The sequence below is a fragment of the Mesorhizobium sp. M0040 genome (assembly GCF_040323505.1).
Taxonomy (GTDB): Bacteria; Pseudomonadota; Alphaproteobacteria; order Rhizobiales; family Rhizobiaceae; genus Mesorhizobium.
Map to the genome: position 1 here is coordinate 1 of NZ_JAMYVA010000034.1, position 56,193 is coordinate 56,193.

At 61.8% G+C, this 56,193-nt stretch carries 56 protein-coding genes and 1 pseudogene (1 of these 57 only partly in view); 15 read left to right on the plus strand and 42 right to left on the minus strand.

Annotated elements, in window-relative coordinates:
• On the plus strand, positions 1 to 789 hold a 789-nt coding region (locus tag NKJ91_RS23675; RefSeq protein WP_352457482.1), incomplete at its 5' end, for a hypothetical protein.
• Positions 790 to 891: 102 nt separating this feature from the next.
• On the opposite strand, the gene NKJ91_RS23680 is transcribed toward NKJ91_RS23675, so the two are convergent.
• The 4 genes from NKJ91_RS23680 to NKJ91_RS23695 are packed head-to-tail and all read right to left on the minus strand — an operon-like array spanning position 892 to position 3,514.
• Positions 892 to 1,446 (minus strand): DUF2076 domain-containing protein, encoded by a 555-nt coding sequence (locus tag NKJ91_RS23680; protein WP_352457483.1) that lies wholly within the window; start codon positions 1,444 to 1,446, stop codon positions 892 to 894.
• A gap of 32 nt (positions 1,447 to 1,478) precedes the next feature.
• Entirely contained in the window at positions 1,479 to 2,186 is a 708-nt protein-coding gene (locus NKJ91_RS23685) for a Bax inhibitor-1/YccA family protein (protein WP_352448927.1), read from the minus strand.
• A 24-nt stretch (positions 2,187 to 2,210) separates the two neighbouring features.
• Positions 2,211 to 2,984: an anti-sigma factor family protein gene (locus tag NKJ91_RS23690; RefSeq protein WP_023675066.1), complete on the minus strand. Its 774-nt coding sequence runs from the start codon at positions 2,982 to 2,984 to the stop codon at positions 2,211 to 2,213.
• Entirely contained in the window at positions 2,981 to 3,514 is a 534-nt protein-coding gene (locus NKJ91_RS23695; protein ID WP_502896622.1) for a sigma-70 family RNA polymerase sigma factor, read from the minus strand. The genes NKJ91_RS23690 and NKJ91_RS23695 overlap by 4 nt, the downstream gene beginning before the upstream one ends.
• Before the next feature lie 218 nt (positions 3,515 to 3,732).
• Between NKJ91_RS23695 and NKJ91_RS23700 the strand changes: the two genes are divergently transcribed.
• Together NKJ91_RS23700 and mazG are read left to right on the plus strand one after the other, a co-directional pair.
• Positions 3,733 to 4,917, plus strand: coding sequence for an amino acid aminotransferase (locus tag NKJ91_RS23700; RefSeq protein ID WP_352457485.1), 1,185 nt, complete (start codon positions 3,733 to 3,735; stop codon positions 4,915 to 4,917).
• 138 nt (positions 4,918 to 5,055) lie between these two features.
• On the plus strand, positions 5,056 to 5,880 hold the full coding sequence (mazG, locus tag NKJ91_RS23705) for a nucleoside triphosphate pyrophosphohydrolase (RefSeq protein WP_352457486.1): 825 nt from the start codon (positions 5,056 to 5,058) through the stop codon (positions 5,878 to 5,880).
• Positions 5,881 to 5,886: 6 nt separating this feature from the next.
• Here the strand turns inward: mazG and hflX are convergent, their stop codons facing one another.
• The 8 genes from hflX to dusB form a co-directional block, all read right to left on the minus strand.
• On the minus strand, positions 5,887 to 7,278 hold the full coding sequence (gene hflX, locus NKJ91_RS23710) for a GTPase HflX (protein WP_352457487.1): 1,392 nt from the start codon (positions 7,276 to 7,278) through the stop codon (positions 5,887 to 5,889).
• Positions 7,279 to 7,524: an RNA chaperone Hfq gene (gene hfq, locus NKJ91_RS23715; RefSeq protein ID WP_006202172.1), complete on the minus strand. Its 246-nt coding sequence runs from the start codon at positions 7,522 to 7,524 to the stop codon at positions 7,279 to 7,281.
• 145 nt (positions 7,525 to 7,669) lie between these two features.
• Positions 7,670 to 8,533, minus strand: coding sequence for a D-amino-acid transaminase (locus NKJ91_RS23720; RefSeq protein WP_352457488.1), 864 nt, complete (start codon positions 8,531 to 8,533; stop codon positions 7,670 to 7,672).
• A gap of 88 nt (positions 8,534 to 8,621) precedes the next feature.
• Positions 8,622 to 9,983, minus strand: a complete 1,362-nt coding sequence (ntrX, locus tag NKJ91_RS23725; protein ID WP_023675072.1) for a nitrogen assimilation response regulator NtrX — start codon at positions 9,981 to 9,983, stop codon at positions 8,622 to 8,624.
• Positions 9,973 to 12,258: a sensor histidine kinase NtrY-like gene (locus tag NKJ91_RS23730; RefSeq protein ID WP_352457489.1), complete on the minus strand. Its 2,286-nt coding sequence runs from the start codon at positions 12,256 to 12,258 to the stop codon at positions 9,973 to 9,975. Before NKJ91_RS23730 ends, ntrX begins: the two co-directional genes overlap by 11 nt.
• 128 nt (positions 12,259 to 12,386) lie before the next feature.
• Entirely contained in the window at positions 12,387 to 13,847 is a 1,461-nt protein-coding gene (gene ntrC / locus NKJ91_RS23735; protein ID WP_023675074.1) for a nitrogen regulation protein NR(I), read from the minus strand.
• A complete protein-coding gene (locus NKJ91_RS23740) occupies positions 13,844 to 14,986 on the minus strand; it encodes a two-component system sensor histidine kinase NtrB (protein ID WP_023675075.1) in 1,143 nt (380 codons plus the stop codon). The genes ntrC and NKJ91_RS23740 overlap by 4 nt, the downstream gene beginning before the upstream one ends.
• The gene (gene dusB / locus NKJ91_RS23745; protein WP_352457490.1) at positions 14,983 to 16,008 is read right to left on the minus strand and encodes a tRNA dihydrouridine synthase DusB; all 1,026 of its coding nucleotides are present in this window, start codon (positions 16,006 to 16,008) and stop codon (positions 14,983 to 14,985) included. Before dusB ends, NKJ91_RS23740 begins: the two co-directional genes overlap by 4 nt.
• Before the next feature lie 180 nt (positions 16,009 to 16,188).
• Here dusB and NKJ91_RS23750 point away from each other — a divergent pair, with 180 nt between their 5' ends.
• Entirely contained in the window at positions 16,189 to 17,409 is a 1,221-nt protein-coding gene (locus NKJ91_RS23750; protein WP_352457491.1) for a bifunctional 2-C-methyl-D-erythritol 4-phosphate cytidylyltransferase/2-C-methyl-D-erythritol 2,4-cyclodiphosphate synthase, read from the plus strand.
• Positions 17,406 to 17,915 (plus strand): CinA family protein, encoded by a 510-nt coding sequence (locus tag NKJ91_RS23755; protein WP_352457492.1) that lies wholly within the window; start codon positions 17,406 to 17,408, stop codon positions 17,913 to 17,915. The genes NKJ91_RS23750 and NKJ91_RS23755 overlap by 4 nt, the downstream gene beginning before the upstream one ends.
• Here NKJ91_RS23755 and NKJ91_RS23760 read toward each other — a convergent pair.
• The 11 genes from NKJ91_RS23760 to eno form a co-directional block, all read right to left on the minus strand.
• On the minus strand, positions 17,891 to 18,352 hold the full coding sequence (locus NKJ91_RS23760; protein ID WP_352457493.1) for a type II toxin-antitoxin system RatA family toxin: 462 nt from the start codon (positions 18,350 to 18,352) through the stop codon (positions 17,891 to 17,893). The genes NKJ91_RS23755 and NKJ91_RS23760 overlap by 25 nt on opposite strands.
• A gap of 12 nt (positions 18,353 to 18,364) precedes the next feature.
• On the minus strand, positions 18,365 to 19,330 hold the full coding sequence (lipA, locus tag NKJ91_RS23765; RefSeq protein ID WP_352457494.1) for a lipoyl synthase: 966 nt from the start codon (positions 19,328 to 19,330) through the stop codon (positions 18,365 to 18,367).
• Positions 19,331 to 19,467: 137 nt separating this feature from the next.
• On the minus strand, positions 19,468 to 19,725 hold the full coding sequence (locus tag NKJ91_RS23770; RefSeq protein ID WP_023675081.1) for a GlsB/YeaQ/YmgE family stress response membrane protein: 258 nt from the start codon (positions 19,723 to 19,725) through the stop codon (positions 19,468 to 19,470).
• Between the two features lie 99 nt (positions 19,726 to 19,824).
• On the minus strand, positions 19,825 to 21,270 hold the full coding sequence (lpdA, locus tag NKJ91_RS23775) for a dihydrolipoyl dehydrogenase (protein WP_352457495.1): 1,446 nt from the start codon (positions 21,268 to 21,270) through the stop codon (positions 19,825 to 19,827).
• Positions 21,271 to 21,281: 11 nt separating this feature from the next.
• A complete protein-coding gene (locus NKJ91_RS23780) occupies positions 21,282 to 21,920 on the minus strand; it encodes an SGNH/GDSL hydrolase family protein (protein WP_352457496.1) in 639 nt (212 codons plus the stop codon).
• Entirely contained in the window at positions 21,917 to 22,336 is a 420-nt protein-coding gene (locus NKJ91_RS23785; protein WP_352457497.1) for a hypothetical protein, read from the minus strand. Before NKJ91_RS23785 ends, NKJ91_RS23780 begins: the two co-directional genes overlap by 4 nt.
• A 17-nt stretch (positions 22,337 to 22,353) precedes the next feature.
• Positions 22,354 to 23,730, minus strand: a complete 1,377-nt coding sequence (locus NKJ91_RS23790) for a pyruvate dehydrogenase complex dihydrolipoamide acetyltransferase (protein ID WP_352457498.1) — start codon at positions 23,728 to 23,730, stop codon at positions 22,354 to 22,356.
• 18 nt (positions 23,731 to 23,748) lie between these two features.
• Complete coding sequence (locus NKJ91_RS23795; RefSeq protein ID WP_352457499.1) at positions 23,749 to 25,152, minus strand: pyruvate dehydrogenase complex E1 component subunit beta; 1,404 nt, start codon at positions 25,150 to 25,152, stop codon at positions 23,749 to 23,751.
• Between the two features lie 15 nt (positions 25,153 to 25,167).
• Positions 25,168 to 26,157 (minus strand): pyruvate dehydrogenase (acetyl-transferring) E1 component subunit alpha, encoded by a 990-nt coding sequence (gene pdhA, locus NKJ91_RS23800; RefSeq protein ID WP_245274631.1) that lies wholly within the window; start codon positions 26,155 to 26,157, stop codon positions 25,168 to 25,170.
• 222 nt (positions 26,158 to 26,379) lie between these two features.
• On the minus strand, positions 26,380 to 26,700 hold the full coding sequence (locus tag NKJ91_RS23805) for an FtsB family cell division protein (RefSeq protein WP_023675088.1): 321 nt from the start codon (positions 26,698 to 26,700) through the stop codon (positions 26,380 to 26,382).
• A gap of 133 nt (positions 26,701 to 26,833) precedes the next feature.
• A complete protein-coding gene (gene eno, locus NKJ91_RS23810) occupies positions 26,834 to 28,108 on the minus strand; it encodes a phosphopyruvate hydratase (protein WP_023675089.1) in 1,275 nt (424 codons plus the stop codon).
• Between the two features lie 202 nt (positions 28,109 to 28,310).
• Here eno and NKJ91_RS23815 point away from each other — a divergent pair, with 202 nt between their 5' ends.
• Positions 28,311 to 28,433 carry a hypothetical protein gene (locus NKJ91_RS23815; protein ID WP_084642452.1) on the plus strand — a complete coding sequence of 41 codons (123 nt, stop codon included), beginning with the start codon at positions 28,311 to 28,313 and terminating at the stop codon, positions 28,431 to 28,433.
• A gap of 77 nt (positions 28,434 to 28,510) precedes the next feature.
• Here NKJ91_RS23815 and NKJ91_RS23820 read toward each other — a convergent pair whose 3' ends face one another.
• The 7 genes from NKJ91_RS23820 to NKJ91_RS23850 all read right to left on the minus strand — a co-directional run bounded on the left by NKJ91_RS23820 (position 28,511) and on the right by NKJ91_RS23850 (position 35,094).
• On the minus strand, positions 28,511 to 28,876 hold the full coding sequence (locus tag NKJ91_RS23820; protein WP_023675091.1) for a PRC-barrel domain-containing protein: 366 nt from the start codon (positions 28,874 to 28,876) through the stop codon (positions 28,511 to 28,513).
• Between the two features lie 122 nt (positions 28,877 to 28,998).
• Positions 28,999 to 29,850 carry a 3-deoxy-8-phosphooctulonate synthase gene (gene kdsA, locus NKJ91_RS23825; RefSeq protein WP_352457500.1) on the minus strand — a complete coding sequence of 284 codons (852 nt, stop codon included), beginning with the start codon at positions 29,848 to 29,850 and terminating at the stop codon, positions 28,999 to 29,001.
• Positions 29,847 to 30,734 carry a VOC family protein gene (locus tag NKJ91_RS23830; protein WP_352457501.1) on the minus strand — a complete coding sequence of 296 codons (888 nt, stop codon included), beginning with the start codon at positions 30,732 to 30,734 and terminating at the stop codon, positions 29,847 to 29,849. Before NKJ91_RS23830 ends, kdsA begins: the two co-directional genes overlap by 4 nt.
• Positions 30,735 to 30,830: 96 nt before the next feature.
• Positions 30,831 to 31,118: a Dabb family protein gene (locus NKJ91_RS23835; protein ID WP_352457502.1), complete on the minus strand. Its 288-nt coding sequence runs from the start codon at positions 31,116 to 31,118 to the stop codon at positions 30,831 to 30,833.
• Between the two features lie 103 nt (positions 31,119 to 31,221).
• Positions 31,222 to 31,356, minus strand: coding sequence for a hypothetical protein (locus NKJ91_RS23840; RefSeq protein ID WP_292655342.1), 135 nt, complete (start codon positions 31,354 to 31,356; stop codon positions 31,222 to 31,224).
• 361 nt (positions 31,357 to 31,717) lie between these two features.
• Complete coding sequence (locus tag NKJ91_RS23845) at positions 31,718 to 33,697, minus strand: bifunctional 2',3'-cyclic-nucleotide 2'-phosphodiesterase/3'-nucleotidase (RefSeq protein ID WP_352457503.1); 1,980 nt, start codon at positions 33,695 to 33,697, stop codon at positions 31,718 to 31,720.
• Positions 33,698 to 33,828: 131 nt separating this feature from the next.
• Positions 33,829 to 35,094, minus strand: coding sequence for an NAD(P)/FAD-dependent oxidoreductase (locus NKJ91_RS23850; protein WP_352457504.1), 1,266 nt, complete (start codon positions 35,092 to 35,094; stop codon positions 33,829 to 33,831).
• A gap of 180 nt (positions 35,095 to 35,274) precedes the next feature.
• Here NKJ91_RS23850 and NKJ91_RS23855 point away from each other — a divergent pair, with 180 nt between their 5' ends.
• Positions 35,275 to 35,931 carry a 5-formyltetrahydrofolate cyclo-ligase gene (locus tag NKJ91_RS23855; protein WP_352457505.1) on the plus strand — a complete coding sequence of 219 codons (657 nt, stop codon included), beginning with the start codon at positions 35,275 to 35,277 and terminating at the stop codon, positions 35,929 to 35,931.
• A gap of 13 nt (positions 35,932 to 35,944) precedes the next feature.
• On the opposite strand, the gene NKJ91_RS23860 is transcribed toward NKJ91_RS23855, so the two are convergent.
• Positions 35,945 to 36,418 (minus strand): Lrp/AsnC family transcriptional regulator, encoded by a 474-nt coding sequence (locus tag NKJ91_RS23860; RefSeq protein ID WP_023675099.1) that lies wholly within the window; start codon positions 36,416 to 36,418, stop codon positions 35,945 to 35,947.
• A gap of 157 nt (positions 36,419 to 36,575) precedes the next feature.
• Here NKJ91_RS23860 and ald point away from each other — a divergent pair, with 157 nt between their 5' ends.
• Positions 36,576 to 37,691, plus strand: coding sequence for an alanine dehydrogenase (gene ald / locus NKJ91_RS23865; protein ID WP_023675100.1), 1,116 nt, complete (start codon positions 36,576 to 36,578; stop codon positions 37,689 to 37,691).
• A gap of 248 nt (positions 37,692 to 37,939) precedes the next feature.
• On the opposite strand, the gene NKJ91_RS23870 is transcribed toward ald, so the two are convergent.
• From NKJ91_RS23870 to NKJ91_RS23895, 6 genes are all read right to left on the minus strand, one after another.
• On the minus strand, positions 37,940 to 38,407 hold the full coding sequence (locus NKJ91_RS23870) for a DUF1203 domain-containing protein (protein ID WP_352457506.1): 468 nt from the start codon (positions 38,405 to 38,407) through the stop codon (positions 37,940 to 37,942).
• Positions 38,408 to 38,484: 77 nt separating this feature from the next.
• Positions 38,485 to 39,291 (minus strand): 4-hydroxy-tetrahydrodipicolinate reductase, encoded by an 807-nt coding sequence (dapB, locus tag NKJ91_RS23875; RefSeq protein WP_352448952.1) that lies wholly within the window; start codon positions 39,289 to 39,291, stop codon positions 38,485 to 38,487.
• A gap of 150 nt (positions 39,292 to 39,441) precedes the next feature.
• Entirely contained in the window at positions 39,442 to 40,005 is a 564-nt protein-coding gene (locus NKJ91_RS23880; protein ID WP_352448953.1) for a GNAT family N-acetyltransferase, read from the minus strand.
• Between the two features lie 5 nt (positions 40,006 to 40,010).
• A complete protein-coding gene (gene sseA / locus NKJ91_RS23885) occupies positions 40,011 to 40,862 on the minus strand; it encodes a 3-mercaptopyruvate sulfurtransferase (protein ID WP_023675104.1) in 852 nt (283 codons plus the stop codon).
• Between the two features lie 35 nt (positions 40,863 to 40,897).
• The gene (locus NKJ91_RS23890; RefSeq protein WP_023675105.1) at positions 40,898 to 41,641 is read right to left on the minus strand and encodes an alanyl-tRNA editing protein; all 744 of its coding nucleotides are present in this window, start codon (positions 41,639 to 41,641) and stop codon (positions 40,898 to 40,900) included.
• A complete protein-coding gene (locus NKJ91_RS23895; RefSeq protein ID WP_352457507.1) occupies positions 41,641 to 42,675 on the minus strand; it encodes a cysteine synthase A in 1,035 nt (344 codons plus the stop codon). The genes NKJ91_RS23890 and NKJ91_RS23895 overlap by 1 nt, the downstream gene beginning before the upstream one ends.
• A 215-nt stretch (positions 42,676 to 42,890) precedes the next feature.
• Here NKJ91_RS23895 and NKJ91_RS23900 point away from each other — a divergent pair, with 215 nt between their 5' ends.
• Positions 42,891 to 43,712 (plus strand): SDR family oxidoreductase, encoded by an 822-nt coding sequence (locus tag NKJ91_RS23900; protein WP_352457508.1) that lies wholly within the window; start codon positions 42,891 to 42,893, stop codon positions 43,710 to 43,712.
• A 25-nt stretch (positions 43,713 to 43,737) separates the two neighbouring features.
• Positions 43,738 to 43,893, plus strand: a pseudogene (locus NKJ91_RS23905) (alpha/beta hydrolase); the annotation flags it as partial.
• Between the two features lie 102 nt (positions 43,894 to 43,995).
• On the opposite strand, the gene NKJ91_RS23910 reads toward NKJ91_RS23905, so the two are convergent.
• Positions 43,996 to 45,414, minus strand: a complete 1,419-nt coding sequence (locus tag NKJ91_RS23910) for a DEAD/DEAH box helicase (protein ID WP_352457509.1) — start codon at positions 45,412 to 45,414, stop codon at positions 43,996 to 43,998.
• Between the two features lie 388 nt (positions 45,415 to 45,802).
• Between NKJ91_RS23910 and NKJ91_RS23915 the strand changes: the two genes are divergently transcribed.
• Positions 45,803 to 47,335: an acyl-CoA carboxylase subunit beta gene (locus NKJ91_RS23915; protein WP_352457510.1), complete on the plus strand. Its 1,533-nt coding sequence runs from the start codon at positions 45,803 to 45,805 to the stop codon at positions 47,333 to 47,335.
• Positions 47,336 to 47,342: 7 nt separating this feature from the next.
• Positions 47,343 to 48,413: a M48 family metallopeptidase gene (locus tag NKJ91_RS23920; protein WP_352457511.1), complete on the plus strand. Its 1,071-nt coding sequence runs from the start codon at positions 47,343 to 47,345 to the stop codon at positions 48,411 to 48,413.
• A gap of 44 nt (positions 48,414 to 48,457) precedes the next feature.
• Here NKJ91_RS23920 and NKJ91_RS23925 read toward each other — a convergent pair whose 3' ends face one another.
• The gene (locus tag NKJ91_RS23925; RefSeq protein ID WP_352457512.1) at positions 48,458 to 50,461 is read right to left on the minus strand and encodes a hypothetical protein; all 2,004 of its coding nucleotides are present in this window, start codon (positions 50,459 to 50,461) and stop codon (positions 48,458 to 48,460) included.
• Complete coding sequence (locus NKJ91_RS23930; protein ID WP_352457513.1) at positions 50,458 to 51,987, minus strand: NAD(P)H-hydrate dehydratase; 1,530 nt, start codon at positions 51,985 to 51,987, stop codon at positions 50,458 to 50,460. Before NKJ91_RS23930 ends, NKJ91_RS23925 begins: the two co-directional genes overlap by 4 nt.
• Positions 51,988 to 52,339: 352 nt before the next feature.
• Between NKJ91_RS23930 and NKJ91_RS23935 the strand changes: the two genes are divergently transcribed.
• A complete protein-coding gene (locus NKJ91_RS23935; RefSeq protein ID WP_019857988.1) occupies positions 52,340 to 52,678 on the plus strand; it encodes a P-II family nitrogen regulator in 339 nt (112 codons plus the stop codon).
• Positions 52,679 to 52,732: 54 nt separating this feature from the next.
• Positions 52,733 to 54,142, plus strand: a complete 1,410-nt coding sequence (gene glnA / locus NKJ91_RS23940; protein ID WP_352457514.1) for a type I glutamate--ammonia ligase — start codon at positions 52,733 to 52,735, stop codon at positions 54,140 to 54,142.
• 115 nt (positions 54,143 to 54,257) lie between these two features.
• Here the strand turns inward: glnA and NKJ91_RS23945 are convergent, their stop codons facing one another.
• Positions 54,258 to 55,298 (minus strand): glutamine synthetase beta-grasp domain-containing protein, encoded by a 1,041-nt coding sequence (locus NKJ91_RS23945; protein ID WP_254817165.1) that lies wholly within the window; start codon positions 55,296 to 55,298, stop codon positions 54,258 to 54,260.
• Between the two features lie 319 nt (positions 55,299 to 55,617).
• Between NKJ91_RS23945 and NKJ91_RS23950 the strand changes: the two genes are divergently transcribed.
• Positions 55,618 to 55,812 (plus strand): DUF2735 domain-containing protein, encoded by a 195-nt coding sequence (locus NKJ91_RS23950; protein WP_292660390.1) that lies wholly within the window; start codon positions 55,618 to 55,620, stop codon positions 55,810 to 55,812.
• Between the two features lie 76 nt (positions 55,813 to 55,888).
• Here NKJ91_RS23950 and NKJ91_RS23955 read toward each other — a convergent pair whose 3' ends face one another.
• Positions 55,889 to 56,193 carry the end of an MFS transporter gene (locus NKJ91_RS23955; RefSeq protein WP_352457515.1) on the minus strand. It continues 1,585 nt past the right edge of the window, so 305 of the gene's 1,890 nt are visible here — the last part of the coding sequence; the start codon falls outside the window, past its right edge; its stop codon occupies positions 55,889 to 55,891.

Consider the following 56,193-nt stretch of genomic DNA (forward strand, 5'->3'; position numbering starts at 1 on the left):
CGACCAGCTGACGCCCGGTCGGGCGCTCACGTCGCAGCCGGCGGCACCGTTATGCGACATTTCTACTTTGCTGACATCGCGACATTCGAACTTGGTTGCAACACGCCTATAGCATCCGTTGGCGGCGAGATCAGGCCGGTCACTCTTAGACATTCGCAACAGCGCTGTGGGGCAACGGGCATGCTAGGGTTGGGAATCATGAACACACTCCCGCTGCTTGCAAGTCTTGCCCTCACCCTCGCCTGCGCGCTCACTGGCGCGCGAGCGCAGGACTTTGATCGTGCGCCAGGCGAGAACGACCTGGCTTTCGCCAAACGTGTTGTTGGGTTCGCCGACAATGCTGATCCGCACACCACAGCCGTGAGCTGGAACGGCCTCCAGACACTCTTCGTCGATTGCCAGACCGCTGAGGACTATCCGGAACGCCCGCTCGTCGCGCTGCAACGGCTAGCTGACAACAGATATCGCGCAATCCAGGTCACGATCGGTGAACAAGAGGGCGACACACCGGACATAGCGCTCGGCCTCGCCAACGCCGACCACGACCCGGCAAAGGAACTGATCGTGATACTTTCCTGGGCTCAGATGCACTACGATGTCGAAGGGACGCTCTACGAAGTTCGCATCTTCGATGGCCCTAAGCCAGGCCAGAAGGCGCTGACTCAATTGAAAGCGAGCCGGAAGTTCGACGCCACATGCGACTGCCATTGGCGCGACGGCACAACGAAGCACTTCCGCTTCAAGACGATCGCAGCGGTCAAGGCTGAACTGAAGCGCCTGGGTTATTAGCCGCCGGCGAGGGCTCGCTTCCCGGATGTTGCCCTCGCCATCTCGCCTATGCTGACCCGCAATCGTCCCCAACGCCGGCACAGGCACAGTCTGGGTCGCTCGTCAGAACTCCATATCACCGAAGTCACCGCCATTGTCGGAGCTGGCATCGCCTGCCTGATCGGCTTCGTCCGGCTGCGGCGTCGGCTGTTCAGCTGCCTTCGCTTCGCTGCCGCCAAACATGCCTGCGATCGCGTTGCCGAGCAGCACGCCGCCGGCCACGCCCATCGCGGTCTGCGCAGCGCCGGCAAGAAAACCGCCGCCTGCCCGCTGTGGCGTTTCCTGCGGCCCTTCAGTTGCAACGGAGGCGGTGCGCCCTACCCGCGGAACCGAGCCTGAGCGCCTGCCGCCGCTGCGGCCGAAGAAGCCGCTGAGCGGTCCACCGCCGGCCGGCTGCCGCGCCTGCTCCTCCAGTTCTTCTATGCGCGCCTGAGCTGCGTTCAGGGCCTGCTCCTGCACCACGATCGTCTGGGCCATGTAATATGGCGCCCCAGGCTGCTGAGTGATCTGGTCCTGGATGAAGCGCTCTGCTTCGGCATCGCGCGGCGGCGCCTGGCGCTCGGCGCTTGCCAACTTCTCGAAGAGCTGTCCGATCGCTTGCTGATCGTTTCTGTCCATGATGTCCAACTCCGGTCTTGGTTCAACGCCGGCTATTCGCGCTCGCCGGTGAAGTTCAACAGCAGTTGGAAGATGTTGATGAAGTTCAGATAGAGCGAGAATGCACCGAAGACAGCGAGTTTCTGCTGTGATTCCGCGCCGAAGTTTTCCGCATACTGCTCCTTGATCGTCTGGGTATCCCAGGCGGTGAGGCCGATGAAGACGGCGATGCCGATCACAGAGATCGCGAATTGGAGCGCGGTCGAGCCCAGGAAGATATTGACGATGCTGGCGATCACCACGCCGATCAGGCCCATGATCAGGAACGACGAAAACTGCGTCAGGTCGCGTTTGGTCGTGTACCCGTAAAGGCTGGTCGCGCCGAACATGGTGGCGGCGATGAAGAAGGTGCGTGCGATGCTGGTGCCGGTAAAGACCAGGAACACGGAAGCCAGCGACAGGCCCATGACCGCGCAGAATGCCCAGAACATCGCCTGGGCGCCGGCTGCCGACATCGCCTGCATCCGAAACGAGAACAAGAGCACAAAGGCCAGCGGGGCCAGCATCACCACCCATTTCAGCGGTGTGGAGAAGATCGGCACGTAAAGGGCGGGCGTGGAAGCCACCACGAACGCGATCACGCCCGTAACGACGAGGCCAAGGCCCATATAGTTATAGACGCGCAGCATGTGCCGGCGCAGGCCTTCATCGTAGACGGCTCCGGCTCGGGCTCCGGCCCCGATATATCCGAGATTGTTCATGTGGTTCTCCTTCTTGCAGGTCGATCAATAAAGCGTTTTGGCGAGCGCTTCGGCCGTGCGATCGAGACCGCCGACATCGCTGCGTCCGACGACCGCGTAGGCGACCTCGCCGATCTGGAAATAAGCCGAGGAAACTTCGCCCGAGGGAACGACGGTTGGCTTGACGACGTCGAATGTTCCGGGCCTGATCGCGAACAACGAGACCAGCCCCATCTCTTTCGTCTCGACAGCCATCTCGACGCTCGGTCCGAATTGCGATGGATAGATCTGCACGTCACGGACCGTCCAGTCCGCTGGCAGCGATGGCATCACGATCGCCGTCGCGGCGCGGATTTCGTCGGCATTGTAGCCGGGTGCTTCGGGTTGCGACGACATCGCCTCGCGCACGAGCGTCGTGCGGTGCGCCCGGACCGCGTCCTCCACATAGGCCGGCGGATGGGTCGAAGCGACGACTTCCGTCACCGATATCGGTCCGATGAGCCCGTTCGCAAGCCAGCCGGCAGCGACGAAGACAGCGACTGCCGCAACTCGCTGCAAAGCACCAAGGACGCGGCCGCGCGCCAATCCCCGCTCCAGCCGCCGTGCAGCATCGGCCGTCGCGGGCCGCGCCATGCCTTTCGATCCGGCAAGCGCCACGCGCAATTCGTCACGCATCCGTAAGTCGGACATCACCCGCGCGGCCGCGTCCGGGCGGGCCGAAAGGAACGCCTCGACCTCGATGCGACGAGCCACGTCCAGCTGATCGTCGACATAGGCGTCGAGATCGGCGCCGGTTACGGGATCGCGCAGTTGGTTCATGATCCACCTCCGACGATCTTCAGATGGCCTTTCGCGCGTGCCGGCACCGCGTCCTCCATCTCGCGCAGGGCCGCACGCGCCCTGCCGATGCGCGACATCAGCGTGCCAAGCGGCACGCCACTCACCTCAGCGGCCTGGCTGTAGCTAAGCCCCTCGATGGCGACGAGATGCAACGCCGAACGCTGCTCCTCCGGCAATTCGAAAAACGCTTCGCGCACCTGCGCCAGACGGACCGAATGTTCCTGCGGAGCCTGGACATTCGCCTCGGCGAGATAGCCGGCCTGTTCGATGCGCATTGCTTCGGATTTGCGGGACCGCAGACCGTCGATGAATGCATTATGGACGATCGACAGCAGCCATACGCGAAGATTTCCGCCGGAGCGGAAGCTGCCGCGTCGCTCATAGGCACGCACCAGCGCATCATGCACCAGATCCTCTGCATCGGCGCTGTCGCGCGTCAGCGAGCGTGCATAGCGGCGCAGCGAACCGAGCTGTCCCAGAATATCGAAGCGTGGCATCGGCCGTTTCATGTCCTGTTTACGGAGCAGGTCGGGATGTTAATCCCGCTCTCCCCGAAATTTTCTTACGGCTCGCCGCGTTCTCGTCCTGGGAGATATCGGGCCCGCTCTCGCCCGCCAGATAGTATCGGCCGCCCTCGAGGCAAACCGGCGCCGAGTTGGCGCATATGAAACTGCTGGCAAAGTACGGCCGGTTTGCGTATCACTCCGCCGCCAACGGAACCTTATCGATGTTCGAAAATCTCCAGCCCGCGCCTGCCGACAAGATCCTGGCCTTGATCGGTCTCTATCGCGCCGACCCGCGTCCCGACAAGGTCGATCTTGGGGTCGGCGTTTATAGGGATCGCGACGGCAAGACACCGGTGATGCGCGCGGTGCGCGAAGCCGAAAAGCGGCTGCTGCAGGGCCAGGATACCAAGACCTATCTCGGCCTTGCCGGCGATACCGCCTTCAACGCGGCGATGGCCAGGTTGGTGTTCGGCCCAGCCGCCGACCTGACGCGCATTCGTGCGGCGCAGGCGCCAGGCGGCTCCGGCGCGCTGCGGCTGGTTGCAGAGCTGCTGAAAAAGACCCGCACCGACGCGATGGTCTGGCTGTCGGATCCGACATGGCCGAACCACATGCCGGTGATGCGCGCCGCTGGCCTGCAGACACGCGAATATCCCTATTTCGACGCTGCTTCTGGTGCGGTTCGCTTCGACGACATGCTGAATGCATTGAGAACCGCGAATCCCGGCGACGTCGTATTGTTGCATGGCTGTTGCCATAACCCGACAGGCGCCAATCTAGACATCTCGCAATGGGCTGCCATTGCCGATCTTGTCGTTGAGCGCGGCCTGCTGCCCTTTGTCGACATCGCCTATCAGGGCTTTGGCGAGGGACTTGATGCGGATGCCGCCGGCTTGCGCCTTCTGGCGGCAAAAGTTCCGGAAATGGTCGTTGCCTCGAGCTGCTCGAAGAACTTTGCCGTCTATCGCGACCGAGTCGGTGCAGCGCTGATCATGGCGAAAGACGGCGCGCAGGCGGATTTGGCGATGGGCCAGATGCTGTCGGCGGCGCGCGCCATGTATTCGATGCCGCCGGACCACGGCGCGGCGGCGGTGCGCATCGTGCTTGAAGACCCCGCATTGCGTTCCGACTGGGAGGCAGAGCTTGAAGAGATGCGGCTGCGCATGCTGCGGCTGCGCGTTCAGTTCGCCGAGGCGCTGCGGCGGCAGTCCAACTCCGACCGTTTCGATTTCGTCGCCAGCCATCGCGGCATGTTTTCCCGGCTTGGCCTGTCGGAAGCGCAAGTCGAGCGGCTGCGCGCCGAGCATGCCATCTATATGGTCGGCGACAGCCGCATCAACGTTGCCGGCCTGCCCGAGGACGGCATGGATGCGCTCGCCAAGGCGATAGTCTCCGTGCTCGACTGATACTTTTTGCTAGTTAGGATCTTTCCGGAAACCGACTTCCACTTTCGGATCATGGTCTGGCCGCCCATCTGTGGACAAGACGCCCTCGCCGGCTGAAGCCGTTGGCCGCGCGGCCGGGTACAGGATAGCGTTCGCCTGATGAAACCCTCGAAAGACATTTCCCGGCTGATCGAGATCATGGCCGCGCTGCGGGCGCCGGAAACCGGCTGCCCGTGGGATATCGAGCAGGACTTTTCGACAATCGCGCCGTACACGATCGAGGAAGCCTACGAAGTGGCGGACGCCATTGCGCGCGGCGATCTGGACGATCTGCGGGATGAACTCGGCGATCTCCTGCTGCAAGTGGTCTACCACGCGCAAATGGCCGAGGAGGCCGGCGAATTTTCATTCGGCGATGTGGTCCTGGCCATCACCACAAAAATGATCCGCCGCCACCCCCATGTCTTCGGCGACGACAAGGCTCGCAGCGCCGGCATGGCCAAGGGCATGTGGGAAAAGATCAAGGCAGAGGAAAAGGCGGAGAAGCGCAGTGCTCGCCTCACCCGTGGGCTCGACCCGGAAGACCATGGCAAGGGCTTTCTCGACAGCGTGCCGGTCGCCCTGCCCGCACTGACCCGAGCGCTCAAACTGCAGGAAAAGGCCGCCCGCGTCGGCTTCGACTGGAGCGAGGCGGCACCGATCCTCGAAAAGATAGAGGAGGAGATCGGCGAATTGCGAGAAGCGCTGGCCAAAGACGACAGCGCGCCGATCAAGGATGAGTTCGGCGACATGCTGTTTGCGGTCGTCAATCTCGGCCGGCACCTCAAAATCGATTCCGAAGCGGCACTCAGTGGCACCAACGAAAAATTCCGATCGCGCTTCCACTATGTCGAGCGGACGCTGCAAGCGTCGGGAAACAGCCTCGAAGAGGCGACGCTGGACGAGATGGAAGCGCTCTGGCAGCAGGCAAAAAGCGCGAAGTAAACGCCTCTACCCGTTGTTTTGACGGCGCAATCGGCTTTCGATCTCCTGCCGAGCGCTGTGTGTAGCCTTGAGCGCGACGGTCACGCTGCCATCCTCATTGTCGTCGCGCGAGACGATGTCGCCGTTGCGGTAAAGCCAGTCGACGACGCCGAGTTGGTCGGGCTTGAGTGTGACGGTGAACGTCTCCAGTTCGCCCGACATCATCGTCTCGATGATCGTCTTCAGCGCATCGATGCCCTCGCCGGTTACCGCCGATATGGCGATCGGCGGTGCCTTCTTGCCGTCAGCACCATCGGCAAGCAGCCGCGCCCGGTTGCCCTCGTCGAGCCGGTCGATCTTGTTCCATACTTCGATGACGCGCTTGCTATCGCGGGCATCGACGCCGAGATCGGCAAGGATGCGCTCGACATCTTCGGCCTGCGCGGCCGTATCGGGATCGGAGATGTCGCGCAGATGAATGACGAGGTCTGCCTCGACCACTTCCTCCAGCGTCGCCCTGAAGGCCGCGACCAGATGCGTTGGCAGGTCGGAAATGAAGCCGACCGTATCGGAAAGGATGATCGGCGTGCCGTGCGTCAGGCGCACGCGGCGCAGCGTCGGGTCGAGCGTGGCAAACAGCATGTCTTCGGCCAGCACCCCTGCTCCGGTCATCCGGTTGAACAGAGTCGACTTGCCGGCATTGGTGTAGCCGACGATCGCCACCACCGGAAATGGCACCTTCTTGCGCTTGGCGCGATGCAGGTCGCGGGTGCGGCGCACAGTTTCGAGCTCGTGCTTCAGCTTGGTGATCTTGTCCTGCAGCACACGCCGATCCGACTCGATCTGGGTCTCGCCAGGGCCGCCGAGAAAGCCGGCGCCGCCACGCTGGCGCTCGAGGTGGGTCCAGCTCCGCACAAGGCGGCCTTTCTGGTAGTTGAGATGGGCAAGATCGACCTGCAGCGTGCCTTCCTTGGTGCGGGCGCGCTCGCCGAAAATCTCCAGGATCAGCCCGGTGCGGTCGAGCACCTTGGCGTTCAACTCTTTTTCGAGGTTGCGCTGCTGTACCGGGGTCAGCGGATGATCGACAATGACCACTTCCGCGTGGCCCTCTTTAACGATCTCAGCGAACTCCGCCACCTTGCCGCTGCCGAGCAAGGTCGCCGGGCGTGGATCGTTGACGGTCACCACCGCCGTGTGGACCAGGTCGAGGTCGATTGCGCTGGCGAGGCCGACGGCCTCGTCGCGACGGGCCTCGGCGGAACGGCTCAGGCGGGGGCGGTTGGTGTCGTCGTCGCCACGAGGTTGCCGGGTAAGCACCGGCACGATAACCACCGCCCGGGTCGGGCCGTTGGCCTCTGTCCCGGTCTGATGTGCTGGTTTTCCGCGAACGCTGCGGTCCGCGTCTTTCTCACGTGCCAATCAGGCGCCCTGGCTTTCCTCACCATCGAACATCTGAACCGGCTGGCTCGGCATGATCGTGGAAATAGCGTGCTTGTAGACAAGCTGGGAATGGCCGTCGCGACGCAGCAGAACGCAGAAATTGTCGAACGAAGTGACCACGCCGGTCAGCTTCACGCCGTTGATGAGAAAGATGGTGAGTGGATTTTTGCTCTTGCGAACTGAATTCAGGAACAGGTCCTGAAGATTTTGCGATCGTTCCGCCATTGTTCTTGTCTTTCGCCGATCCCCTTCGGTTTGCAGGCCAATGCGCCAAATTAGCCGGCACATGTCAAGCACGCAAACACCATGTTGCCGTCAGTAACGACAAGCAGAACGAGATATATTGATGTTCATTCCATCTGTGCGGTTATCAGGCTGGACTTTTTTCCGCAACGTCAAAAAAGGCCTGCCGTAATGAAACTGTTAGCGAGCCCGGGTGGCCGTTGGCGACGGGAGCGCCATCGATCGCCACCACCGGCATGGCAATCGTGGTCGCGGAGCTGATGAAAACCTCGCGCGCGGCCTTGGCTTCGGCCACCGAAAAACCGCGCTCCTCGATCTTCAGGCCGAGCTTGGCGGCCACGTCGAACAGCGTCGTACGGGTGATGCCGCGCAGGATGCCGTGCTCGGCCGGCCGCGTCACCAGCACGCCATCCCCGGTGATGATCCAGGCGTTCGACGATCCACCTTCCTTGACGGTGCCGTCGACATCGACGAACCAGGCCTCCTGAGCGCCGGCTTCCTTGGCTTTCTGCTTGGCCAGCACGTTCGGCAGTAGGCCGACCGACTTGATATCGACCCGATCCCACCGGTTCTCCGGCACCGTGATAACCCGGATCCCGCTCTCGGCCCGCTTCGCGGCAGCTGCAGGATCGGCTTTTTTGGCAGTCACCACCAGCGACGGCTTCGTGTCCGCCGGCGGGAAGAAAAACTCGCGGCTGGCGACGCCGCGTGTCACCTGGACATAGACCAGGCCGTCGACGACATGGTTGCGGCGCACCACCTCGCGCATGACGAGCGGCAGCACGCCGCGCGTGATCGGCCAATCGATCGAGAGTTCGGCAAGTGAGCGGTTCAATCGGGCGAGATGGCGCGGCATGTCGACGATGAAGCCTCGTGCCACCTCGCAGACCTCGTAGACGCCGTCGGCGAATTGATAGCCACGGTCCTCGATATGCACGGAAGCTTCGGCGTGAGCGACGTAGCGCCCGTTCACATACGCAATGCGCGGCATGGCTAATCCCTGAAAGAAGTCCAGCTTTCTTATGCGATTCCAAGACCGCCGTAACCGATAATTGGGTGGGCCACGACTGGTTTGGCTGTCAGACGCCCAGCGACTTCAGCTTGCGGTGCAATGCAGAGCGTTCCATGCCGATAAACTCTGCCGTCTTCGAGATATTGCCGCCAAAACGGTTGATCTGGGCGATCAGATAGTCCTTCTCGAATTGTTCGCGCGCTTCCCGCAGCGGCAGCGCCATTATGTGCTGATCGGATTTGTTTGGAGTGCGCGGCATGACGTCGCCGATCTCGGCAGGCAGGAGATCGGCGGTGATCGGCGCATCGACATCGTCGCCGCGCGCCAGGATCATCAGCCGCTCGACATTGTTGCGCAACTGGCGAACGTTGCCCGGCCAGTTATGCGCCTGCAGCACCGCCAGCGCGTCGTCGCCGATGCGGCGCGGCTTGATGCCGGCCTGGCGAGCGATCTGCTTCATGAAATTGTCGACCAGATAAGGAATGTCCTCGCGACGCTCGGCCAGTCCCGGCACCATGACCGGAACCACGGCCAGGCGATGATAAAGGTCCTCACGGAAACGGCCGTCGGCGATCATGGCTTCCAGGTTCTGCGAGGTCGACGAGACGATGCGCACGTCGACCTTGACCCGCTTGGTGCCCCCTACCCGCTCGAACTGCTGTTCGACCAGCACGCGCAGGATCTTGTTTTGCGTCTCGCGCGGCATGTCGGCCACTTCATCGATGTAGAGAATGCCGCGATGGGCTTCCTCCAGCGCGCCGACCTTGCGTTCGACGCCGTTCGATTCGGTGCCGAACAACTCGATCTCCATACGCTCAGGCGTGATGTTGGCGGCGCTCAGCGTCACAAACGGTGCACTCTTGCGCGCCGACAGTGCGTGGATGGCGCGCGCCGCCAGTTCTTTGCCCGAGCCGGAGGGGCCAATGATCATGACGCGGCTGTTGGTCGGCGCGACGCGCTCGATGGTCTGGCGCAATTGGCTCATTGCCGACGACATGCCGATGAGGTCGAAAGTCTCGCCGCTGCGCAGCTTGAGATCCGAAACCTCGCGTCTCAATTTGGAGGTTTCGAGCGCCCGTTCGGCAATGAGGATCAGCCTGTCGGCCTTGAATGGCTTTTCGATGAAATCATAGGCGCCGCGGCGGATGGCCGAGACTGCCGTTTCGATATTGCCGTGGCCCGAGATCATCACCACCGGCAGGTTCGGGTGCATCGTCTTGATCTCGTCCAGCAAGGCCAGGCCATCGAGCCGCGAGCCCTGCAGCCAGATGTCGAGGAAGACCAGCCTGGGTGCCCGGTCGGCAACCGCCGCAAGCGCGCTGTCGGCGTCAAACGCCGTGCGTGTTTCGTGACCTTCGTCGCTCAGGATACCGGCGACGAGTTCGCGGATGTCTTCCTCGTCATCGACGATGAGAATATCAGACGCCATTACCGACCTTTTCAGTTTCTTTTTCGTGTTCCGTCTTGCCCTCGCCGCGTACCGGAACGGTGGCGGCAACCGGCAGGATGATGCTGATCATTGCACCCCGCCCATCGTGGAAGTCCGCTGGTGCATCGTGCAATTCGAGTCGCCCGCCATGGTCCTCCACGATCTTCTTGACGATAGCGAGGCCAAGCCCGGTGCCTTTCTCGCGTGTCGTCATGTAAGGCTCGAGCAAGCGCTGCCGGTTTTCGCGCGGCAAGCCCCTGCCGTTGTCGATGACGTCGATTCGAATCGCGCCATTCTGACGCCCGGCTTGAATCCGGATTATGCCGTGCGGACGATCCTCTGCATCAAGTCCGTCGATGGCTTCGGCAGCATTCTTGATGACGTTGCCGAACGCCTGCGCCATCAGCCGGCTGTCGAACGTGCCTTTGAGCGGCTCATTGCCGAAGACGCGCTCGAAGGTGATGTCGGCGCGGCTCACTTCGACCAGGAACGAGGCTTCGCGCAACGAATCGCGCAGATCGATGGCCTTCATTTCCGGTTTCGGCATGCGGGCGAACGCCGAGAACTCGTCGACCATGCGGCCGATGTCCTCCACTTGCCGGATGATGGTGTCGGTGCATTGATCGAAAACCTCACGGTCCTCGGTGATGACCTTGCCGTAACGGCGCTTGATGCGCTCGGCCGAAAGCTGGATCGGCGTCAGCGGGTTCTTGATCTCGTGGGCAATGCGCCGCGCCACGTCGGCCCATGCGGAGGAACGCTGTGCCTGGACCAGATCGGTAATGTCGTCGACTGTCACGACGTAGGATTTATCCTCCGAACCGTCGTCGCCGGCTTCAATCGTGATCTGCACGTTGAAGGTCCGTTCGGTGCCGGCACGATAGAAGGTGACCTGTTCGCGATAGACCGGCTTGCCCGATTTGCGGCCGATCTCGAAGACGCGGCCGACATGCGGCAGCACGGCGGAAAGGTTCTGCCCAAGCGCTGCCGTGGCGGATATGGCCAGCATCGTTTCGGCCGAACGGTTGACGATGGTGACGATCCCATATGGATCGACGCCGATGACCCCGGCGGTGACGCCGGCAAGCACCGCCTCCGAAAAGCGCCGCCGCTCGTCGATCAAATCCTTGGCCGACAGGATCTCGTTGCGCTGCGATTTCAGCTCCATCAGCATCTTGTTGAAGGTGTCGCCGAGCGAGGCGACGTCACCGTCGGAGGGGCGGACAGGCACGGCTACGTCGAGATTGCCGGTAGCGACCTCATCGGCCGCGCCGATGAGCTGACGAATCGGCCGCACCAGGCGGTCGGCCACCGCAATGCCGGTCCAGATGGCGGACAGGATGATGATCAGCGTCAGCGACAGATAGGGAAGCGCGAAAGCCACTTGCGAGGTGCGGCGATTGTCTTCGAGACCGCGATATTCGGCGGTGTTGGATTTGACGATCTGCCGCGCCTTGATCACCTCGGGATCGACGAGGCGGATGGTGTAGAGATAGAGGCCGTCGATCTCGCGCAGCTTGACGATGGCACCCATGATGTTGCGGGTGCGCGGTTCTATCAGCACCGGCTTGCCGTCGGCAGCGCTTGCCACGGCGCCCTTAGGCGGCTCCGGCATGGCAAAGTCCGCGTCGGTCTTGGCGCTCATAACGAAGGAACCATCGGGCTTGATGAGTGCTGCGTGCGCCAGCGAGCGTCCCACCGCCTCCTTGTTCATGAGGTCGAGAAAACCGGTACGATCGAGGCCATAAAGCGTGCGCGAAGCGTCGAGGTCGTAAGCCATCGACAACGTCGTGCCCTGAAGATTTCGCGCGTTTTCCTGCACATAGGCGTCAGCGATAGACAACGACGAATTGACGATCGTCTTGGTGCGGATCTCGAACCAGCGGTCGAGGCCGATGTCGAGCGTGATCGACGCGATGATCGCCACCATGATCGCGGGGATGGCGGCGACTAGCGCAAACATCGCCACTATGCGCACATGCAGGCGCGACGCAGCCTTGCCATGCCGTCGTGCCATCAGAATGCGATGCACCTCGCGGCCGACCAGCAAGATCAGAAACAGGACGAACGCCGCATTAAGCGCAATCAGCGCCAGCGTCGTCCTCGCGTCGGGCGTGATCGGCGTCGCGCCGACCAGAATGGCGAAGGAGATCGCCGCCGTCACCAGCGCACCGGCAACGGCGATCACGCCCGGCAGCGCGAGCAGCCGGCGACCGTCTCGCGCGCCCGTATTGCTGAAAAGCGATTTGCTCAGTGTCGGTGCGTGCAGGGCCATGTCGCCGTCTAGAGCCAGTAATTGCGTCGGATGTATGCAACGCATTGTGGCGATTATGCAACAAGTGTGGCCGAGACGGAAATCTTTCGGCAATCGATCCCCTGGAAAGCGCTCGTAAAGGGATTCGTCTAGACCTGCCTGGACGATTTGTAGACGTTGACGCCGAGTTCGCGAATCTTTTTGCGCAGCGTGTTGCGGTTGAGCCCCAGCAATTCGGCGGCCTTGATCTGGTTACCGCGCGTTGCGGTCATCGAGGCGAGGACCAGCGGGTATTCGACCTCGGAGAGGATTCGCTGATAGAGCCCGGCCGGGGGCAAGTCGCCGGCAAACGAGGCAAAATAGCGTTGCAGGAAATGCTCCACCGCCTGGCCGATGGAAAGGTCGTCGGGAATGAGGTTGCCGCCACCTGGAACGACAGGCCTTTCGCCGGTCTTCAACTCCGCCTCGATGATCTCGGCGGAAATCTCGTCCTGCGAATACAGTGCGGCCAGCCTGCGGATGAGGTTTTCGAGTTCGCGCACATTACCGGGCCATGGGTAGCGCTTCATCAGCTCGATGCCGCCGGTGGAAATGCGCTTGGTCTGCAGGCCTTCGCTGGCGCCGAGCTTGAAGAAGTGCCGGACGAGGTCCGGAATGTCCTCCGATCGCTCGCGCAGCGCCGGCAGCCTGAGCGGCACAACGTTCAAGCGGTAGAACAGGTCCTCGCGGAAAAGCCCCTGATTGATCAGCGTGCGTAGGTCTTTGTTGGTAGCGGCGACGATGCGCACGTCGGTCTTGATCGGCGTGCGGCCGCCGACCGTGGTGTATTCGCCCTGCTGCAGCACACGCAGCAGCCGCGTCTGCGCTTCCATCGGCATGTCGCCGATCTCGTCGAGGAAGAGCGTGCCGCCTTCGGCCTGCTCGAAACGGCCAGTGGAGCGGTTCTGTGCACCGGTAAAGGCGCCCTTCTCGTGCCCGAATAGTTCCGATTCGATCAGGTCGCGTGGGATCGCCGCCATGTTGATGGCGACGAAGGGGCCACCACGACGACGGCCATATTCATGCAGCGCGCGCGCCACCAGTTCCTTGCCGGTACCCGATTCGCCTGAGATCATCACCGTCAGGTCGGTCTGCATCATGCGCGCCAGCATGCGGTAGATGTCCTGCATGGCCGCCGAGCGGCCGACCAGCGGCATCGTTTCAGGCGGCTCGTCGGCACGCGTATCGATCTTGGGCCGCCGCGGCTCGGAAAGCGCGCGGTTGACGATGTTGAGCAGCTCCGTCAGGTCGAACGGTTTCGGCAGATATTCATAGGCTCCGGTTTCGGAGGCCCGGATCGCAGTCATGAACGTGTTCTGCGCACTCATGACGATGACCGGCAGTTCCGGTCGCGCCTTCTTGATGCGCGGCAGCATGTCGAAGGCGTTCTCGTCAGGCATGACAACGTCGGTGATAACCAGATCGCCCTCGCCCGCCGCAACCCAGCGCCACAGCGTCGAAGCATTGGAGGTGACACGCACGTCGTGGCCGACGCGCGAAAGCGCCTGGTTGAGGACTGTGCGGATGGCCGCATCGTCGTCAGCGACGAGAATATTGCCGCGAACGGTCATTTGCGGTCTCCTTCACCGTCGTCGTCGGTGCCAAACTGAGTTTCTTTCCACGCCGGCATCAGGATACGGAAGGTGGTCCCGCGCGGCGTCGATTCGCATTCAATAATGCCGCCATGCTCGCCGACGATCTTTGCGACCAGCGCCAGACCGAGACCGGAGCCGTTCGGCTTGGTGGTGATGAAGGGATCGAACAGGATCGGCAGGATATCCTCGGAGACACCCGAACCGTTGTCGCGCACGCAGAATTCCAATGGCAGCGACACGCGGTCCTGAGTCCCGGGTACGGAAACACGGATGCCCGGGCGGAAGGCGGTCGACAGCATGATCTCGCCCTGCGGATCACTGCCGATCGCCTCGGCGGCATTTTTTACCAGATTGAGAAACACCTGGATGAGCTGGTCGCGATTGGCAAAAACCGGAGGCAATGATGGATCATAATCCTCCAATATCTTGATCCGCTTGGCAAAACCGTTCTTGGCGATTGCCTTGACATGGTCGAGCACGACATGGATGTTGACGGGGTAGCGGTCGATCGGCCGCTCGTCCGAAAACACCTCCATGCGGTCGACCAGCGAGACAATGCGGTCGGTCTCGTCGGTGATCAGCCTGGTCAGTGCGCGATCCTCGTCGGACGCCGACAGTTCAAGCAGCTGCGCGGCACCACGAATGCCCGACAGCGGGTTCTTGATCTCATGGGCAAGCATCGCGGCAAGGCCGGTGACCGAGCGCGCCGCACCGCGATGCGTCATCTGCCGGTCGATCTTGTCGGCCATTGAGCGTTCCTGGAACATTACCACGACGGAGCCTGGAAATTCCGTCACAGGCGCGACGTAGAGATCGACCACCTTCTCGATGCCGAGCCGCGGCGACGACACGTCCACCCGGTATTCGTTGACTGGCGCCCGGCGCTCGCGCACCTGGTCGACAAGCGTCAGCAGCGGACTGCCGAAAGGAATGAGCTTGTGCAGCGTATTGCGCGCGAGCATCGTGGCGCTCGAACGGAAAAAATCCTCGGCATCGGCATTGGCGAAGGTGATGAAGCCTTGCGGATCGACCATGATCACCGGCCGGCGAATGGTGTTGAGCACAATATGCGCGGCGTCCGCCATATCCGTGCTCTGTGTGACGGTGGCGTTCATGCCGCACTCCGCAGGTTTGCCGCCTCGGGAGCGCTTGAAAATACGTCGCGCAGCAAGGCAACGACACGCCCAGGCTCGAAGGACGTGAGTATGGCCTTGCGCCGGTCGTCGCTTGTCGCGGCGTGGCGGTCGAGATACCAGCCGAGATGCTTGCGCGCCTGGCGCAATCCGCTTTCCACGCCATAGAGCGTCAGCATGTCTTCGTAATGGCCAATGACGTAGTCGCCCAGCGCTTGCGGGCTGGCCGGCATGCCGGCTACCGGCTCGGCCAGCGCGGCCGCTACAATGCTGCCGGCCGTCCAAGGCGCGCCATAGTGCGCGCGGCCGATCATCACCGCGTCGGCGCCGGACTGGTCGAGGATCGACGCAGCCTCCGCCGGCGAGCCGACATCGCCATTGGCAACCACAGGGATCGAGACGGCCTGCTTGACGCGTGCAATGGCACGCCAGTCGGCCGTGCCCTGATAGAACTGGCAACGCGTGCGGCCGTGCACCGTCACCATCATCACCCCGGCCTGCTCAGCGCGTCGCGCCAGCATCGGCGCGTTGAGCGCGCCTTCGTCCCAGCCGAGCCGCATCTTGACCGTGACCGGCACGTCGACCGCGCCGACTACCGCTTCGATCAGCGACAGCGCGTGGTCGAGGTCTCGCATCAGTGCCGAACCGGCATAGCCGCCCGTCACCTTCTTGGCCGGACAGCCCATATTGATGTCGATGATGTCGGCGCCTTCGCCGGCTGCGATTCGCGCGCCCTCGGCCATGTGCACCGCCTCACGGCCGGCAAGCTGGACCATGTGGACAGGCAGCCCGGAATGACGGATGCGCAGGCCCGAGCCAGCCCTGCCCTTTGCAAGCTCCCCGCTCGCCACCATTTCCGAAACAACCAGCCCGGCGCCATGCGCATGGGCGCGCTGCCGAAACGGTTCGTCGGTGATGCCCGACATCGGCGCGAGAAACACGCGGTTGTGGATTCTCACGCCACCCACATCCAGCGGCGAAGCCAATTTGGTCACATCAGGCATGCACAAAAACCAAGCACCTTCGGTTGCTGCACATTCTCTAGCCAGAATGATGGCAATGTGCAACGCGCAATGTCGTGATATTAAGGCGCATTTGGGAAAATACGGATCGCCGCACCGCATCAATCCTGGGTCTTCCGAAAGCGATACCACTTTTCGGGATCATGCGCTAAGCGTCTCGGCATGAGAGATGTCAACGAAAAGCAAGCTGCGGACGACAAGGTCGCGGTGGTCATCGTTGCCGCCGGCCGCGGCGCGCGCGCCGGACAGGCCAAGGGGCCGAAGCAGTACCAGCAGATTGGCGGCGGCGCCGTTATCGCACGCACGCTCGACGCCTTTCTGACGCATCCGAAAATTGGAGCTGTCGTCGTTGCTATACATGCCGAAGACGACGCGCTTTTCCGCCGCGCCGCCGGCGCGAACGCCGACCGTGTCGTCGCGGTGATCGGCGGTACGTCACGCCAGGAGTCCGTCCGGCTTGGACTGCTGGCGTTGAGAAGCCATGCGCCGGGCCGGGTCCTGATCCATGATGCGGCTCGGCCGTTTGTCGATGCGGAACTGATAGACCGTACGATCGCCGCCATTGAAGAGCGCCAGGGAGCGCTGCCTGCTTTGCCCGTTGCCGATACGCTGAAGCGCGAAACGGCCGAAGGCATGATCGGCGAAACAGTGTCCAGGGCCGGGCTCCATGCCGCACAAACACCACAAGGCTTTCCGTTCTGGCCGATCCTGGCCGCGCACGAAAAGGCTCATCATCTGGGCAAGGCGGATTTTACCGACGATGCGGCAATCGCCGAATGGGCGCATATTCCGGTGAAGATCGTTCCCGGCTCGCCGGACAATGTCAAACTGACCTGGGCACGGGATATTGCAATGGCGGACCAGCGGCTTTCCAGCGCCCCACGTTTTCCCGACATCCGAACCGGCAATGGCTATGACGTGCATGCGTTCGAGCCCGGCGACCATGTCACCCTGTGCGGCGTCGCCATTCCACACGACAGGAAGTTATCCGGCCATTCGGATGCCGATGTCGGTCTCCATGCCTTGACCGACGCCCTGCTGGCCACCTGCGGCGCCGGTGACATCGGCACGCATTTCCCGCCCTCCGACCCGCAGTGGAAAGGGGCCGCTTCACGCATCTTCGTCGAACACGCGGTGAAGCTGGTGCGCGAGGGCGGCGGGCGCATCGCCAACGCCGACATCACCCTGATCTGCGAGGCGCCGCGCGTTGGCCCGCATCGCGAGGCCATGACCGAAACGCTTTCTGCAATGCTGCGAATTTCGCGCGACCGCATCTCGATCAAGGCGACAACCAATGAGAAGCTCGGCTTCGTCGGCCGTGAGGAAGGCATAGCGGCCATCGCGACCGCCAGCGTTGTATTTCCAGGGGATGTCCCCGAGTGAGCAATAGCGATCTCGCAGATGCCCTGCTTCAGGCCTGCCAGCAGCGCGGCATCATGCTGGCGACGGCGGAGAGCTGCACCGGCGGCATGATCATCGCCGCGCTGACCGACATCGCCGGCTCTTCCGCGGTGGTCGATCGCGGCTTCATCACCTATTCCAACCAGGCCAAGACCGAGATGCTCGGCGTCTCGGCCGCTACGCTCGAAGCGCACGGCGCGGTCTCGCGCGAGACTGCGGTGGAGATGGCGGCCGGGGCCTTGGCGCATTCGCCGGCCGGTCTCGCGCTGGCGGTGACTGGCATCGCCGGTCCGGGCGGCGGCTCGGCGGAGAAACCTGTCGGCCTGGTCTGGTTCGGCGTTGCCGTGGCTGGCCGGCCGGTGGTCAGCGAATGCCAGCTGTTCGCCGACAAGGGCCGTGATTTCATTCGCCGGGAGACGGTCCGACATGCGCTTGAACTGGGTCTGCGCGCGCTCGCCGCGGATCAGGCTGCCGATGGCGCGCCGTAGATGATTTCGGCACGTTTCTCGAACGCCTCGGAGAACATGCGGAAGGCGCGGTCGAACATGGTTCCCATGAGCGCACCCAGAATGCGGCTCTTGAACTCATAATCGATAAAGAAACAGACGTTGCAACCGCCGCCGTCCGCCGGGTCGAAGCGCCAGACATTGCTGAGATATTTGAACGGGCCGTCGATATATTTGACGTCGATGGCGTTCTCGTCGGGCTTCAGCAGCACCTGCGTGGTGAAAGTCTCGCGGATCGCCTTGTAGCCGATGCTCATGTCCGCGATGAGCAGGGTGCGTCCGTTGCGTTCCTTGCGCGAACGAACCGTAAGTGCCTCGCAAAGCGGCAGGAATTGCGGATAGGATTCGATATCGGCAACCAGAGCGAACATCTGTTCCGGCGTATGCGCGACGCGGCGATGGGCTTCGAATTGTGGCATGAAACCAGTGTGTTAGGCGGACTTCCTGAGAAACGCTTCGCGCGCCGCGCGCAACCTGGCAAAGTCGTCCCCGGCATGGTGCGACGAGCGCGTCAGCGGGCTCGACGCTACCAGCAGGAAGCCCTTGGTCCTGCCGATCGTCTCAAAGGACTTGAATTCCTCCGGCGTGACGAAGCGGATCACCGGATGGTGCTTCTTCGACGGCTGCAGATATTGGCCGATGGTCATGAAGTCGACATTGGCCGAACGCAAATCGTCCATCAGCTGCAGGATTTCGTTCCGCTCCTCGCCAAGACCGACCATGATGCCGGACTTGGTGAAGATCGAGGGGTCGAGTTCCTTGACCCGCTGCAAGAGCCTGATGGAGTGGAAATAGCGCGCGCCCGGCCGAACCGTCAGATAGTTAGACGGCACGGTCTCGAGATTATGGTTGAAAACATCCGGCTTGGCCGCCACGACGATCTCCAGCGCACCGTCCTTGCGCAGGAAATCGGGCGTCAGGATTTCGATCGTCGTCGACGGGGTTGCTGCCCTGATCGCACGGATGACATCGGCAAAATGCTGGGCCCCGCCATCGGCGAGATCGTCGCGATCGACGGAGGTGATGACGACATGGCTCAAGCCCATTTGCTTGACCGCATGCGCGACACGCGCCGGCTCGTCGGGATCGAGTGCGGTCGGGATGCCGGTGGCGACATTGCAAAAGGCGCAGGCCCGCGTGCAGATCTCGCCCATGATCATGAAGGTGGCGTGCTTCTTCTCCCAGCACTCGCCGATATTGGGGCAGCCCGCCTCTTCGCAAACCGTCACCAGTTTGTGAGACTTCACGATTTCGCGCGTCTCGGCATAGCCTTTCGACATCGGCGCCTTGACGCGGATCCAGTCAGGCTTGCGCAGTACGTCCTGATCCGGCTTGTGCGCCTTTTCGGGATGCCGCAGGCGCGGCGCATTGGCAATCGTGTCGAGGACGGTGACCATGTGAAACCCGGCTCATTGGCAAGCGCTTGTCCAGCGCTCGCTCTTCCCACGTCATCTAGGACTTTTCGGCGAAAAGAAAAAGGCCGCGATCACGCATGCCGCGGTGGCCTTTTTCGCATAGCAAGTGCCGACAGAGGTTAGCGGCGCACCAGTCGTCCGACCGCAATCAGAATGCAGGCACCGATGAAGCCGGTGATCAGATAGGCTATCCAGCCGACGCCGAAGATGCCGATGTTCAGGGCCTGCAAGATGGCGTTCAACACGATTGCGCCGACAATGCCGAGAACAATGTTCATGAGGATGCCGGTATTGCTCTTCATGACCATCTCGGCGAGCCATCCCGCCAGGCCGCCGATGATGATGGCTGCAACCCAGCCCACGCCGTTCATTTCCATATGCCCTCTCCTTGTATGATGGATGATGCCTGCGAAACGAATTGCTCTGCCGTCGAGTTCCGTTGTGTCTTCCGTGTGAGACTCGCCCCAACTAATTTATCATGCATTCAGTGCGCGACCATAGGCGTCGAGTACACTCTCCTTCATCATCTCCGACAGCGTCGGGTGCGGGAAGATCGTGTGCATCAGCTCTTCCTCGGTGGTCTCCAGATTCATCGCCACGACGAAGCCCTGGATCAGTTCGGTTACTTCTGCGCCCACCATGTGGGCACCCAGCAACTGGCCGGTCTTCTTGTCGAAAATGGTCTTGACGAAGCCTTGGTCCTCGCCGAGCGCAATCGCCTTGCCGTTTGCCGCGAACTGAAAGCGGCCGACGCGGATGTCCTTTCCGTCGGCTTTCGCTTTGGCTTCCGTCAGTCCGACCGAGGCGACTTGCGGATTGCAATAGGTGCAGCCCGGGATCTTCAGCTTGTCAATGGCATGCACGCCGGGGAAATTGGCGATCTTTTCCACACAGACCACGCCCTCATGCTCGGCCTTGTGGGCGAGCATCGGCGGTCCAGCAACGTCGCCGATGGCGTAGACGCCCGGCACATTGGTCTTGCCGTAGCCGTCGACGACGACGCAACCACGGTCCGTCTTCACGCCGAGCGTCTCGAGGCCGAGGTTCTCGATATTGCCCTGTACGCCGACGGCCGAGATCATGCGGTCGGCGGTGATCTTCTCGACCTTGCCGTCCTTCATCTCGACATGCGCCGTGACCGAATTGGCGCCCTTCTCGACCTTGGTCACCTTGGCCTCGAGGATGATCTTCATGCCTTGCTTTTCGAACTGCTTTTGCGCGAATTTCGAGACTTCGGCGTCCTCGACGGGCATCACGGCCGGCAGCAGTTCGACCACCGTCACCTCGGCGCCCATGGTGCGGTAAAATGAGGCGAACTCGATGCCGATGGCGCCCGAGCCCATCACCAGCAGCGATTTCGGCATCTCTTTCGGCACCATCGCCTCGAAATAGGTCCAGATCAACTTGCCGTCAGGCTCGATGCCGGGCAGCGCGCGCGGCCTGGCGCCGGTCGCCAGGATGATGTGCTTGGCGCTATAGGTGCCCTCGCCCTTGACGCCCTTGGGCGCCGGCGGCTGCGGCTCCATCGGCTTCTTCGACGATTTCGACACGACGATCTCGCCAGGTTTGGTCAGCTTGGCTTCGCCCCAGATGACGTCGACCTTGTTCTTCTTCATCAGGAAGCCGACGCCGCCGTTGAGCCGCAGCGAGACCTTTCGCGAGCGATCGACGACGGCGGCTGTGTCGACCCCGACCTTGCCATCGATCTTCAGGCCGTAGTCCTTCAGATGATCCGAATAGTGCATGATCTCGGCGGAGCGCAGCAGCGCTTTGGTCGGAATGCAGCCCCAGTTGAGGCAGATGCCGCCCAAGTGCTCGCGCTCGACGATCGCCGTCTTGAAGCCAAGCTGGGCCGAACGCACTGCAGTGACATAGCCGCCGGGGCCGGAGCCGATGATGATGACGTCGTAGTTCTCAGCCACGGCTTTCTCCTTCACAATTCCAACATGAGGCGCACGAGCGGCGCCAGCGCTTGCCCGACGTTCCGCGTGTTTTCCGCGTCCAGGTGGACACCGTCGAGCGGCGTGGTTTTGGCCACCGTGCCGGCATCGAAGAAGCCGCAGCCGGCCTCGTCGGCAAGGGCGGAATATTGCGGCGCCAGCCGCTTTGACGCGTCATCGCCGCCGGCGAACATTTCCTTGAACTCGGCGTTTTCCGTGCGGCTGACTACGGGCGGCGCGACGATCAGGATCTGCGGCGCCGGCCAATCGAACGGGTAATCGTGACCGCGCACGATATCGATCAGGCGTTGCATGCCTTGTTTGGCCGCGACCGGATTACCGTGAATCCACGGCTTCATATCGTTGGCGCCGAGCATGATGACGATCAAGTCGATCGGCGCATGCGTCGTCAGGATGGTTGGCAACAGCCTTGCGCCATTGCGGTCCGCTCCGGCCAAGTGATCGTCAAAGGCGGTGGTTCGGCCATTCAGGCCTTCGGCGATGACCTCGACGCCGCTGCCCAATGCCGCCTGCAGCACGCTCGGCCAGCGATCTTCCAGCGGATGCCGGCCAAGGCCTGCCGCGTCATAGCCCCAGGTAAGCGAATCGCCGTAGCAGAGGACCGTCTTCATGTGCCTGCCCCGCCGAAACCTGGTTGCGAGCGCGCCAATCGCCAGCGCACGAAAAGCCACTGGACCAGCACCGTAGCGATGCCTGGCAGGACGAGACCGGCGACTATGGGAAGATCGCCCGACCACTGGCTCTTGCCTGGGGGCTGGGAGAAAGTCCAGCCGATCAGGAAAACTCCAACGAGAACAAAAAACGCTACCCCTATGGTCGCGGTCAGCTTTGTTGCCCGTCGTGGGTCCGACATGAATTGTGCGATGAAGAACGCGACCGTCACGAGGACGGTGACGAGAGCCGAGATCATGAACACAAGGATGTACTCTACGTCGGCATTGGTGGCGACGGCGAGCCACTGCGCCACCAATCCGCCCGCCAAACCGGAAAGAAAGAAGGCAAAAAGGCTGGTGAAGAATTTCCGCACCGCCCTGTTCCCCTCTCTTAAACCAGCATGCCCATCGGGTTTTCGACCATGCGTTTGAAGGCGACGAGCAGCTCGGCGCCGAGCGCACCGTCGACGGCGCGGTGATCGGTCGACAACGTCACCGACATGATCGTGGCGATCTTGATCTCGCCGTTCTTGACCACCGCGCGTTGCTCGCCGGCGCCGACCGCCAGGATCGTCGCATGCGGCGGGTTGATGACGGCAGAAAAATCCTTGATGCCGAACATGCCGAGATTGGACACCGCCGTGGTGCCGCCCTGATATTCTTCCGGCTTCAGCTTGCGGCTGCGGGCGCGGCCGGCAAGATCCTTCATCTCGTTGGAGATGACGGACATCGTCTTTTCGTCAGCACGCCGGATGATCGGGGTGATCAGGCCGCCGGGGATCGATACGGCAACGCCGACATCAGCGTGCTTGTGCTTGATCATGGCGTTTTCTGTCCACGACGCATTGGCATCCGGAACCGCCATCAGCGCCATGGCAAGAGCCTTGATGACCATGTCGTTGACCGACAGCTTGTAGGCCGGCGTTTCGCCCTTCTCGGTCTTCTTCACCGGCGCGGCCGCATTGATCTGCGTGCGCAGGGCCAGAAGTGCGTCGAGCTCGCAGTCGAGCGTCAGATAGAAATGCGGGATGGTGGTCTTGGCTTCGACCAGCCGCCGCGCAATGGTCTTGCGCATATTGTCGTGGGGGACCAGCTCGTAGGAGCCTTCGGCAAACAGTTTGAGCACCTGCTCGTCCGACATCGCCTTGGGTGCTGCGGCCGCAGGTGCCGGAGTGCCGGCGGGCGCCGCTTTTGCTGCTGGTGCCGCCTTGGCGCCGCCACTGGAAATTGCGGCATCGACATCGGCCTTGACCACGCGACCATGCGGGCCGGAGCCTGTCAGCGCCGCGACATCGACGCCGGCTTCCCTGGCAATGCGCCGGGCCAGCGGCGAGGCGAAGATGCGCTCACCGCTTGCGTGGCCGTTGGCGACCGGCACCGCTTCCGCCTTAGGCGCAGGTGCGGCAGGCTCCTGCTTCGACGCTTCGGGCTTTGATGTTTCAGCTTTGGGGGCTTCCGCTTTCGGAGCCTCAGCCTTGGCCGGCGCAGCGCCATCACCGCTTTTGGCGGCAGAAGCAGCATCCTCGCCCTCGGCAGCCAGCACCGCGATCAGCGCATTGACCTTGACGCCTTCTGTGCCGGCCGGAACCACCAGCTTGGCGACCGTGCCCTCGTCGACGGCTTCGACTTCCATCGTCGCCTTGTCGGTCTCGATCTCGGCAATCACGTCGCCGGGCGAAACCTTATCGCCTTCCTTGACCAGCCACTTGGAAAGATTGCCCTCTTCCATTGTGGGCGACAGCGCCGGCATGGTGATGTTGATCGGCATTTTGTCCTCCCGCCCTGCTCAGCGATACGTGACGGCTTTGACCGACTCGACGACCTCGCCGACATTGGGCAGCGCCAGCTTTTCGAGGTTCGCCGCATAGGGCATCGGCACGTCCTTGCCGGCAATTGTAATGACCGGTGCATCGAGGAAATCGAAGGCGCGCTGTGAGACCTGATTGGCGATATGGTCGCCGACCGAGTTCTGCGGAAAGCCTTCCTCGACCACCACGAGGCGATTGGTCTTTTTGACCGAGGCGATGATCGTGTCGAAGTCGAGCGGGCGGATGGTGCGCAAGTCGATGATCTCGGCATCGATGCCCATGCCACGCAACTCCGCCTCCGCCTTGAGCGCGTAGGTCATGCCGATGCCGAACGAGACGATGGTCACGTCCTTGCCGGATTTGTGAATGCGCGCCTTGCCGATCGGCAACACGAAATCGTCCATCCTCGGCACGTCGAAGGAGTGGCCGTAAAGGATTTCGTTTTCGAGGAAGATGACCGGGTTCGGATCGCGGATCGCCGCCTTGAGCAGACCCTTGGCGTCGGCGGCGGTATAAGGCATCACCACCTTCAATCCAGGAATATGGCTGTACCAGGCGGCATAGCACTGCGAATGCTGCGCGGCGACGCGGGCAGCAGCGCCGTTCGGGCCGCGAAAGACGATCGGGGCGCCCATCTGGCCGCCGGACATGTAGAGCGTCTTGGCGGCTGAATTGATGATCTGGTCGATCGCCTGCATGGCGAAGTTGAAGGTCATGAATTCGACGATCGGCTTCAGGCCGGCCATCGCCGCGCCAACACCAACGCCGGCAAAGCCGTGCTCGGTGATCGGCGTGTCGACCACGCGTCTCGGACCGAATTCCTGCAACAGGCCTTGTGTGATCTTGTAGGCGCCCTGGTACTCGGCGACTTCCTCGCCCATGACGAAGACGTCGCCGTCGCGGCGCATTTCCTCCGCCATTGCGTCGCGCAAGGCTTCACGCACTGTGGTCGAGACCATTTCGGTGCCGGCCGGGATGTCCGGATCGGCGGCAATTTCCAACCTGGGCGCAGCGGCAACAGGTGCTGCCGCTTCGCTCTTGGCCGCAGCAGCCGCGGGGGCCGGAGCGGCAGCGGGCGCTGCTGCTTGCGCCTCAACAGCCTCCTCGCCGATACCTTCGCCTGCCTCGTCGATGTCTTCGCCATCGACGGCCAGCACAGCGATCAGCGTGTTGACCTTGACACCTTCGGTGCCGGCAGGAACCACGATCTTGGCAAGCGTGCCGTCGTCCACGGCTTCGACTTCCATCGTTGCCTTGTCGGTCTCAATCTCGGCAATGGCGTCACCCGCCGCGACCTTGTCGCCCTCTTTCTTCAACCACTTGGAAACATTACCCTCTTCCATGGTCGGCGAGAGGGCGGGCATGAGAATTTCGATCGGCATGTCCTTGCCCTCTCGTTAAAGTACGATGTCGGTCCAGAGCTCGGACGGATCCGGCTCCGCGTCGTTCTGGGCAAATTCTGCGGCGTCGGCGACAACGTCGCGGACTTCCTTGTCGATGGCCTTGAGCTCGTCCTCGCTTGCCCATTTCTTGTCGAGCAGCCGCGCTTTGACCTGCTCGATCGGGTCACGTTCGGAGCGCATTTTCTGCACTTCTTCCTTGGAGCGGTATTTTGCCGGATCCGACATCGAATGGCCGCGGTAACGATAGGTCTGCATTTCGAGAATGAGCGGCCCGTTGCCGGCGCGGCACCATTCGGCGGCGAGGTCGCCGGCTGCCTTTACAGCGCGCACATCCATGCCGTCGACCTGGATGCCTGGAATCTTGAAGGACGCGCCGCGGTGCGAGAAATCCGTCTCGGCCGACGAGCGCGAGACCGAGGTGCCCATGGCGTAGCGGTTGTTCTCGATGATGTAGATCACCGGAAGCTTCCACAGCGAGGCCATGTTGAAGCTTTCGTAGACCTGGCCCTGGTTCGCCGCGCCATCGCCGAAATAGGTCAGCGTCACATTGTTGTTGCCGCGATAGCGGTTGGCGAAGGCAATGCCGGTGCCGAGCGACACTTGCGCGCCGACGATGCCGTGGCCGCCGTAAAAATGCTTCTCCTTGGAGAACATGTGCATGGAGCCGCCCTTGCCTCTCGACAGGCCGCTACGGCGCCCGGTCAGTTCGGCCATGACGCCGCGCGGTGACAACTCCATGGCCAGCATATGACCATGGTCGCGATAGGCGGTGATCATCTGGTCGCCGTCGATCAGCGCCATCTTCATGCCGGTAACGACCGCTTCCTGGCCGATGTAGAGGTGGCAGAAACCGCCGATGAAGCCCATGCCGTAAAGCTGGCCGGCCTTTTCCTCGAAGCGGCGGATGAGCAGCATGTGCCGATAGGCGGCAAGCTCCTGGTCTTTGGTGAATTCAACAGGCTTCGGGGTGGAAAGGCCCGGCATCTTGCCGTCTGATTTGGATTTGGCAGGCGCTTTTCTGGTGGCGGTGGCCATGCATCACTCCCTGTTGGCGTCTCTTGGCGGACAGCGAGGGAGATCAGTTCTCCCACCGATTTGAGGCAGGCTAACATGCAGGGAAGGCTTTCGCCATGCCGAAAACGCATGGCTGTCATGCATCTAAGCAATTAAAATCATTGCAAATATCGCTGATTAACTGAGATCAGGTTATCTTGCGACCGGCAGCATGATGGTGATCTCGTCGGCGTGGGACAGATTAAGCGCCTTGCGCGCCTGCTCGTCCAGCATGTCCTTCTCCAGCGTGCCCTCATGCATCAGCTGAACGCGGCGCTCGAGATCGATCCGGCGCGCCCTGACGGCATCGAGCCTGCCCTGCAATTCGGCAGTCTCAGCTTCGAGCTGATACTTGGAATAGATGCCGAACTCGCCATGATAGGCATGGAAACCGAAATAAGTCAGGAACACCACGCAGAGCGAGGGGATGATCAGCCGGCCGGTGTTTCTTTGCTTGTGCTGGCGTGTCCACATGGTCCGAATCCTCTACGCCGCCTTTGTCGCCCGATTGTGCTTAATGGACAGTTACAGCCTGTTGGATTCAGAGCCTGGAAGCAAAAAAGGGCGGGAATGTCCCCGCCCTCGTCGCCACGATTTTCTCTCGAAATCAGCTTTTCACGATCGACTTGCCGGCATATCGCGCCTGCTTGCCGAGCTCCTCCTCAATGCGGATGAGCTGGTTGTACTTGGCCATGCGATCCGAGCGCGACAGCGAGCCCGTCTTGATCTGCCCGCAATTGGTGGCAACGGCGAGGTCGGCGATGGTCGAATCCTCGGTCTCGCCCGAGCGGTGCGACATCACCGCGGTATAGCCGGCCTTGTGCGCGGTCTCGACGGCGTCGAGCGTTTCGGTAAGCGAGCCGATCTGGTTGACCTTGACCAGGATCGAATTGGCGACACCCATGCGGATGCCGTCGCGCAGCCGCGCCGTGTTGGTGACGAACAGATCGTCGCCAACCAGCTGCGTTTGCTTGCCGATGAGATCAGTCAGTATTTTCCAACCGTCCCAGTCATCCTCGGCCAGGCCGTCCTCAATTGTGATGATCGGGTAGTCGGCAGCGAGTTTGGCTAGATATTTGGCCTGCGCCTTCGGGTCGCGGGTTTTCCTCTCGCCTTCATAGACGTAGTTGCCATCCTTGAAGAATTCGGTCGCCGCGCAGTCGAGGCCTAGCGCAACCTCCTCGCCGGGCTTGAAGCCAGCCTGCTCGATCGATTCCATGATGAAGTCGAGCGCGGCCGGCGCGCTCTTCAGGTTGGGGGCAAAGCCGCCCTCGTCGCCGACATTGGTGTTATGGCCGGCGTCCTTCAGCTTCTTTCGCAGCGTATGAAAGATCTCCGAGCCCCAGCGCACGCCGTCGCGTAGCGTCGGCGCGCCGATCGGCAGGATCATGAATTCCTGGAAATCGATCGGGTTGTCGGCATGCGCGCCGCCATTGATGATGTTCATCATAGGCACCGGCAGCACATGGGCCTTGGTGCCGCCGACATAACGATAGAGCGGCAGGTCGGCCGCTTCGGCCGCGGCCTTGGCCACAGCCAGCGACACGCCGAGGATGGCATTGGCGCCGAGCCGGCTCTTGTTGGGCGTACCATCGAGCTCGATCATGGTCTGGTCGATATGGATCTGATTCTCTGCCTCCATGCCGCCGATCGCCTCGAACAGCTCGCCGTTCACCGCCTCGACCGCCGTGAGCACGCCTTTGCCGAGATAGCGGGGGCCGCCATCGCGCAGTTCGACCGCCTCATGCGCGCCGGTAGAGGCACCGGACGGCACCGCGGCGCGACCCATCGAGCCGTCTTCAAGCACGACGTCGACCTCGACGGTCGGATTTCCGCGGCTGTCCAGGATTTCACGCCCGACAATGTCGATGATGGCCGTCATTGCGATGTCCCCGATTGATCGATTGAAGCGTCGCGCACCTCTTAGCCAAAGCGCCGCAAAACGCAATCGGGGCACTTGCAAATATTGCCCGTGCGCTACGGATTCACGAAGCACGAAGCGCTGTCATCATTTGTCATACGCGGCATGCCGGTTTCTGGTTTATGGCTGTTGTCGCGCGGGGCGAAACAGGAGGAGTTTCGCCATGTCCCAGTTGAGCGGTATTGTGAGTTTGTTCCTGATCGCGGCTGCGTTCCTGACGTCGTGCGACAATCAGCAACCCCCGCAGGGATCGTCGCCTTTGCCGGCCCTGCAGATTGCGCAGTAGCATCCCGCCACATCGAAAGGCCCCCGATTTCCTGGGGGCCTTTTTGATTCCAGGAGACTTAGTCAGTGCCAGTAAGGTCAGTGCCAGTAAGGCTCGACCTTGTAGTAGTTGTATGAGGCGTCACGCGCGGCCTCGCCGTCGGCGCCGGTCAGCTCGTTGATCGAATAGGAAGGAGCGGCCATCAGCTGGTCTTTGGTGAACGGCACGACATAGCCGCCCTTGTTCTCATCATAGTCAAGGCTCGCCCACGGAATGGCGTGGTATTTCTCGCCGATGCCGAGAAATCCGCCGAAACCGATCACGGCAAACATGATTCCGTTCGACAGTTTGTCGAGCATGACGTCCTCGATGTCGCCGATATGAGTGCCTTCCGTATTGTAGACCGATGTGCCGATAACCCGCGAAGCGGCGATGGCTTCGGTGTGTCCCGTCTGGGTCGTCATGGTGTGCTCCTCGTCGTCGTTGACATTAGATTTTGACAATGAGGGCCGCGGGCTAAGGTTCCAGGCGGGTTCGAAATTCTTCAAAGTTTTCTTGGCCGCGCTGCTGTGGCGCAACTGCTGGTTCAACCCACGCTTTTGGCAATGCGATCGAACGCCATCAGCCGTTCAAGCAATGCGGGAAGATCCTTTAGCGGCACCATGTTGGGACCGTCGGAAGGCGCGTTGTCGGGGTCCTGGTGCGTCTCGATGAAGACGCCGGCGACGCCAACCGCGACGGCCGCGCGCGCCAGCGTCTCGACAAAGCGCCGGTCGCCTCCAGACGAACCGCCCTGCCCACCCGGCTGCTGCACGGAATGGGTGGCATCGAAAATCACCGGCGCGCCGATCTCGGCCATGATCGGCAGCGCCCGCATGTCGGACACCAGGGTGTTGTAACCAAAGGATGCGCCGCGCTCGGTCACCAAGACATTGGCGTTGCCGGAGCCGGTGATCTTGGCGATGACGTTCTTCATGTCCCACGGGGCGAGGAATTGGCCCTTCTTTACATTGACCACCTTGCCGGTTCTTGCCGCAGCAATCAGCAAATCGGTCTGCCGGCTGAGGAAGGCAGGAATCTGCAGAATGTCGACATGCGGCGCGACGATCGCGCATTGTTCCTCAGTGTGGACGTCGGTCAGGATCGGCAGCGAAAAATTGTTGTGCAAATCGTCGAAGATCGGCATTGCCGCTTCAAGTCCCGCACCGCGCGTGCCGCCGAGCGAGGTGCGATTGGCCTTGTCGTAGCTGGTCTTGTAGACGAGCCCGATTCCGAGCCGTTCCGTCAATTCCTTCAGTGCACCGGCCATGTCGAAAGCGTGCTGCCGCGATTCCAGCTGGCATGGACCGGCGATCAGCGATAGGGGCGCGCTGTTGCCGAAAATGACCTTGCCGATCGCAACGGAAGAATTTGGCATCAGAGGATTGAGCTTGTTCATGCGATCTCCAGGAAAATGAAGGCTGCGCCCTGCCCTGGCGCCGGCGGCACGATGATATCACCGCCGCGTATGTCGTGTTCGACGGAATTGGCTGCAAGCAGCTTTGCGACGGTGTCGCCGTGCCTAACCGAAAAGACGATCCCAGCAAAGCGGAGTTCAGATGGCGCGCCGGCAGGAATGCCGAAACGTGCCGAATAGGCTGCAGGATCCAGAACGGTCACGACGGCATTCGGCAGCTCATAGACAGTGCCGCCGCCCTGCGCCTTGATCCCAGCCGCGATCGAAATCACATTGCGTTGTTCGAAGGGTTCGCCACTGACTGCCACGATTTCGACAATGCCGGTTGCGCCATTAGCGTGGGCCTGCAACGCAGTGCGGTCGACGTTCGGCGCATTGATCCGCTCGCAGGCGAAGAGAAAAGCGTCCGTTGCCTTGCCTGTAGCCGCAAAGGCCAGTTTGAACGATGCGGTGTCGCTTTTTCCTGTCGCATCAGCGAAGGCGCGCGAAAAGCTGAGCATGTCTCCCGCCGACAGGCCGGCTTCGATGAAGCGCGCGTGGTCCGCGGCGGCGCTTTCGGTGCCCAGCGCCACGGCAGAAAATCCTTCATCGCCGTTTTCTTCGCGATACGTGCGATCACGCACGACAAAGACATTGCGGTTCGCGATCGCCGTTGCCGCGGCCTGCCGGTCAGCGACCGCGAGCGGCTCGAGATAGGTGCCGTCGGTGAGAAAGACACAGCAGTTTTCGGTTCCGAAAGGGTGGATACCTGTCGGCGCAACGGTAAAGCCGAGCAAGGTCAAACGCGCCCGCGCAACATCGAGGCTCGCGGTCGGCAACACCAAGTGATCGAGCGGATGAGGGCTTGCGGGGGTGTTCTCTGTCATGTCCCGCGCGATGTGCCTCATTCCTGAAAATGGTTCAAGGGCTTGGCCGACGCCTCAGCGGAAAGACCACATCAGCGCGTAGGGGACGGCGGCTCGTCAACTTGCAACGATGTCGGCCGAATAACGCAATTCGCGCAGAGGTTTGACCCGGCTGGTGGTCTCTGCATAGAGCGGATGCGCCTTGTAGGCGGCGAGCGCCGCTTCGTCCTCGAACTCGGCGTAGACGACCACATCGATCTCATCCGAGAGCGGGTCGACCTTGGTGTTGAGCGTTACCTCGAAATGACGCGAATGAGGTATCTTGCCAAGCGTCAGGAGGCCCGTGCGCACTGCCTCGACATCCGCTTTGTGCCGTGCGCTGAAGAAAACGATATGCCGGATCAACCCAGCCTCCTCGACCGTTGGACCGGCGTTCTTTTGTGTCAGCGGCAGCGTGCCGTCAATCGGCAGGTTTGTCGCGTCTGCGAACCGTAGCAGCGAAGAGAAACTACACCATGCTGGTTACATAGTGCACGATGCGGGTCACCTCCCTGACCGTCCTGTCGAGGTAACGGCCTTGGTTGTAAATGCCGTCCCAGATCAGGAAAAAGGTGACGGTCGTGATGACGATGACATAACGCATGGCTAAAACTAGCGCATATGGGTGCTTGCAACCATAGTGATTCCGGCCCTGCTGGGACCCTTTTAACGGCCTTTGGTCTGTCCGCTGCGATGCTTGCTGGCCAGAATGGCGCTACCGCTGCAGGGCGCCTTGGAAAGATAACCCCGCTCGGCTTCGACGACCGCTTCCCGCCTCGATCGACCAACTGCCACACGATTATTCCGGTGGGATTTCGACGGACGCGCTGGATCTGGTCATGCCTGCCGTCAAGCGGCGTTTCGCACCACCTGCTTGAAGAGGCCCCCTGTCTCAAACGGATTGGCCGTATCGGGACAGTATCTTAACGCTGAGACAGTTTCGAGCCGACGCTCAAATCCTTGCCTCAAAGCGTGATGCGGTACTTGGAAAACCCCGCTTCGCCCTCGCCCGCCGGCTCGATCGTCAGCGACTTCACTTGCGCAATAAACTCTCTCGCCTTGGCGCCGGTCTCGAACACGACGCTGGTTCCCGGTAGTGGCGCAAACGACCAGTTGGCGTCCGCCGACGGGTTGATGGTGCCTTCGCTGACGATGTAGCGCACGATCACGTCGCGGTTGGTGTCGGGCGCTTCGTAGATGATCTTCGAGGCATTGATCTCCGGGAAATTGCCGCCGCCGCCGGCTCGGTAGTTGTTGGTGGCGACGACGAATTTCCGCTTGGGACCAATTGGTTTGCCGTCGAACATCAAGTCAATGATGCGGGTCGAGCCAGCATTCACCAGCCCGCCCTTCGAATCATATTTCGGTGGCTGCGACAGGTCGATCCGGTAGGTGACGCCGTCGATCACGTCGAAATTATAAGACGGGAAGTCGGTGTTGATGAGCGCCTGGTCGGCTTTGCCCGGTTCGATCCGGTTGAAGATGCCGGCCGACATTTCCAGCCATTCCTTCACCTCTGCCCCGGTGATTTCGACGGCGCGCACCGTGTTTGGATAGAGGTAGAGGTCGGCGACGTTCTTGATGGCGATATCGCCCACCGGCACGTCGGTGTAATAGTCGGCGCCGTTGCGCCCGCCCGCCTTGAACGGTGCCGCCGCCGACAACAGCGGCATATCCTTCCACTCTGTGTTCTTCAGGATGTCCTTCAAGTACCAGGTCTGCGCCTGGCTGACGATCTGCACCGATGGATCGTCGGCGACCAGCGCAAAGTAGGAATAGAGCGGCGCCGAGGTTTTGCCGACCGGCCGGCGCACATAGGCAAGCGTCGCCTCGTGGTCCTGTTTGAGCGCGTCGACGATGCGCTGGTCGTCCGCGACGGTCGGCTTGTTCGTCTTGTCGACCCGCTCAAAGATCGGCCTGGCCTCAGAGGTCGTCGAAACGATTTTCCACGTCGATCCGTCGCGCTCCAGCAACAGATCGATCAGCCCCATGTGCGAGCCCCAGAAGCCGGCCATGACGGCGGGCTTGCCTTGCAACGTGCCTTTCGCCGTATCGACGGCGTCCAGCGACTGAAAGTCCTTCTTGCCGGGGAAGACCAGATGCTGGTGGCCGGTGAACACCGCATCGATACCTTCGACACCGGCAACGAAGAAGGAGGCATTCTCCATCATGTCGCTTTGCTTCACATCGATGCCGGAATGGGAGAGCGCAATGACGATGTCGGCGCCTTCTTCCTTCATTTGCGGCACCCACGCCTTGGCCGCCTCGACGATGTCGCGCGTCTTGACGCTGCCCTCGAGATTTTTCAGGTCCCAGACCATGATCTGCGGCGGCACGAAGCCGATGATGCCGATCCTGATCGGTTGCTCGGTGCCCGACCCGTCTTTGATGTTCCTTTCGAGGATGACGTAAGGCTTGAGATAAAGCTTGTCGTCGCGCGGGTTCGCGGCGAGCTCCGTGCCGCGGATCAGGTTCGCGCAGACAAACGGGAAATTGGCACCGGCCAGCACCTTGTCCATGAACGACAGGCCATAGTTGAACTCGTGGTTGCCGAGCGTCGAGCATTCGTAGCCGAGCAGGTTCATGCCCTTCATGACCGGATGCAGATCGCCATCCTTCATCCCCCTCTCGTAGGCGATGTAGTCGCCCATCGGGTTGCCTTGCAGAAGGTCGCCATTATCGATCAGCATCGCGTTGGTTGCTTCCTTGCGCACGGCTTCAATCAACGATGCCGTTCGCGATAGCCCCATCGTGTCGTTAGCTTTGTCGGCGTAATAGTCGTAAGGCAGCACATTCACGTGGATGTCGGTCGTCTCCATAATCCTCAGATGCGCCTGATTGGCTTGAGCCCGGGCGGAGAACGGGTGCAGCATGATCAGCGCTCCGCTGGCGGCAACGCCGGCGAGGAAATCGCGGCGTGAGACGAGGTGGCGCAATTGGGACATTCGTTCTCTCTTCCTTCCACGACGTGACAAGTCCTGCCCGAAGCAAAGCTTCGCGCCGAAATCCAGCCGAGTCCAGAAGCCGATTCCATCAAGAGGAGGTGACGCGCCGATGAATGTCCGGCAGCGAACAATCAGCCCTTATCGTCGTCGCCCTGGGTGATCAGCCGCGCGCTGCGCTGACCGGTGAAGTAGATCCATAGCCAACTCAGGGAAACCGCAAGCCGGTTACGAAAGCCGATCAGGAAGTAAATATGCGCCAAGCCCCATAGCCACCAGGCAAGCCGGCCGGTAAGCTTGATCCAGCCGAAATCGATGGCCGCCGCGCGCTTGCCGATCGTCGCCAAATCGCCGTCATGCCTGTAGCTGAAAGGACGCGGTGTCGCGTCACCGGCAAGCCTTGCCTTGATCGCCGTGGCGACGTGCCGTCCCTGCTGCTTGGCGGCGGGCGCGACGCCCGGCACCAGCCGGCCATCCGGTCGCAGGACGTGCGCTACGTCACCGATGACGAAAATCTCCGGGTTTCCCGGTACAGTGAGGTCGGGCTCGACAAGCACCCTGCCCGCGCGGTCCGCTGCCGCGCCGAGCCATTCGGCGGCCGGCGAAGCGGCGACGCCCGCCGCCCACAGGATTGTCCTGGCCGGCAAATGCCTGTCGCCGAAGACGACACCCTCGGCATCGCAGCGCGTAACCGCCCGGCCGAGTTCGACGGTCACGCCGAGCCGTTCGAGCGCCTTCATTGCATAATCGGAGAGTTCCGGCGCGAAATTGGCAAGAACGCGGTCGCCGGCCTCAATCAGCACCACACGCGTCTGCCGCGTGTCGATGTTGCGGAACTCGCCGCGCAGCGTGTCATGCGCCAGTTCGGCAATGGTGCCGGCCAATTCCACGCCGGTCGGCCCGCCGCCGACGATCGCCAGCGTCAGCAGTGCCTGGCGCTTGGCGGGATCGGTTTCCCGCTCGGCCTGCTCGAAAGCCAAAAGAATACGCCGTCGAATGGTGGTGGCGTCCTCCAGTGTCTTCAGGCCCGGCGCGAACGGCTCCCATTCGTCATGGCCGAAATAGGCGTGCCGCGCACCGGTGGCCAGCACCAGCGTGTCGTAGGCGACCGTGCCGCCGTCCTGCAGCAGCACCCGCTTGCCGGTGCGGTCGATGCCAGTCACGGTGGCAAGCAGCGTCGTCACGTCCTTGCGCCTGCGCAGGAGATGGCGGATCGGCCAAGCCACTTCGGAGGTGGCCAGGGCCGTCGTCGCCACCTGGTAGAGCAGCGGCTGAAAAAGGTGATGATTGCGCCTGTCGATCATGGTGATGCGCACCGGCGCGCCGGCAAGTGCGCGGGTGAATTCGAGGCCGCCGAAACCGGCGCCTACGACGACGACGTGATGGTTGGCTATGTTCATCTCACTCATCCCTCTCGCCAAGGCTGATGTAAGTATCGTTGTGCAGTGCAGCAATGCCTGCGCTGCAACTGCCTGGGACTCGTCTCTTGATGTCGTGAATACGCATGCTGCAGACTCATTCCCGGATATAGCTTACGTCCCAGATACGACTTGGTTGGAATAGTACATTGCAGGTGAAGCATGGCTAGGAATGAAGATGAAGACCCAGCGCAGTACGCCTCGCCGCCTTGTTTTATGCACGAGCTCGATCCGGAGTTCCAAGCGCCGCTATCCGACTGGACCGACGTAAGGCGCTGGCGCAAGGCCGAGCGCGAGCGGTTGATCGTATCCCGCCTTGCCGTTTCGGCCGACACGCGCACAGCCATGTCGCAGCGCATTGCCGAAGGGCTCGACGCGGTGATCGGCGACATCGCCGGCCGCATGGTCAGCCTCTATTGGCCGTTTCGCGGCGAGCCGGACCTGCGCCCGTGGATGGAAACCGTTAACGCGCGGGGCGGGCGCACGGCGATGCCCGTCGTCGTCGAGAAAGACCGGCCGCTTGTCTTTCGCGCCTATGCCCACGGAGACCGGCTGGAGAAGGGCGTCTGGAATATCCCGATACCGGCCGAGGGTGATCCGGTGTTGCCCGACATCGTCATTTCGCCGATCGTCGGCATCGATCCCGGGCAGTTTCGCCTGGGTTATGGCGGCGGCTTCTTCGATCGCACGCTTGCCGCGATGCCCTTCAAACCGCTGGTCATCGGCGTCGGCTACGAACTGCAGCGCATCGTCACCATCTACCCGCAGCCGCACGACATTCCGATGGACCGTGTGGTGACCGAGGCAGTCAACACCTAGGCGAGTTCGGGGCCTAGGCGAGTTCAGGTTTCATTCCCACAGCCGTGCGATCGACGATTTCGCGCAAGGCAAAAGACGAATTGATCTTCGTCACATGCGGCATTGCCGACAGCCACTCCTTGTGGATGCGTTCGTAGTCGACGAGATCCTTTGCTGCGATGCGCAGGATGTAGTCATATTCGCCCGACATCAAATGGCAGGACAGGACGTTCGGGCAGCGCTTTATCGCTGCCTCGAAATCCGACAACGTCTTCTCGAATTGCCCGGACAGCGATATATGCACGATCGCCGTCATCTGGTGCCCAAGTGCAGCGTTGGACAGCCGTGCGTGATAGCCGCGGATGGTTCCGGACTTCTCCAGATTGTCCAGCCGCCGCGAACAGGCCGACTGCGACAGGCCAACCTTCTCGGCGAGCGCTGCGTTGGGTATCCGCCCGTCTTTCTGCAACGTCTCGAGAATGGCGATATCAATCCTGTCGAGCGGCATTTTTGCGGGTTCCTGCGAGAATTCTAATGTTTTGCGCAACGATTATCGAACAGTGGCCTCTCTGGCAAGCGCATTCGCAAACACTTACCGAACGATTCGTGGTTCACTATCTCTAGACAGGGAACAGGTCCTAAAAGGGCCGGATCAGGAGAAAAAGATGCGCGTCGGTTGCCCCCGGGAAATCAAGAACCATGAATACCGCGTCGGCCTGACACCGGGTTCGGTCCGTGAATATGTCGCGCATGGCCATGAAGTGCTGATCGAGACCGGCGCCGGCGCCGGCATCGGCGCCGATGACAACGCGTATCGCGCCGCCGGCGCCACGATTGCCAAAACGGCCGCCGACGTTTTTGCCAAGTCTGACATGATCGTGAAGGTCAAGGAGCCGCAGCCCAACGAATGGGTTCAGCTCCGCGACGGCCAGATCCTCTATACCTATCTGCATCTTGCTCCGGATCCGGAGCAGACCAAGGGTCTGCTGGCCTCCGGCGTGACCGCAATAGCTTACGAGACCGTCACCGACGAGCGCGGCGGCCTGCCGCTGCTAGCACCGATGTCGGAAGTCGCCGGCCGCCTGTCGATCCAGGCGGGGGCAACGGCGCTGCAAAAGGCCAATGGTGGCCGCGGCGTGCTACTTGGCGGCGTGCCCGGCGTGCTCCCCGGCAAGGTCACTGTGCTCGGCGGCGGCGTCGTCGGCCTGCATGCTGCACGGATGGCCGCCGGCCTTGGCGCCGACGTCACCATCATTGACCGCTCGATCCCGCGCCTGCGTCAGCTCGACGACATCTTTGGCGGCCGCGTCCACACCCGCTACTCGACCGTCGAGGCGCTGGAGGAAGAATGTTTTTCGGCTGACATCGTCGTCGGCGCCGTGCTGATCCCGGGGGCAGCAGCGCCAAAGCTGGTGACGCGCGAAATGCTGTCGGGCATGAAGAAAGGCGCCGTGCTGGTCGACGTCGCCATCGACCAGGGCGGCTGCTTCGAGACCTCGCACGCCACCACCCATGCCGAGCCGACCTATGAGGTCGATGGCGTCATCCACTATTGCGTCGCCAACATGCCGGGTGCGGTGCCGGTCACCTCGGCCCACGCGCTCAATAATGCGACGCTGCATTATGGCCTGCAGCTCGCCGACAAGGGCCTCAAGGCGCTGGTAGACGACCACCATCTGCGCAACGGGCTGAACGTCCACAAGGGCAAGATCACGAATCGCGCAGTGGCCGAAGCGCTCGGTTACGACCTGGTCGAGCCGAAGGCCGTTCTCGCCGCCTGAGCTGTCCGAATCTGCCTCTCCAGTGCCCGTCGGATTCGTCCGACGGGTTTTTTCTTATGTCGAAAAACTGAAAAGTGTCGGGCGCGCGGAATAACCGGACAACAAAAAAGCGGAGCCAAAGCCCCGCTTCCTCGGTTGTCGAAAATTCCCGCCGGTTCATCCGCGGTCGGCAAATCGATCGACAGTGTGTTTCTACCGCTTGTATGCGACGGGAGTACGACAGCCCCAAGCCGGTGCAGCCTGTCCGGTTACGCGCGGTCGATCCGGCACTGATAGCAATTGTTGCGCGCCGAGCGGATGTGGACGTAAGCGATGTCGTCGCGTTCGAACAACGTCTCTGCCCGTGCGGCAATTGCGTCGGTCGGAATGACGCCGCCGCTGCCGTAAACGATGCGGTCGTCCTTGCCATAACCACGCACAATGTAATCGCTGCTTTCGAGCATTTCGGGAAGCATTTTCCCCTCGGCGGCGCGTTCGCATTCTTTCGCATGCAGAAAGATCGGCCCCGTTTCGGCATAAGGCTGCAGCTCCGGAAAAGGCCGATAGGCCAAAACAAGATAGGCTTCTCCCACAGCAATATTTTTCAAGCAATGACGGCAAGGCACGCCGTCGCCATCCGAAATTTGCCGCTCTGGCTTCAAGCCATAAGCATCCGGCCCGCCGCGCTGAAGTGCCCGGACAGCATTGGTTGGCAAGGCTTTGAATTTTAGCGTCATGGCAAAATCTCCGGTGTCGTCGACCGGAAATTATGCTCGCAAGACAGAGCTTCCCACCCGATTCCTGCCGAAATGGATCAATCCATCAGCGCGTCGAGACCACGAACCAGACCTTTGATCTGCTGTACCCGTCTGATGGCGAGCAGCGTGCCCGCCACGTAAGGCGCCGCGGACGAGCCGGCGTCGTGGCGTATGGTCAGCCGCTCGTCTGGCAGACCGAACAGCGCCTCGCAGGACAGGATGTAGGACGGCAGGCGAAGCGCGTGCACTTGCACCCCCTCGCCTGCGCCGACCGCACCACCGCGTGTGGCCGGCACGCCGGAGACCTCGGAGACCGGCTTTGCCGTTGAGGCCTTGCGGATGTCGGCCAGCGCTTCAGCAAGCTCTCGTGCGGTTCCGGAGGGCGCGTCGGGCTTCTTTGCACTAGCATAATCGATGACCTCGACATCCGGCACGTATTTTGCCGCCATAAGTGCAAACCGCTTCATCAGCGTGGCGGTGATGGAAAAGTTGCCAGCGGCAACAACGCCGACGCCATTGGCGCGCGCCGCGGCGTCGATCTCGGCATAGTCGGCAGCTCCCAGTCCCGACGTGCCGATCACCGTGTGCCGTCCGTTGTCGATGGCGAGCAGCACATGGTCTTTCACGACATGCGGCTTGGTGAAGTCGACCAGCACGTCCGACGGCGCCTCCAGCGCCTCGGCCAGCGAGGCCGAAACGGCAATACCATTAGCCGGCATACCAACCAGCAGACCGGAATCCTGCCCCGCGCCGCTGCGTGATACAGCCCCGGCCAGCGCCATGTCGCCTTGCGCCCCGATCGCCGGAACCAGCGCTTTGCCGACCCAGCCGGTCGCGCCGGCCATTACCACGCGTATTGCCATCGTGCGATCCTCCATCACCCATCGATTTTTAGACGATAGCGATATGGAAAGAGCCAAGCTCATTCAAGTCGGGCTCGCCTTTGAGTGTTGATCCAGAGACTCTGGGACATTGCAAAGACAAGCTGAAGCTCGGATGAACGGGCCTGAAAATCAGGGCCGCATGACGCTGGCCGCGCGCTCGGCAAAAGACATCGGATGTACGACCTCCTTTTTTTGCGCCACTGGCGTAAAGCCGAGTTTTTGATACAGCGGCAGTGCTGCTGGGTGATCGAGGGTGCAGGTCTGCACCGTCACCCGCTTTGGCCCGTGCGACCAGGCTGCGGCGATTGCCGCACCGAGGAACCAGCGGCCGATGCCTTGCCCGGTCGCGTGCTCCATCATTCCGAAATAAGCGAGTTCCACTTCCTCCGGCAAATGCGGCTTGAGGTCGAAGAAGCCGGCCGGCGCACCATCCAGATAAAGCACCCTGATGTCGCGGTCCTCGCGGTGGATGCCCGCCGCAAGCTCCTCGTCGCTCAGCCTCAAAACATTGACCCAGTGCCATTTGCGGCCGACCCGATCCATCAAATAGCGGTAGAAATGCAGGGGAATGTCTTTGGTCTTGAGCAGCGCGATCTGGCGGTTGTACGGCAGCGGCGGCGAATAGGCAGGCGGCACATGCATTTCGAGAAACGTCACGGTGACATCGATGTCTTCCAGCGATCCGTCTTCCATCACCGTCAGTCCTTGCCCGTCACGACAGGCGTGTCGGAAAGCCCGCCCCATTCGGTCCATGAACCGTCATAAAGCCTGTTGTCGGCATGGCCAAGCGTCTCCAAAGCTAGCGTGACGGCTGCCGCGGTGACGCCCGACCCGCAGGAGGTGACGACCGGCTTCGACAGGTCGATGCCGGCTCCTTCGATCACTTTGCGCAGCCTGTCCTTCGGCAACAATTCGCCGTTTTCCGAAAGCGCCGAAAACGGCACGTTGTGCGCGCCCGGCATATGGCCGGAGCGGATGCCGGGGCGCGGCTCCGGCTCGGTGCCGGCAAAACGGCCAGGCGAGCGCGCGTCGGCGATCTGGCTCTCCCCCGTCTCGACGATCCGGCGCATGTCGGCAAGGCTGGCGACGCGGGCGGCATCGAAGTTGGCATAAAACACGCAAGGCGCGATCTTCGTCGGCTCCGCAGTCACCGGCCGTCCGGCGGCTTTCCAACGATCGAAGCCGCCGTCGAGTATATAGACCTGGAACACGCCCATGACGCGAAACAACCACCAGGCGCGCGGTGCAGAAAAGAACCCTGGCCCGTCATAGACAACAATCGTGTCATCGGCCGAAATACCCATCGCGCCGACATATTGCGCGAAATGCTGCGGCGACGGCAGCGTGTGCGGCAGAGCCGCGTCGGGGTCCGAAACCGCATCCTGGTCGAGGAAGCGGGCGCCTGGAATATGCGCTACGTCGTACTCGGCGCGCGCGTCACGCTTTTGCGCCGGCAGATACCAGGACGCGTCGACAATCGTCAGGCCGGGTTCGCCGAGCCGCTTCTGTAACCAATCGGCATCGATGGTGAAAGGACTGTCGTCGGCCATCTTTTCTCTCCTGTCCCGTCCGTCGCAGTCCTATATCAGGCTGGCGGCATAGGACCAAAGCGAATGCGGAAGCGCCGGTTCTCGCGGCCCTTCTTCTCGATCTTGCCGATATGGATCTCGCCGATTTCGCTGGTGCTCTTTACATGGGTGCCGCCGCAAGGCTGGCTGTCGATCGAAGCGTTCTCGCCGATGCAGACCAATCGGATCCTTCCCGTGCCGGCCGGGGGCCGCACATTCTTGGATTTCACCAAGCCCGGATTGGATGCCAGTTCCTCGTCGGAAATGAGCCGGGTGAAGATCGGGTGGTCGGCTCGCACCAGCTCCATCAGTCTGGCCGTCACGTCTTCCTTGGTAAAGCCGGCGTCCGGGATGTCGAAATCGATACGGCTGTCGTCCTCGGAAACCGCGGCGCCGGTGATCGGGAACGGACAGACGACGGTAAGCAGGTGGCAGGCAGAATGCATGCGCATCAGCAACTGCCGCCGCGGCCAGTCGATGGCGAGCCTCATGCGCTCGCCCACCTTTGGAACTGCCTGCTCCGGCGCCGGCACATGGATGATCTCGTCCTTGGTTTCGCCGGTGATCGTAGCGGCAATCGCTATGCCGGTGCCGTCGGCGCGTTCGAGGCTGCCGGTGTCGCCCGGCTGCCCGCCCGATGTGGCGTAAAACACCGTCCGGTCCAGAATGATGCCGCCGCGATCATTGACTGCGACGACGGTGGCGTCGGCCGTCCCCAGATAGGCGTCGTCACGAAACAGCGCTTCGGTCTTGTGCGCCATCACGCAACCCTTTCGAACGGTACCGAAATCGTGCTCTGTTGCTCCATCCACCCCGGCACCGGCAGCTTCTTTTCGCGCAGGAATTCAGGATTGAACAGCTTCGACTGGTAGCGCGTGCCGTAGTCGCAAAGCATGGTCACGATGGTGTGGCCGGGGCCCAGCTCGCGCGCCAGGCGAATGGCGCCGGCAATGTTGATGCCCGTCGAACCGCCAACGCAAAGCCCCTCCTCCTGGATCAGGTCGAATACGATCGGCAGCGCGTCCTCGTCGGGGATCTGGAAGGCAAAATCGGGTGTAAAGCCTTGGAGGTTGGCGGTGATCCGCCCCTGCCCGATGCCTTCGGTGATCGAACTGCCCTCGGATTTCAGCTCGCCGCTGGTGTAGAAGGAATAGAGCGCTGCCCCCAGCGGATCGGCCAGCGCGATCTTGACCTGGTTGTTTTTGGCCTTCAGCCCGAAACCGACGCCTGCCAGAGTGCCGCCGGAACCGACCGCCGACACGAAACCATCCACCTTGCCGTCGGTCTGGTTCCAGATTTCTTCGGCCGTGGTGCGGATATGGCCGTCACGGTTGGCGACATTGTCGAACTGGTTGGCCCAGATCGCGCCATTCGGCTCGCTCTTCGCCATCTGCTCGGCCAGCCGGCCCGACAGCTTCACGTAGTTGTTCGGGTTCTTGTAAGGCACGGCGGGCACTTCGATCAGCTCGGCGCCGAGCAGTTTGATTGTATCCTTCTTCTCCTGGCTCTGGGTGTCGGGAATGACGATCACCGTGCGGTAGCCGAGCGCCTTGGCAACCAGTGTCAATCCGATGCCGGTATTTCCGGCCGTCCCCTCGACGATGACGCCGCCGGGCCGCAGCAGCCTGCGCTGCTCCGCATCGCGGATGATAAACAGGCCGGCGCGGTCCTTTACCGACTGCCCGGGATTCATGAATTCGGCCTTGCCCAGGATCTCGCAGCCGGTTGCTTCCGAGGCCTTGTTGAGGCGGATCAGGGGCGTGTTGCCGATCACGTCGATCACAGAACGGGGCATGGAGATTCCTTTGTGGGTGCGGCGAAACCCTAGAAACCCGAAGCTTCGGTTTCAAGGCAAGAATTTGCCTGGTCCAGTCGCATTTCGCACACTGCAATTCCTACAGCCAGGAGCGCCCGACCGGTATTCATTTCAACCATGTACCGAAAAGCACTCTTTTCATTCGATTTCTTCACCGGTAGAGCACAGGCTAAGAAGAGCCGGCGGGGCGCAACATGACACTCTATCGGGCCAATCCGAAGCATGGCGTCGCCTGGATTACGGGCGGCAGCAGCGGTATCGGCCGTTCGCTGGCCAAGGATCTTGCCGCTCGGGGCTATGTCGTCGCGGTGACTGCGCCAGATGACCATCCGATCGATACGCTCATCGTCGAAACGGCGCAGATGGCGGGCCGTGTCGCAGCCTATCCTTGCGACGTGACCGACGAAAAACGTATGGCGAAGACGGTTGCAGCGATCGAGAAAGATCTCGGTCCGATCGTGTTGGCAGTGTTCAACGCTGGAAGCTATATCGCAACACCGGGCGAGGATCTTGTGGCGCGCAATTTCCGTCGGTCTTTCGAAGTCAATTATTTTGGCATCATCAATGGCCTGCTGCCGGTCATCGAACGCATGCGCGTGCGCTCGCGCGGCCATGTCGTGCTGATCGGTTCGGTTACCGCCTATTTCGGCTGGCCCACCACCGCCGCCTATGGCGGCACCAAGGCGGCGGTCAATATCCTGGCCGAGTCGCTGAAATACGATTTCGACAAGATGAACGTCCGCATCCAGGTGATTAATCCGGGCTTTGTCGACACGCGGCTGACCGAAAAGAACTTCCTGCCGATGCCGGGCTTGATGCCGGTCAATCTGGCCTCGCGCCGCATCGCGCAAGGCATCGAATACGGCGGCTTCGAAGTCACTTTCCCACGCCGCCTGAGTTGGACGCTGAAGCTGCTCAGGATGCTGCCGAGGCCGTTCTGCCGATGGGTGATCAGCACGGTCACCCGCTGGAATGCGCGGCCGCTGAATTTCGACCGCAAGCCGCCAGTCGAGTAGGATCGGTGATGGGCGAGCGATCGTGCTTGCGGGTCGCTGGGGCGCCGCACATGAATTGGTGCCGGTCGACGATACCGGCGACCCGGACAACCACGTCATTGCCGGCGACGCGCTGTCGCCATCGACCACGGCTTTCCTCGCGCAGCGGATCGTCGTGTGGATCGAGGCGGTGGTAAAGTGAACCAAAGGCCCCCAAGCAAGAGGGCGACCGAAGCATCGCTCCGGTCGCCCTCTTCAATCGTGTGTGACCAAGCCAGACTTGGCCGACCGCAACACGGTCAGATTATGCGGCCCGCGCTGCTGGCCGCTTGCCGCCGAAGCGGCGCTTGTTATTGCCCTTGAAGGGCTTGGCGCCTTCCGGCTTGCGCTCGCCCGCAAAGGCCGGCTTGTCGCCGAACCGCTTCTTGCCGAAGCCGTTGTTTGCGCCGCCGGGCCGCCTGCCGTCGCGGCGGCCATTGTGGTCGTTGCGATCATTGGCCGGTTCGAAGCTGCGTTCGTTCTTCTCGGCGGGATTGCGCTGCGGATCGGGGCTGCCGAGATGGTCGGCAACGATCGGCAGCTTGGTGCGGATGATGCGCTCGACCTGACGCAGCTTGCTGTTTTCAGACGGGTCGCAGAGTGTGATGGCGATGCCGTCCATGCCGTTACGGCCGGTGCGGCCGATGCGGTGGACATAGCTCTCCGCCTCGTCCGGCAGGTCGAAATTCACCACATGGCTGATGCCGGGCACGTCGATGCCGCGTGCAGCAATGTCGGTCGCCACGAGAATGCGCACCGAACCCTCACGGAAATCGTTGAGTGCCTTCTGACGGGCATTCTGCGACTTGTTGCCGTGGATGACGGCGGCCTTGAAGCCGTCGCGCTCGAGATCCTTGGTCACCCTGTCGGCGCCATGCTTGGTGCGCGAGAAGATGATGACGGACCTCATCGCCTCATCGGCAAGCATGTTGGCCAGCACCTGGCGCTTCTGCTTGGTGCGGGCAAAGACGACACCCTGCACGATCTCGGCTGCCGCGGTGCTGTGAGGAGCGACTTCGACGCGGATCGGGTTCTTCAGCAGGCCTTTCGCCAGTTCGGCGATCTCGGCCGGCATAGTCGCCGAGAACAGCACCGTCTGACGGTCCGGCGCCGTCGCCTTGGCGATGCGCTTCACGTCGTTGATGAAGCCCATGTCGAGCATGCGGTCGCCTTCGTCGAGCACCAGCCATTTGGTGTCGGCAAGCATCAGGTCGCCTTCACGCACAAGGTCGGTCAGCCGACCGGGCGTTGCGATCAGGATGTCGACGCCGGGCGCAACCTTCTTCACCTGGCTGAAGCGCGAGACGCCGCCCAGCACGAGCGCGGTCGATACATGCGCGCCCTTGGCGAGCAGCTTGATCATCTCCTCGATCTGCACCGCGAGTTCACGTGTCGGCGCCAGGATCAGCGCGCGGGCCGTCTTCGGCCGGCGCTTGGTGCCAAGTGCGATGATCTTCGACAGGATCGGCAGCGCGAACGCCGCCGTCTTGCCCGAGCCGGTCTGGGCGATGCCGAAAATGTCGCGGCCTTCGAGCTGCGGCGGGATCGCCTGGGCCTGGATCGGCTTCGGATCGGTAAAGCCGGCGGCATTGGTGGCCTTGAGCAGTGCGCCGGTAATTCCAAGTGCGGCGAAACCGTTCAGTTCCCCAGTGTCCCTACCGGTCAAAGTGTTTTCATTGGTCAAAATATTCTTCTTTCATGCGGCTCCTGGCCGCAAACATCAATGGGCGGCAGGGCGCAACCTGCCGTCGAAAATTGTCATGAAACGACAAGGCGGGCGGACATTATCGTCCGCACGGCTGCGCTGTCGTGCCCGCAGGCATCATGCCACGGGGCTTTTTCGCCACCTTGCCGATCTGTCGGGAAGAGGGAAAACAGACGCAACCAGTCTCATTCGTCGAGAAGGCCGGATTATCCCGGCCCAAGCGCCTATGCCGCCGCATATGGCCCAGTTCCCATCGAAATGCAAGGGGCCTGATGTTGCAGCGCAGCAAAAGCCATGAGGAAGCGGCGCTTGCGCTCTCTCGCGGGCATGATTACCACAATGCAGCTTTCCGTTTTGGGGACCGGTCATGAAGGACGTGCTGAAGGAACTCGAGCGCCGCCGCGAGATCGCCCGCATGGGCGGTGGCCAGGCCCGCATCGACGCCCAACACAAGAAGGGCAAGCTGACCGCCCGCGAACGCATAGACGTCTTTCTCGACGAGGGCTCGTTCGAGGAGTTCGACATGTATGTCGAGCACCGCTCGACCGATTTCGGCATGGAGAAAACCAAGATCGCCGGCGACGGCGTCGTTACCGGCTGGGGCACCGTCAACGGTCGCCCGGTCTATCTTTTCGCCAAGGATTTCACCGTGTTCGGCGGCTCGCTGTCCGAGGCCCATGCCGAAAAGGTGGTCAAGGTCCAGGAGATGGCGCTGCGCAACCGCGCGCCGATCATCGGCCTTTACGACGCCGGCGGCGCCCGCATCCAGGAAGGCGTGGCGGCGCTCGGCGGCTATGCCGAGATCTTCCAGCGCAATGTACTGGCCTCCGGCGTCATCCCGCAGATCTCACTGATCATGGGCCCCTGCGCCGGCGGCGATGTCTATTCGCCGGCGATGACTGACTTCATCTTCATGGTTCGCGAAACCTCCTACATGTTCGTCACCGGGCCGGATGTGGTGAAGACCGTCACCAACGAGACGGTCACCGCCGAAAGCCTCGGCGGCGCTTCTATCCACACGACGAAGTCCTCGATCGCCGACGGAGCCTACGACAATGACGTCGAGGCGCTGCTGCAGATGCGGCGGCTGATCGATCTGCTGCCCGCTTCCAACACGGCGGAAATTCCCGAGATCGAATGCTACCAGTCGGTCACCGATCACGATCTGTCGCTCGACAGGCTGATCCCCGACAATGCCAACAAACCCTACGACATCAAAGAGTTGATCCTTAAAGTTGCCGACGAGGGTGACTTCTTCGAGATCCAGCAGAATTTTGCGAAAAACATCGTCACCGGCTTCGGCCGTATCGAGGGTCGCACCGTCGGCTTCGTCGCCAACCAGCCGATGGTGCTGGCCGGCGTGCTCGATTCGGATGCCAGCCGCAAGGCGGCGCGTTTCGTGCGCTTCTGCGACTGCTTCGCGATCCCGATCGTCACCTTCGTCGACGTGCTGGGCTTCCTGCCCGGCACCGCGCAGGAATATGGTGGGTTGATCAAGCACGGCGCCAAGCTTCTGTTCGCCTATGCCGAAGCGACCGTGCCAAAGATCACCGTCATCACCAGAAAGGCCTATGGCGGCGCCTATGACGTCATGGCGTCAAAGCATTTGCGCGGTGACATGAACTATGCCTGGCCAACGGCGCAGATTGCGGTGATGGGGGCCAGGGGCGCGGTCGAGATCATCTATCGCAAGGACATCGGCGACGCGGAGAAAATTGCAGCACACACAAAGGCTTACGAGGATCGCTTCCTGTCCCCCTTCGTTGCCGCTGAGCGTGGCTATGTCGACGAGGTGATCATGCCGCATTCGACCCGCCGCCGCATCGCCCGCGCGCTCAGGATGCTGCGCAACAAGGATATGCAAAACCCCTGGAAGAAGCACGACAACATTCCGCTGTGAGGCGCTGATGTCGCGCCTGATCCTCTACATGGGAGCGCGCTTCGGCAGGCTTGCCGTCCTGCTTTTCGCTCTGCCGCTGTTCTGCCCAATAGTCTTATGGTTCTGGTTTCTCGACCGGCATCCGCTCGCCGTCATCGCGGCTGGCGTTGTTGCGATCCCAGCTGCGATGCTGGCCATCGTTCTGTTGATCGGGACATTGTTCGCCGGTTTTCGACCCAGCAAGGTGGACGGGATTACTCGGGAATCAGCCCCGAAATTGTGGGCCGTCTGGGAGAGTATTGCCGGCAAACACCGCGCCAGCCGCACGAGCATCATCCTGAGCGACGATCTCAACGCCAGTATCGGTGAAGAGCGGCCGTTTCTGGGCCTGCTTGGTCGCAGGGCAATTCTCACCGTGGGCCTGCCGCTGCTCGCAGCGACCGACCAAAAGGGGTTTGCGGCGATCTTGGCCCATGAGGACGCCCATCTGAAAAATAAAGATACAAATGGCGGGCTCAACCTGGCCGAACTCGAAAAGAGCTTCGATCTAATCTTCGACTTCGCCCCACCGGGAAAAACCGTTTCGGGCAGCCTGTTCTACTGGATGCTTGGCCCGCTGTCGCGCACGCTGGAGCGCGAAGAAATACGGTTGTCGCGGCGGGCGGAAATTGACGCAGATCGTCATGCAGCGATGTCCGGCGATGCATATGAAACGGCGCGCGCCCTGCTGCTGATCGGTGCTGCCAGTGCGTTCTTCGATGACCAAGTGTATATTCCGCTTAAACGTGAACTGCTTGGCACCATGGTACCGCCTCGTCCACCACTTGAAAGAGTTCTGGCGGCCGCCAGTCACCTGTCGAGGCTTCCCATCCTGCAAGAATATGCGCAAAAGGCCTGGGACGCGCCAGATAAGGAAAGCGCGGATCATCCGCCCTGGTCCGAACGTTTGACTGCTCTTGGATTTAGCTCGGCTCCAGAGATAGAACCAGTTCTGGTTTCCGCCTTGTCGAGCCTGCTGAGCGATGAGATCGTCGCCGAACATGTCCGCCATTTCGACGGCGAATGGACATCGAAGATCGCCGACTATCTCGATCGATAGCTATCCACCTGAAACTATAGCGGCTAATGCGCAGTCGGCGCAGGCTATTCCGCTTCCGCCGCTCCGAACCCGGCCCCCCTCGTCGCGCGGACAGCGCCCGACCATGGCGTGGCGTGATTGTCGATGCGCATCTGGAAGATAAAATAAGTCGGCGAGCAGAAGCCGATGCCCTTCACTTTGCCGATACCGGGTGTATCGGGCGGCAGCGACTGGCACATGTAATCCTCGCGGCAGAAATGGTCGGCCGAACAGGCGGGACGATTACCGCGATTGACGGCGCCGCCGAGGCACTGGTCGAAGTTATTGGTCGCCACGCAGGTGTCGAATTTCTTGCCGCCGACCAGCCCGCAAATCTCGTTGGGCATCGGCTTGCCCGTCTTGAAGGCGGCAAAGCTGCGATCCCGGTCGTCGCAGCCGCGATAGGCGATACCCGCCGGCACACCGATCTTCGGCGGTCGGCAGGTGTAGGCGGCGCGCGAAATGCTTGGCGCGAACGCCGCGAACTGACCGGTGATGGTATAGTGGTCATTGAAAGGCTGTGCCGGGTTGCTGGCGATCGAGCCGGTCAGGCACGGATGGCCGGAGAACATGCTTTCGCTGTGCTTGGGCAGCAGGCATTGCGCCAGCTTGGTGCGCACGCCGGACGCGGTCGCCAGCGGCGTGCAGACGGTGCCGGCGCCGCATTGCCATGTCGCGCCGAAGCGGGCCGCATCCTGTGGCATCAGGCACGGCATCCCCATTTCGGCCGGCGAATAGGCGATTTCGCCGGCATCGTTCCAGGTCGCCGGCGGCGCGAACGATAACGGGCGAAAGCGGTTCGGTTCCTTGCCGTCGGCAGTCGCGCGCAGCCAGGCGACGCGGCGCGGGATGTCGGCGTGGAGATGCGGCGAGATGCCAACCTCGATGCGGTTGAGCGGCGAGGTCGTCTTGTCGTCAAGGCCGATGAAATGGAAGCCGGCAGTCGAGCCCGCCTGATGGCAGCCCTGGCAGGCGCCGTTGTCCAGCCGCTCGACCAATGCCTCCGGCGTGCGCACCAGCTTCAGCGCGGAGAAATCGACACCAGCGAAATCCGCGGGCTGGAACAGTGGCGTGAACGGGTGGTTGGCCTGCCTTGCACTGCCGAAGGTCGACCACGAAATGACCTTCCTTGCCAAGAATTCATCGGGGATTTGGTAGACGCCGAGATCGACCGCCGCGACACTGGTGCGGACATAGTCCGCAAGTCTTGCTTTCAGCGCGACGTCTTCGGCAAGGCGTGCCGCATCGGGCGTGTTTTCCAACGGCTTTTCGCTGGCAGCCGCGCCGTCGATGCCGAAAATTCGCATGAGATAGGCAGCCTGCCCGCCGAATTCGGTCTCCTGGCCGGAGGGGAAGCGCACCACTTGCGCATTGAGCTCGAGCTGCTTGAAGGTGAGCGCCGCCCTGTCCAGCGGCCCACCGATCAGCCAGCCGGCATCGACGTTCTCGTCGAGCTGTGGTGCCCAGCGCCCGGCGACGCCGACACAACCGCCATCGGCATCCGGCGCGGCATTGTAGACGGCACTGAAATTGAACGGCAGGCGCGAGGCCAGAACCTTGCCGTTCTTCTTGAAGCTGTAGACGAGGCGATAGACGAAGCGCACTTCGCCGCAACTCGTATCGCCTTGCAGCGCGGCGAAGTCGCGCCGGTCGAGCCGGTTGACCACGCCGACAAGGCGGAAGCGTGCGGCCTCGGTCCTCAGCCAGCGCATGTCCATGACGCGGCCGACATTGCCGTCGGTCACCTCGTAAAGCGGCCGGCCGCCGGCCTTCATCTCGGCCCGCAATGCCGCGACGTCGCTTGCAATCGTTTCGACGATCGCGTGATAGGCCGGCGCCTTGTCGTAAAGCGTCTTCAAATCGCCCTTGCCATCGACGCCTAAAATGCCGGCGAACCCGTAACCGTTGCTGTCGAGGGCGGCGAGAACGGCCGGGTCGTCGACGATCGTCAGCGGAGTTTCGGCGTTCGCAGCCTGCGCCATGAATACGGCGCTGACGATCGCAACGAGCAGCGTGAACATGCGGTTCATTCGGCAGCTATCCCGCGACTTTCGATAAGCTCGCGCAGGACCGGCACCAGCGCCAGCGGCAGGTCCTCGGCGATCAGCCCCGGTCCGAAACGGCTGCCGGCCTCGGCATGGATCCAGACTGCCGCACAGGCCGCTTCAAAGGCCGGCATGCCCTGCGCCAGCAGCGCGGCGATGATGCCCGACAGCACGTCGCCCGAACCGGCGGTGGCCAGCCAAGGCGCGCCATTGGCGTTGATCGCCGCCCGGCCGTCCGGCGCCGCGATCACCGAGTCGGCACCCTTGTAGACGAGAGTGGCGTTGGCCCGTTCGGCTGCGGCGCGTGCCTTGGCGAGTTTGGACAGGTCCTTGTCCTCGGCGATATCTGAAAAAAGCCTGGCGAATTCGCCGTCATGCGGCGTCATCACCAGAGCCGGCGCGCTCGGCCGGCTGGCGGCTTCGAACAGGGCATCCGGCGCGTCGCGAAACGAGGTGACGCCGTCGGCGTCGAGCACCAAGCCTTCAATCCCGCCGCCCTGCCCATGGGCGCCATTCAGCACGGCCAGGGCGAATTCGCGCGTCTTCTCACCAATGCCAAATCCCGGGCCGAGCACGAAGGCCGATGGCCGGCGGCTGCCGACGAATTCGTCCACATCCGCGACAGTGTCTACCTTGCGCAGCATGATCGAGGTCAGATGCGCCGCGTTCACATGGATGGCGTTCGCCGGCGACAACATGGTGACGGCCCCTGCCCCGCTCCTTGCCGCGGCAAGCGCCGACAGCCGCGCAGCACCCGTCGCCGACGGCCCGCCGGAAAAGACGCCGACATGGCCGCGTTTATACTTATGGGTGTCGACGGCCGGAACCGGAAAGCGGCCAAGCCAGAGCGCCGGAATGTTCTCGAATGTTCGTGGTTCAAGCTGCGCTACAACACTGTCGCTTATGCCGATATCAGCGAGCATGATTTCGCCGCACAGCTCGCGCCCCGGCAACAAAAGATGGCCTGGCTTTTTTCGCGCAAAGGTCACGGTGATTCGGACGCGGAAAGCCTGACCGAGGACATTGCCGCTCTCACCAGAGACGCCCGACGGCAGGTCGACCGCGACGACCGGCAAATTCAACTCCGCCACATTGTCGATCGCCTTGGCGGGGTCGCCGGAAAGCGGCTTGGACAGCCCCGCCCCGTAAAGCGCATCGACCACGATCGAGCCCGTCTCGGCAACGAAATCCGACAGCGGCCGAGCTTCAACCGGACACTCCGAGGCAGCGACTGCTGCATCGCTGCCTCCTTTAGGCGATCCGGACGCCCATACCGAAACGTCGACGGCGCTCTCCCGAAGGATGCGCGCCACGACATAGCCGTCGCCGCCATTGTTGCCGGGGCCGCAAAGCACGTGGACGCGCGTTGCGTTCGGGTAGCGCTTGAGTACTACGGCAGCAACCGCAGCACCGGCATTGCGCATCAGGCCGATGCCGTCGAATGGACCAGCGGCAATCGCCAGCCGGTCGGCCTCGGCCATGTCGGACGGAGACAGAAGTTCATTGCTCATGCGGGCGACATGCACATCCCCAAGCATTGTCCAGTTTTTGATCCGACGCAAACAACGAAGGTCCCCAAGCAATTTGGCGGCGTACATCGTTCGGGACGACGGCGCGCAGCTGCCCATGAAATACCCGATCTGCCCAATTTTTGTGCGGACGGCAGGACCGGCGGTGTGTAGGCTCGCGGCATTCATGGCGCATCCAACGCTGCGAATGACGCGAATGTACATTCCCGCGTGGCATGGTATCCAAATCATGTGAGCCCACCCGGCACCCCATCAATTGGCACAGTTCGTGCTTGATTGAGGCGCAAGCGGGGCTCACAACCCGTCTTTTTTGGCAGTGGAGGCCACTTTTTACATGAAAAAGATCGAAGCGATCATCAAGCCGTTCAAGCTAGACGAAGTGAAGGAAGCGCTTCAGGAGGCCGGCCTGCAAGGTATCACCGTTACAGAGGCCAAAGGGTTTGGCCGCCAGAAGGGCCATACCGAGCTTTATCGCGGCGCCGAATATGTCGTCGACTTCCTGCCGAAGGTGAAAATCGAAGTCGTGCTCGGCGACGATGCGGTCGAAGCCGCGATCGAAGCCATCCGCAAGGCGGCCCAGACCGGCCGCATCGGCGACGGTAAGATCTTCGTCTCCAATATCGAGGAAGTGGTGCGCATCCGCACCGGCGAAACCGGCATGGACGCCGTCTGAATTTTCCCGTTAAAAGGCCATGTTCAAAACGTCATCACATAGGGAAGCAGGGACATGACGACAGCCAAAGACATCATGAAGCAGATCAAGGACAACGACGTTAAGTTCGTCGATCTGCGCTTCACCGATCCGAAGGGCAAACTGCAGCACGTTACGATGGATGTCGTCGAGGTCGAGGAAGACATGTTTGCCGATGGCGTCATGTTCGATGGTTCCTCGATCGCCGGCTGGAAGGCGATCAACGAGTCCGACATGGTGCTGATGCCGGATTCCGATACGGTGCATATGGACCCGTTCTTCGCGCAGTCGACCATGGTCATCCTGTGCGACATTCTCGATCCGATCTCGGGGGAATCCTACAACCGCGATCCGCGCGGCACCGCCAAGAAAGCCGAGGCCTACATGAAGGCCGAAGGCATCGGCGACCAGATCTTCGTCGGCCCGGAAGCCGAGTTCTTCGTCTTCGACGACGTCAAGTACAAGGCCGACCCCTACAACACCGGCTTCAGGCTGGATTCGACCGAACTGCCGTCCAATGACGATACCGACTACGAGACCGGCAACCTCGGTCACCGGCCGCGCATCAAGGGCGGTTATTTCCCGGTGCCGCCGGTCGATTCGGCGCAGGACATGCGCTCGGAAATGCTCACCGTGCTCGCCGAGATGGGCGTGCGCGTCGAAAAGCACCACCACGAAGTGGCCGCCGCCCAGCACGAGCTCGGCATCAAGTTCGACACGCTGGTCCGCAACGCCGACAAGATGCTGATCTACAAATATGTCGTGCACCAGGTCGCCAACGCCTACGGCAAGACGGCCACTTTCATGCCGAAGCCGGTGTTCGGCGACAATGGCTCGGGCATGCATGTCCACCAGTCGATTTGGAAGGAAGGCAAGCCGACCTTCGCCGGCAATGAATATGCCGGCCTGTCCGAGAGCTGCCTGTTCTACATCGGTGGCATCATCAAGCATGCGAAGGCGATCAACGCCTTCACCAACCCGCTGACCAACTCCTACAAGCGCCTGGTGCCGGGCTATGAAGCGCCGGTGCTGCTCGCCTATTCGGCACGCAACCGCTCGGCCTCCTGCCGCATTCCGTTCGGCTCATCGCCGAAATCCAAGCGCGTCGAGGTCCGCTTTCCCGATCCGGGCGCGAACCCCTATCTCGCCTTCGCCGCCATGCTGATGGCCGGCCTCGACGGCATCAAGAACAAGATCCACCCGGGACAGCCGATGGACAAGGATCTCTACGATCTGCCGCCGAAGGAATTGAAGAAAATCCCGACCGTCTGCGGCTCGCTGCGCGAAGCCCTGCAGAGCCTCGACAAGGACCGCGGCTTCCTGAAGGCCGGCGGCGTCTTCGACGACGACCAGATCGACAGCTACATCGAGCTCAAGATGGCCGAGGTAATGCGCTTCGAAATGACCCCGCATCCGGTCGAATACGATATGTATTATTCGGTGTGATCCAGATCGTTGCAGCCAACAAAAAAACCCCGGAGGAGACGCCGGGGTTTTTTATTGCGATGCGATCGGAGAGAAAGTCAAAGCGCAGACCTGAGGTCTACGCCATGACGAATGCTCAAGCCGCGGCCGAAACTTCGGCGCTGGTCGGGACGGAGGCGATCGTCTTCAATATCTGCGAGGCGATCTGGTAGGGGTCACCCTGCGAGTTCGGGCGGCGATCCTCGAGATAGCCCTTGTAGCCGTTATTGATAAAGGAATGCGGCACGCGGATCGAGGCGCCGCGGTCGGCGATGCCGTAGCTGAACCTGTTCCAGGGCGCGGTCTCGTGCTTGCCGGTCAAACGCTTGTCGTTGTCCGGCCCATAGACGGCGATGTGATCCATCAGGTTTTTGTCGAAGGCTGCCATCAGCGCCTCGAAATAGCCCTTGCCGCCGACTTCGCGCATATAGGCGGTCGAGAAGTTGGCATGCATGCCGGAGCCGTTCCAGTCGGTGTCGCCGAGCGGCTTGCAATGATATTCGATATCGATGCCGTACTTCTCGGTCAGGCGCTGCAACAAATAGCGCGCCATCCACATCTGGTCGGCGGCCTTCTTGGAGCCCTTGCCGAAGATCTGGAATTCCCACTGGCCTTTGGCCACCTCGGCGTTGATGCCTTCATGGTTGATGCCGGCGGCAAGGCAAAGGTCAAGATGCTCCTCGACGATCTGCCTGGCGACGGAGCCGACATTGCTGTAGCCGACGCCAGTGTAGTACGGGCCTTGCGGCGCCGGATAGCCACTCTCGGGGAAGCCGAGCGGGCGGCCGTCCTTGTAGAAGAAATACTCCTGCTCGAAGCCGAACCAGGCGCCCTCGTCGTCGAGAATGGTAGCGCGCTTGTTGGAGGCATGCGGCGTCACGCCGTCCGGCATCATGACCTCGCACATGACGAGCGCGCCATTGGTGCGGGCGGGATCCGGATAAACGGCGACCGGCTTCAGAACGCAATCGGAGCTGTGGCCCTCGGCCTGCATGGTCGAAGAACCGTCGAAGCCCCACAGCGGAAGCTGGTCGAGCGTCGGAAACTCGGCATAGTCCTTGACCTGCGTCTTTCCGCGAAGATTGGGAACCGGCGTGTATCCATCGAGCCAAATGTACTCGAGCTTGTATTTCGTCATTCTAGCCTCTCGTTGCTTGATCACCGAACCCTGGATGGCGCCGGGGCGAGCCGGCCTATCCAGCAGCCGACCTGCCGGATTACTAAAATGCAATTCGTGTGCCATTCTCGCCGGCGATGGATGCGGCAAAAGTGAGGTTGTATCCGCCCAAAATCGCTGGTCCGCCGTCATGCTGCGTTCGGATCATCCACAAGCACATTTTGCACAAATAATGTGCAAGTACTGCTCTTTTCGTAATCATGTTGCCTATTTCCGTTGCTGAACCTATGTTGGGGAAAGGTTGAATCGGCAAGGTTCTGTCGAAGAAAGGAAACCGACAATGGAAATCACTTCCACTCGTCAGTCGGCCAAAATCCTGATGTTCCCGGTGGCAGCGCGCGCTTCTGCCTCAAATTTAAGCGGAAAGGCTAAGTTCGCGGCAGAACTTGCTTCTTTACGCAACCGAACGGATTTCGGAAGTGCCTGGTATCATGAGGCAGCGATCGAGGAAGCGAAACAGGATCGGAAGAGCTAAGCCCTGCACTCGATAAATTGAAAAAGCCCGGCGCGATCGCTCGCGCCGGGCTTTGCTTTGAACCGGGACAGGCCGGCTACTGCTTGGTGTGCAGGTCTGTTCCGAGGGTATCCCTGACGAAGGTCATGCCGATGATCAGCGACATCGCTGCAACGGCGACCGGATACCAGAGGCCGTAGTAGATATCGCCCTTGTAGGCGCTGAGCGCGAACACCGTCGCCGGCAGCAGCCCGCCGAACCAGCCGTTGCCGATATGGTAGGGCAGCGACATGCCGGTGTAGCGGATGCGGGTCGGGAACATCTCGACCAGGATCGCGGCAATCGGCCCGTAGACCATCGTGACGAAGATCACGAGGATGAGCAGGATGCCGATCGTCATCG

Coding starts and splice junctions, on each gene's coding strand:
- ntrC (WP_023675074.1), bottom strand. CDS start 13,847: ATGACCGTTCGCGGCAATATTCTCGTCGCTGACGACGATGCGGCCATC.
- NKJ91_RS23895 (WP_352457507.1), bottom strand. CDS start 42,675: ATGCCCCGTTCTGTGATCGACGTGATCGGCAACACGCCCCTGATCCGC.
- NKJ91_RS23830 (WP_352457501.1), bottom strand. CDS start 30,734: ATGACAGAGAACACCCCCGCAAGCCCTCATCCGCTCGATCACTTGGTG.
- NKJ91_RS23760 (WP_352457493.1), bottom strand. CDS start 18,352: ATGCCACAATTCGAAGCCCATCGCCGCGTCGCGCATACGCCGGAACAG.
- NKJ91_RS23690 (WP_023675066.1), bottom strand. CDS start 2,984: ATGAACCAACTGCGCGATCCCGTAACCGGCGCCGATCTCGACGCCTAT.
- NKJ91_RS23945 (WP_254817165.1), bottom strand. CDS start 55,298: ATGACGAAATACAAGCTCGAGTACATTTGGCTCGATGGATACACGCCG.
- NKJ91_RS23890 (WP_023675105.1), bottom strand. CDS start 41,641: ATGGCGCACAAGACCGAAGCGCTGTTTCGTGACGACGCCTATCTGGGG.
- NKJ91_RS23680 (WP_352457483.1), bottom strand. CDS start 1,446: ATGGACAGAAACGATCAGCAAGCGATCGGACAGCTCTTCGAGAAGTTG.
- pdhA (WP_245274631.1), bottom strand. CDS start 26,157: ATGCCGGGCCTTTCCACCCCGAAGCCTGTTGAATTCACCAAAGACCAG.
- NKJ91_RS23925 (WP_352457512.1), bottom strand. CDS start 50,461: ATGAACCGCATGTTCACGCTGCTCGTTGCGATCGTCAGCGCCGTATTC.
- NKJ91_RS23950 (WP_292660390.1), top strand. CDS start 55,618: ATGGAAATCACTTCCACTCGTCAGTCGGCCAAAATCCTGATGTTCCCG.
- NKJ91_RS23845 (WP_352457503.1), bottom strand. CDS start 33,697: ATGTCCCAATTGCGCCACCTCGTCTCACGCCGCGATTTCCTCGCCGGC.
- lipA (WP_352457494.1), bottom strand. CDS start 19,330: ATGGTCACCGTCCTCGACACGATTGCCAATGCGCCGCGCCTGCGGCAT.
- hfq (WP_006202172.1), bottom strand. CDS start 7,524: ATGGCGGAACGATCGCAAAATCTTCAGGACCTGTTCCTGAATTCAGTT.
- NKJ91_RS23685 (WP_352448927.1), bottom strand. CDS start 2,186: ATGAACAATCTCGGATATATCGGGGCCGGAGCCCGAGCCGGAGCCGTC.
- ntrX (WP_023675072.1), bottom strand. CDS start 9,983: ATGGCGTCTGATATTCTCATCGTCGATGACGAGGAAGACATCCGCGAA.
- NKJ91_RS23730 (WP_352457489.1), bottom strand. CDS start 12,258: ATGGCCCTGCACGCACCGACACTGAGCAAATCGCTTTTCAGCAATACG.
- kdsA (WP_352457500.1), bottom strand. CDS start 29,850: ATGAACAAGCTCAATCCTCTGATGCCAAATTCTTCCGTTGCGATCGGC.
- NKJ91_RS23860 (WP_023675099.1), bottom strand. CDS start 36,418: ATGCCGCTCGACAGGATTGATATCGCCATTCTCGAGACGTTGCAGAAA.
- NKJ91_RS23780 (WP_352457496.1), bottom strand. CDS start 21,920: ATGAAGACGGTCCTCTGCTACGGCGATTCGCTTACCTGGGGCTATGAC.
- NKJ91_RS23880 (WP_352448953.1), bottom strand. CDS start 40,005: ATGGAAGACGGATCGCTGGAAGACATCGATGTCACCGTGACGTTTCTC.
- NKJ91_RS23795 (WP_352457499.1), bottom strand. CDS start 25,152: ATGCCGATCGAAATTCTCATGCCCGCCCTCTCGCCGACCATGGAAGAG.
- sseA (WP_023675104.1), bottom strand. CDS start 40,862: ATGGCCGACGACAGTCCTTTCACCATCGATGCCGATTGGTTACAGAAG.
- NKJ91_RS23790 (WP_352457498.1), bottom strand. CDS start 23,730: ATGCCGATCAACATCACCATGCCGGCGCTGTCGCCCACAATGGAAGAG.
- NKJ91_RS23770 (WP_023675081.1), bottom strand. CDS start 19,725: ATGGAAATGAACGGCGTGGGCTGGGTTGCAGCCATCATCATCGGCGGC.
- NKJ91_RS23850 (WP_352457504.1), bottom strand. CDS start 35,094: ATGAACATAGCCAACCATCACGTCGTCGTCGTAGGCGCCGGTTTCGGC.
- NKJ91_RS23750 (WP_352457491.1), top strand. CDS start 16,189: ATGAGAGATGTCAACGAAAAGCAAGCTGCGGACGACAAGGTCGCGGTG.
- NKJ91_RS23915 (WP_352457510.1), top strand. CDS start 45,803: ATGAAGGACGTGCTGAAGGAACTCGAGCGCCGCCGCGAGATCGCCCGC.
- NKJ91_RS23930 (WP_352457513.1), bottom strand. CDS start 51,987: ATGAGCAATGAACTTCTGTCTCCGTCCGACATGGCCGAGGCCGACCGG.
- NKJ91_RS23740 (WP_023675075.1), bottom strand. CDS start 14,986: ATGAACGCCACCGTCACACAGAGCACGGATATGGCGGACGCCGCGCAT.
- NKJ91_RS23815 (WP_084642452.1), top strand. CDS start 28,311: ATGTCCCAGTTGAGCGGTATTGTGAGTTTGTTCCTGATCGCGGCTGCG.
- NKJ91_RS23720 (WP_352457488.1), bottom strand. CDS start 8,533: ATGCCGCGCATTGCGTATGTGAACGGGCGCTACGTCGCTCACGCCGAA.
- NKJ91_RS23840 (WP_292655342.1), bottom strand. CDS start 31,356: ATGCGTTATGTCATCGTCATCACGACCGTCACCTTTTTCCTGATCTGG.
- ald (WP_023675100.1), top strand. CDS start 36,576: ATGCGCGTCGGTTGCCCCCGGGAAATCAAGAACCATGAATACCGCGTC.
- glnA (WP_352457514.1), top strand. CDS start 52,733: ATGACGACAGCCAAAGACATCATGAAGCAGATCAAGGACAACGACGTT.
- NKJ91_RS23920 (WP_352457511.1), top strand. CDS start 47,343: ATGTCGCGCCTGATCCTCTACATGGGAGCGCGCTTCGGCAGGCTTGCC.
- NKJ91_RS23935 (WP_019857988.1), top strand. CDS start 52,340: ATGAAAAAGATCGAAGCGATCATCAAGCCGTTCAAGCTAGACGAAGTG.
- dapB (WP_352448952.1), bottom strand. CDS start 39,291: ATGGCAATACGCGTGGTAATGGCCGGCGCGACCGGCTGGGTCGGCAAA.
- NKJ91_RS23900 (WP_352457508.1), top strand. CDS start 42,891: ATGACACTCTATCGGGCCAATCCGAAGCATGGCGTCGCCTGGATTACG.
- NKJ91_RS23820 (WP_023675091.1), bottom strand. CDS start 28,876: ATGACGACCCAGACGGGACACACCGAAGCCATCGCCGCTTCGCGGGTT.
- NKJ91_RS23870 (WP_352457506.1), bottom strand. CDS start 38,407: ATGACGCTAAAATTCAAAGCCTTGCCAACCAATGCTGTCCGGGCACTT.
- NKJ91_RS23805 (WP_023675088.1), bottom strand. CDS start 26,700: ATGTGGACACGCCAGCACAAGCAAAGAAACACCGGCCGGCTGATCATC.
- dusB (WP_352457490.1), bottom strand. CDS start 16,008: ATGCCTGATGTGACCAAATTGGCTTCGCCGCTGGATGTGGGTGGCGTG.
- NKJ91_RS23855 (WP_352457505.1), top strand. CDS start 35,275: ATGGCTAGGAATGAAGATGAAGACCCAGCGCAGTACGCCTCGCCGCCT.
- mazG (WP_352457486.1), top strand. CDS start 5,056: ATGAAACCCTCGAAAGACATTTCCCGGCTGATCGAGATCATGGCCGCG.
- eno (WP_023675089.1), bottom strand. CDS start 28,108: ATGACGGCCATCATCGACATTGTCGGGCGTGAAATCCTGGACAGCCGC.
- NKJ91_RS23695 (WP_502896622.1), bottom strand. CDS start 3,514: ATGAAACGGCCGATGCCACGCTTCGATATTCTGGGACAGCTCGGTTCG.
- NKJ91_RS23700 (WP_352457485.1), top strand. CDS start 3,733: ATGTTCGAAAATCTCCAGCCCGCGCCTGCCGACAAGATCCTGGCCTTG.